The organism is Clostridium sp. LIBA-8553, assembly GCF_057782465.1.
The window spans coordinates 2,537,548-2,595,218 of the sequence record NZ_CM173489.1 but is presented as its reverse complement, the minus strand read 5'-3'; the positions used below and the strand labels follow the sequence as shown (position 1 = coordinate 2,595,218).

Annotated in this window: 65 protein-coding genes, 1 tRNA gene and 1 pseudogene (2 of these 67 only partly in view); 63 read left to right on the top strand and 4 right to left on the bottom strand. The window is 28.8% G+C overall.

Features of this window, described 5'->3' with window-relative positions:
* Positions 1-185: the 3' end of a redox-regulated ATPase YchF gene (ychF, locus tag AC2JAQ_RS11585; protein ID WP_423237681.1), read on the top strand. Its footprint begins 913 nt before the window's first position; only the last 185 of its 1,098 coding nucleotides appear in the window; the start codon falls outside the window, past its left edge; its stop codon occupies positions 183-185.
* A gap of 379 nt (positions 186-564) precedes the next feature.
* Here ychF and AC2JAQ_RS11580 read toward each other — a convergent pair.
* Positions 565-661, bottom strand: a tRNA-Sec gene (locus tag AC2JAQ_RS11580).
* 356 nt (positions 662-1,017) lie between these two features.
* Here AC2JAQ_RS11580 and rsmH point away from each other — a divergent pair.
* From rsmH to AC2JAQ_RS11490, 18 genes are all read left to right on the top strand, one after another.
* A complete protein-coding gene (gene rsmH / locus AC2JAQ_RS11575; protein WP_488456584.1) occupies positions 1,018-1,950 on the top strand; it encodes a 16S rRNA (cytosine(1402)-N(4))-methyltransferase RsmH in 933 nt (310 codons plus the stop codon).
* A gap of 72 nt (positions 1,951-2,022) precedes the next feature.
* Positions 2,023-2,451, top strand: a complete 429-nt coding sequence (locus AC2JAQ_RS11570) for a cell division protein FtsL (protein ID WP_423237679.1) — start codon at positions 2,023-2,025, stop codon at positions 2,449-2,451.
* Positions 2,452-2,619: 168 nt separating this feature from the next.
* On the top strand, positions 2,620-4,842 hold the full coding sequence (locus AC2JAQ_RS11565; protein WP_488456583.1) for a stage V sporulation protein D: 2,223 nt from the start codon (positions 2,620-2,622) through the stop codon (positions 4,840-4,842).
* Positions 4,843-4,936: 94 nt separating this feature from the next.
* Positions 4,937-6,391, top strand: coding sequence for a UDP-N-acetylmuramoyl-L-alanyl-D-glutamate--2,6-diaminopimelate ligase (locus AC2JAQ_RS11560; protein ID WP_488456582.1), 1,455 nt, complete (start codon positions 4,937-4,939; stop codon positions 6,389-6,391).
* Between the two features lie 12 nt (positions 6,392-6,403).
* Positions 6,404-7,765, top strand: a complete 1,362-nt coding sequence (locus tag AC2JAQ_RS11555; RefSeq protein WP_488456581.1) for a UDP-N-acetylmuramoyl-tripeptide--D-alanyl-D-alanine ligase — start codon at positions 6,404-6,406, stop codon at positions 7,763-7,765.
* A 49-nt stretch (positions 7,766-7,814) separates the two neighbouring features.
* A complete protein-coding gene (mraY, locus tag AC2JAQ_RS11550; protein WP_488456580.1) occupies positions 7,815-8,786 on the top strand; it encodes a phospho-N-acetylmuramoyl-pentapeptide-transferase in 972 nt (323 codons plus the stop codon).
* Between the two features lie 26 nt (positions 8,787-8,812).
* Positions 8,813-9,934, top strand: coding sequence for a stage V sporulation protein E (spoVE, locus tag AC2JAQ_RS11545; RefSeq protein WP_488456579.1), 1,122 nt, complete (start codon positions 8,813-8,815; stop codon positions 9,932-9,934).
* Positions 9,935-10,103: 169 nt separating this feature from the next.
* Positions 10,104-10,850 (top strand): cell division protein FtsQ/DivIB, encoded by a 747-nt coding sequence (locus tag AC2JAQ_RS11540; protein ID WP_488456578.1) that lies wholly within the window; start codon positions 10,104-10,106, stop codon positions 10,848-10,850.
* Positions 10,851-10,863: 13 nt separating this feature from the next.
* On the top strand, positions 10,864-11,580 hold the full coding sequence (locus AC2JAQ_RS11535; protein ID WP_488456577.1) for a DUF881 domain-containing protein: 717 nt from the start codon (positions 10,864-10,866) through the stop codon (positions 11,578-11,580).
* A gap of 12 nt (positions 11,581-11,592) precedes the next feature.
* Positions 11,593-11,931, top strand: a complete 339-nt coding sequence (locus tag AC2JAQ_RS11530) for a small basic family protein (RefSeq protein WP_488456576.1) — start codon at positions 11,593-11,595, stop codon at positions 11,929-11,931.
* 12 nt (positions 11,932-11,943) lie between these two features.
* A complete protein-coding gene (locus AC2JAQ_RS11525) occupies positions 11,944-12,675 on the top strand; it encodes a DUF881 domain-containing protein (protein WP_488456575.1) in 732 nt (243 codons plus the stop codon).
* A gap of 97 nt (positions 12,676-12,772) precedes the next feature.
* Positions 12,773-13,432 carry a YggS family pyridoxal phosphate-dependent enzyme gene (locus tag AC2JAQ_RS11520; RefSeq protein ID WP_488456574.1) on the top strand — a complete coding sequence of 220 codons (660 nt, stop codon included), beginning with the start codon at positions 12,773-12,775 and terminating at the stop codon, positions 13,430-13,432.
* An 18-nt stretch (positions 13,433-13,450) separates the two neighbouring features.
* The gene (locus tag AC2JAQ_RS11515; protein ID WP_423237669.1) at positions 13,451-13,900 is read left to right on the top strand and encodes a cell division protein SepF; all 450 of its coding nucleotides are present in this window, start codon (positions 13,451-13,453) and stop codon (positions 13,898-13,900) included.
* Position 13,901: 1 nt separating this feature from the next.
* Positions 13,902-14,663 (top strand): YlmH family RNA-binding protein, encoded by a 762-nt coding sequence (locus AC2JAQ_RS11510; protein WP_488456573.1) that lies wholly within the window; start codon positions 13,902-13,904, stop codon positions 14,661-14,663.
* A gap of 12 nt (positions 14,664-14,675) precedes the next feature.
* The gene (locus tag AC2JAQ_RS11505; RefSeq protein ID WP_423237666.1) at positions 14,676-15,281 is read left to right on the top strand and encodes a DivIVA domain-containing protein; all 606 of its coding nucleotides are present in this window, start codon (positions 14,676-14,678) and stop codon (positions 15,279-15,281) included.
* Between the two features lie 134 nt (positions 15,282-15,415).
* Positions 15,416-16,336, top strand: coding sequence for an RluA family pseudouridine synthase (locus AC2JAQ_RS11500; protein WP_488456572.1), 921 nt, complete (start codon positions 15,416-15,418; stop codon positions 16,334-16,336).
* 3 nt (positions 16,337-16,339) lie between these two features.
* On the top strand, positions 16,340-16,882 hold the full coding sequence (gene pyrR / locus AC2JAQ_RS11495) for a bifunctional pyr operon transcriptional regulator/uracil phosphoribosyltransferase PyrR (protein ID WP_488456571.1): 543 nt from the start codon (positions 16,340-16,342) through the stop codon (positions 16,880-16,882).
* A gap of 11 nt (positions 16,883-16,893) precedes the next feature.
* Positions 16,894-18,021: a THUMP domain-containing class I SAM-dependent RNA methyltransferase gene (locus AC2JAQ_RS11490; RefSeq protein WP_488456570.1), complete on the top strand. Its 1,128-nt coding sequence runs from the start codon at positions 16,894-16,896 to the stop codon at positions 18,019-18,021.
* A 396-nt stretch (positions 18,022-18,417) separates the two neighbouring features.
* Here the strand turns inward: AC2JAQ_RS11490 and AC2JAQ_RS11485 are convergent, their stop codons facing one another.
* Positions 18,418-20,145 (bottom strand): Rqc2 family fibronectin-binding protein, encoded by a 1,728-nt coding sequence (locus AC2JAQ_RS11485; RefSeq protein WP_488456569.1) that lies wholly within the window; start codon positions 20,143-20,145, stop codon positions 18,418-18,420.
* 92 nt (positions 20,146-20,237) lie between these two features.
* On the opposite strand from AC2JAQ_RS11485, the gene dapF reads away from it, so the two are divergent.
* The 44 genes and pseudogenes from dapF to AC2JAQ_RS11265 all read left to right on the top strand — a co-directional run bounded on the left by dapF (position 20,238) and on the right by AC2JAQ_RS11265 (position 56,865).
* Complete coding sequence (dapF, locus tag AC2JAQ_RS11480) at positions 20,238-21,056, top strand: diaminopimelate epimerase (protein ID WP_488456568.1); 819 nt, start codon at positions 20,238-20,240, stop codon at positions 21,054-21,056.
* A 16-nt stretch (positions 21,057-21,072) separates the two neighbouring features.
* The gene (locus tag AC2JAQ_RS11475; protein ID WP_488456567.1) at positions 21,073-22,104 is read left to right on the top strand and encodes an NHL repeat-containing protein; all 1,032 of its coding nucleotides are present in this window, start codon (positions 21,073-21,075) and stop codon (positions 22,102-22,104) included.
* Between the two features lie 99 nt (positions 22,105-22,203).
* Positions 22,204-23,592, top strand: coding sequence for a GspE/PulE family protein (locus tag AC2JAQ_RS11470; protein ID WP_488456566.1), 1,389 nt, complete (start codon positions 22,204-22,206; stop codon positions 23,590-23,592).
* On the top strand, positions 23,579-24,598 hold the full coding sequence (locus tag AC2JAQ_RS11465) for a type II secretion system F family protein (protein WP_488456565.1): 1,020 nt from the start codon (positions 23,579-23,581) through the stop codon (positions 24,596-24,598). Before AC2JAQ_RS11470 ends, AC2JAQ_RS11465 begins: the two co-directional genes overlap by 14 nt.
* Positions 24,591-25,019 carry a prepilin-type N-terminal cleavage/methylation domain-containing protein gene (locus tag AC2JAQ_RS11460; RefSeq protein WP_488456564.1) on the top strand — a complete coding sequence of 143 codons (429 nt, stop codon included), beginning with the start codon at positions 24,591-24,593 and terminating at the stop codon, positions 25,017-25,019. The genes AC2JAQ_RS11465 and AC2JAQ_RS11460 overlap by 8 nt, the downstream gene beginning before the upstream one ends.
* A gap of 234 nt (positions 25,020-25,253) precedes the next feature.
* Positions 25,254-25,709, top strand: a complete 456-nt coding sequence (locus AC2JAQ_RS11455) for a type II secretion system protein (RefSeq protein ID WP_488456563.1) — start codon at positions 25,254-25,256, stop codon at positions 25,707-25,709.
* A 170-nt stretch (positions 25,710-25,879) separates the two neighbouring features.
* Complete coding sequence (locus AC2JAQ_RS11450) at positions 25,880-26,170, top strand: hypothetical protein (RefSeq protein WP_488456562.1); 291 nt, start codon at positions 25,880-25,882, stop codon at positions 26,168-26,170.
* A complete protein-coding gene (locus AC2JAQ_RS11445) occupies positions 26,157-26,555 on the top strand; it encodes a type IV pilin (protein WP_488456561.1) in 399 nt (132 codons plus the stop codon). The genes AC2JAQ_RS11450 and AC2JAQ_RS11445 overlap by 14 nt, the downstream gene beginning before the upstream one ends.
* Positions 26,539-27,156 carry a hypothetical protein gene (locus tag AC2JAQ_RS11440; RefSeq protein WP_488456560.1) on the top strand — a complete coding sequence of 206 codons (618 nt, stop codon included), beginning with the start codon at positions 26,539-26,541 and terminating at the stop codon, positions 27,154-27,156. The genes AC2JAQ_RS11445 and AC2JAQ_RS11440 overlap by 17 nt, the downstream gene beginning before the upstream one ends.
* Positions 27,116-27,556 carry a hypothetical protein gene (locus tag AC2JAQ_RS11435; RefSeq protein WP_488456559.1) on the top strand — a complete coding sequence of 147 codons (441 nt, stop codon included), beginning with the start codon at positions 27,116-27,118 and terminating at the stop codon, positions 27,554-27,556. Before AC2JAQ_RS11440 ends, AC2JAQ_RS11435 begins: the two co-directional genes overlap by 41 nt.
* Positions 27,553-27,903, top strand: a complete 351-nt coding sequence (locus tag AC2JAQ_RS11430) for a hypothetical protein (protein WP_488456558.1) — start codon at positions 27,553-27,555, stop codon at positions 27,901-27,903. The genes AC2JAQ_RS11435 and AC2JAQ_RS11430 overlap by 4 nt, the downstream gene beginning before the upstream one ends.
* A gap of 169 nt (positions 27,904-28,072) precedes the next feature.
* Positions 28,073-28,630: an elongation factor P gene (gene efp / locus AC2JAQ_RS11425; protein ID WP_003451649.1), complete on the top strand. Its 558-nt coding sequence runs from the start codon at positions 28,073-28,075 to the stop codon at positions 28,628-28,630.
* Between the two features lie 138 nt (positions 28,631-28,768).
* Entirely contained in the window at positions 28,769-29,131 is a 363-nt protein-coding gene (locus tag AC2JAQ_RS11420) for a CD1247 N-terminal domain-containing protein (RefSeq protein ID WP_488456557.1), read from the top strand.
* 120 nt (positions 29,132-29,251) lie between these two features.
* On the top strand, positions 29,252-30,136 hold the full coding sequence (spoIIIAA, locus tag AC2JAQ_RS11415; protein WP_488456556.1) for a stage III sporulation protein AA: 885 nt from the start codon (positions 29,252-29,254) through the stop codon (positions 30,134-30,136).
* Positions 30,137-30,529: 393 nt separating this feature from the next.
* On the top strand, positions 30,530-31,045 hold the full coding sequence (spoIIIAB, locus tag AC2JAQ_RS11410; protein WP_488456555.1) for a stage III sporulation protein SpoIIIAB: 516 nt from the start codon (positions 30,530-30,532) through the stop codon (positions 31,043-31,045).
* Between the two features lie 93 nt (positions 31,046-31,138).
* On the top strand, positions 31,139-31,336 hold the full coding sequence (gene spoIIIAC / locus AC2JAQ_RS11405; protein WP_423237646.1) for a stage III sporulation protein AC: 198 nt from the start codon (positions 31,139-31,141) through the stop codon (positions 31,334-31,336).
* Positions 31,337-31,454: 118 nt separating this feature from the next.
* A complete protein-coding gene (spoIIIAD, locus tag AC2JAQ_RS11400; protein ID WP_423237645.1) occupies positions 31,455-31,841 on the top strand; it encodes a stage III sporulation protein AD in 387 nt (128 codons plus the stop codon).
* Between the two features lie 10 nt (positions 31,842-31,851).
* A complete protein-coding gene (gene spoIIIAE, locus AC2JAQ_RS11395) occupies positions 31,852-33,024 on the top strand; it encodes a stage III sporulation protein AE (protein WP_488456554.1) in 1,173 nt (390 codons plus the stop codon).
* A gap of 4 nt (positions 33,025-33,028) precedes the next feature.
* Positions 33,029-33,589: a stage III sporulation protein AF gene (spoIIIAF, locus tag AC2JAQ_RS11390; protein WP_488456553.1), complete on the top strand. Its 561-nt coding sequence runs from the start codon at positions 33,029-33,031 to the stop codon at positions 33,587-33,589.
* A gap of 8 nt (positions 33,590-33,597) precedes the next feature.
* Positions 33,598-34,209: a stage III sporulation protein AG gene (gene spoIIIAG / locus AC2JAQ_RS11385; RefSeq protein WP_488456552.1), complete on the top strand. Its 612-nt coding sequence runs from the start codon at positions 33,598-33,600 to the stop codon at positions 34,207-34,209.
* A gap of 26 nt (positions 34,210-34,235) precedes the next feature.
* Positions 34,236-34,733, top strand: a complete 498-nt coding sequence (locus tag AC2JAQ_RS11380) for a SpoIIIAH-like family protein (RefSeq protein ID WP_488456551.1) — start codon at positions 34,236-34,238, stop codon at positions 34,731-34,733.
* Positions 34,734-34,817: 84 nt separating this feature from the next.
* Entirely contained in the window at positions 34,818-35,207 is a 390-nt protein-coding gene (locus tag AC2JAQ_RS11375) for an Asp23/Gls24 family envelope stress response protein (protein ID WP_488456550.1), read from the top strand.
* Positions 35,208-35,325: 118 nt separating this feature from the next.
* Complete coding sequence (nusB, locus tag AC2JAQ_RS11370; RefSeq protein ID WP_488456549.1) at positions 35,326-35,733, top strand: transcription antitermination factor NusB; 408 nt, start codon at positions 35,326-35,328, stop codon at positions 35,731-35,733.
* A 49-nt stretch (positions 35,734-35,782) separates the two neighbouring features.
* On the top strand, positions 35,783-36,616 hold the full coding sequence (locus AC2JAQ_RS11365) for a bifunctional methylenetetrahydrofolate dehydrogenase/methenyltetrahydrofolate cyclohydrolase (RefSeq protein ID WP_488456548.1): 834 nt from the start codon (positions 35,783-35,785) through the stop codon (positions 36,614-36,616).
* 1 nt (position 36,617) lies between these two features.
* Positions 36,618-37,820 carry an exodeoxyribonuclease VII large subunit gene (gene xseA, locus AC2JAQ_RS11360; RefSeq protein ID WP_488456547.1) on the top strand — a complete coding sequence of 401 codons (1,203 nt, stop codon included), beginning with the start codon at positions 36,618-36,620 and terminating at the stop codon, positions 37,818-37,820.
* Between the two features lie 11 nt (positions 37,821-37,831).
* Complete coding sequence (locus tag AC2JAQ_RS11355) at positions 37,832-38,059, top strand: exodeoxyribonuclease VII small subunit (RefSeq protein ID WP_488456546.1); 228 nt, start codon at positions 37,832-37,834, stop codon at positions 38,057-38,059.
* Positions 38,049-38,921 (top strand): polyprenyl synthetase family protein, encoded by an 873-nt coding sequence (locus AC2JAQ_RS11350; protein ID WP_488456545.1) that lies wholly within the window; start codon positions 38,049-38,051, stop codon positions 38,919-38,921. The genes AC2JAQ_RS11355 and AC2JAQ_RS11350 overlap by 11 nt, the downstream gene beginning before the upstream one ends.
* A 20-nt stretch (positions 38,922-38,941) precedes the next feature.
* On the top strand, positions 38,942-40,801 hold the full coding sequence (dxs, locus tag AC2JAQ_RS11345) for a 1-deoxy-D-xylulose-5-phosphate synthase (protein WP_488456544.1): 1,860 nt from the start codon (positions 38,942-38,944) through the stop codon (positions 40,799-40,801).
* Between the two features lie 11 nt (positions 40,802-40,812).
* Positions 40,813-41,628, top strand: coding sequence for a TlyA family RNA methyltransferase (locus AC2JAQ_RS11340; protein ID WP_488456543.1), 816 nt, complete (start codon positions 40,813-40,815; stop codon positions 41,626-41,628).
* An 85-nt stretch (positions 41,629-41,713) separates the two neighbouring features.
* Positions 41,714-42,544, top strand: coding sequence for an NAD(+)/NADH kinase (locus AC2JAQ_RS11335; protein WP_488456542.1), 831 nt, complete (start codon positions 41,714-41,716; stop codon positions 42,542-42,544).
* A 22-nt stretch (positions 42,545-42,566) separates the two neighbouring features.
* Complete coding sequence (locus tag AC2JAQ_RS11330; protein WP_423237631.1) at positions 42,567-43,019, top strand: arginine repressor; 453 nt, start codon at positions 42,567-42,569, stop codon at positions 43,017-43,019.
* Positions 43,020-43,034: 15 nt separating this feature from the next.
* Positions 43,035-44,732 (top strand): DNA repair protein RecN, encoded by a 1,698-nt coding sequence (recN, locus tag AC2JAQ_RS11325; RefSeq protein WP_488456541.1) that lies wholly within the window; start codon positions 43,035-43,037, stop codon positions 44,730-44,732.
* Positions 44,733-44,951: 219 nt separating this feature from the next.
* On the top strand, positions 44,952-46,118 hold the full coding sequence (gene spoIVB, locus AC2JAQ_RS11320) for a SpoIVB peptidase (protein ID WP_488456540.1): 1,167 nt from the start codon (positions 44,952-44,954) through the stop codon (positions 46,116-46,118).
* A 170-nt stretch (positions 46,119-46,288) separates the two neighbouring features.
* Complete coding sequence (gene spo0A / locus AC2JAQ_RS11315) at positions 46,289-47,119, top strand: sporulation transcription factor Spo0A (RefSeq protein ID WP_488456539.1); 831 nt, start codon at positions 46,289-46,291, stop codon at positions 47,117-47,119.
* A gap of 216 nt (positions 47,120-47,335) precedes the next feature.
* Complete coding sequence (locus AC2JAQ_RS11310) at positions 47,336-47,650, top strand: hypothetical protein (protein WP_488456538.1); 315 nt, start codon at positions 47,336-47,338, stop codon at positions 47,648-47,650.
* 72 nt (positions 47,651-47,722) lie between these two features.
* Positions 47,723-48,253: an NUDIX hydrolase gene (locus AC2JAQ_RS11305; protein WP_488456537.1), complete on the top strand. Its 531-nt coding sequence runs from the start codon at positions 47,723-47,725 to the stop codon at positions 48,251-48,253.
* 576 nt (positions 48,254-48,829) lie between these two features.
* The gene (gene spoIIM / locus AC2JAQ_RS11300) at positions 48,830-49,450 is read left to right on the top strand and encodes a stage II sporulation protein M (RefSeq protein ID WP_488456536.1); all 621 of its coding nucleotides are present in this window, start codon (positions 48,830-48,832) and stop codon (positions 49,448-49,450) included.
* Between the two features lie 49 nt (positions 49,451-49,499).
* Complete coding sequence (locus AC2JAQ_RS11295; RefSeq protein WP_488456535.1) at positions 49,500-50,372, top strand: site-specific tyrosine recombinase; 873 nt, start codon at positions 49,500-49,502, stop codon at positions 50,370-50,372.
* Between the two features lie 202 nt (positions 50,373-50,574).
* Positions 50,575-50,964, top strand: a complete 390-nt coding sequence (locus tag AC2JAQ_RS11290) for a YxeA family protein (RefSeq protein ID WP_488456534.1) — start codon at positions 50,575-50,577, stop codon at positions 50,962-50,964.
* Between the two features lie 247 nt (positions 50,965-51,211).
* Positions 51,212-52,513, top strand: a complete 1,302-nt coding sequence (locus AC2JAQ_RS11285) for a pyrimidine-nucleoside phosphorylase (protein ID WP_488456533.1) — start codon at positions 51,212-51,214, stop codon at positions 52,511-52,513.
* 306 nt (positions 52,514-52,819) lie between these two features.
* Positions 52,820-54,025 (top strand): annotated as a pseudogene (locus AC2JAQ_RS11280) (D-alanyl-D-alanine carboxypeptidase family protein); the annotation flags it as partial.
* Positions 54,026-54,964: 939 nt separating this feature from the next.
* Positions 54,965-55,711 (top strand): segregation/condensation protein A, encoded by a 747-nt coding sequence (locus tag AC2JAQ_RS11275; protein ID WP_488456532.1) that lies wholly within the window; start codon positions 54,965-54,967, stop codon positions 55,709-55,711.
* Positions 55,704-56,300 carry an SMC-Scp complex subunit ScpB gene (scpB, locus tag AC2JAQ_RS11270; RefSeq protein ID WP_488456531.1) on the top strand — a complete coding sequence of 199 codons (597 nt, stop codon included), beginning with the start codon at positions 55,704-55,706 and terminating at the stop codon, positions 56,298-56,300. The genes AC2JAQ_RS11275 and scpB overlap by 8 nt, the downstream gene beginning before the upstream one ends.
* A gap of 244 nt (positions 56,301-56,544) precedes the next feature.
* Positions 56,545-56,865, top strand: coding sequence for a DUF3784 domain-containing protein (locus AC2JAQ_RS11265; protein WP_488456530.1), 321 nt, complete (start codon positions 56,545-56,547; stop codon positions 56,863-56,865).
* A 277-nt stretch (positions 56,866-57,142) separates the two neighbouring features.
* Here AC2JAQ_RS11265 and ytfJ read toward each other — a convergent pair whose 3' ends face one another.
* Together ytfJ and AC2JAQ_RS11255 are read right to left on the bottom strand one after the other, a co-directional pair.
* Entirely contained in the window at positions 57,143-57,559 is a 417-nt protein-coding gene (ytfJ, locus tag AC2JAQ_RS11260) for a GerW family sporulation protein (protein WP_488456529.1), read from the bottom strand.
* 57 nt (positions 57,560-57,616) lie between these two features.
* A protein-coding gene (locus AC2JAQ_RS11255) for a DUF2953 domain-containing protein (RefSeq protein WP_488456528.1) crosses the window boundary here: on the bottom strand, positions 57,617-57,671 show its final stretch. It continues 521 nt past the right edge of the window; the window shows 55 of its 576 coding nt (coding positions 522-576); its start codon lies off the right edge, out of view; it ends in the stop codon at positions 57,617-57,619.

The following is a 57,671-nucleotide window of genomic DNA, read 5'->3' as shown; positions in this document are numbered from 1 at the left end:
AAGCAGCAGGTAAAATACACTCTGACATAGAAAGAGGATTCATAAGAGCAGAAGTAGTTTCTTATGATGATTTAGTAGAATGTGGTTCAGAAGCAGCTGCTAAAGAAAAAGGTGTTTACAGATTAGAAGGTAAAGACTACGTAATGAAAGATGGAGACATAGTTAACTTCAGATTCAACGTATAGGATGTAAAAACTGTATTAAATGTTTTAAGATAAAACTTATAGGTATATTCCGAGAATTACTGAATTTCACTAAGAATTTATAGCCTTTACTCCAAAGGATTTACTAAAGCTACGATAACTAGCTTCGCGTCGAGCAATCTTCGCTTCTTAACGCAAAGCCTTTTACGTAAAAGCTTAAATTCTAAAGTTATTCAGATATTCTCTTCATAATATTTATAAGTTTTATAATATAAAGCATTTTAATACAGTTTTTTTTAGATGTATTAAAAGTGCTTTGTTATAGAATATGAAAAGGAAATTTTTTTATCATCAAATTTAAACAATATTTTTAGACAAAAAAAGCTATTTGAAAGTTAATTTCAAATAGCTTTTTGCTTTGTGGCGGGAGTATGTGGGAATCGAACCCACCCATGATGGTATTAGCACCACAACTAGGTGTTGAAGACCTGTAGAGACACCAGCCCCTATCTACTCCCATAATATTTTAAAATTTTACATCAAAATAAATATAATGTCAAATTTTTTTCTAAGGATATTTTAATAGTATTAATTTATAAATAATTGGTTTTGAAAGGAATTTTTAATTTTTTATAGAATAATGTATAATAAAATATATTATATAATGGGAAAATGGTTGCAATAATACGAGATTTTAGTGTAAATTAGTAAGAGGCATAATAATTTACATATTATTATTTAATAATTAATAAATATGTTTAAAAAATTTTATTAATAAAACTGAATGAAATAAGTTAGACTTATATTATACAGTATATAGTATGATTTAAATAATCAAATGATGATAAGTAATTAAAAATTAAGGAGTATTTATATGGAATTTAAACACGTTTCGGTTTTGCTAGATGAGTGCATAAATGCTTTAAATATAAAAGAAGATGGTATATATGTAGATTGTACCTTAGGTGGTGCAGGACATTCAAGTGAAATAGTAAAAAGACTATCAGATGAAGGTAGATTAATAGGCTTTGATCAGGATAAAGATGCTTTAAAAGCAGCTGGAGAAAGATTAAAAGAATATAATAATGTTACCTATGTACATAGTAATTTCTATGCTATATATGATGTCCTAACTGACTTAGGCATTGATGGTGTAGATGGTATTCTTATGGATTTAGGAGTTTCTTCTTATCAGTTAGATAATGGAGAAAGAGGATTTAGTTACATGCAAGATGCTCCTTTAGATATGAGAATGAATAGAGAGAATGAATTTTCAGCATATGAAATAGTTAATACATATTCAGAAGAAGAGCTTTACAGAATAATAAAGGAATATGGGGAAGAAAAGTTTGCTAAAAGAATAGCAAGTTTTATAGTTAAAAATAGAGAAGAAAAAAATATAGAAACTACTTTAGAATTGGTTGAAATAATAAAGGCTGCTATTCCAGCTAAGGCTAGAAGAGAAGGACCACATCCAGCTAAAAGAACATTTCAAGCTATAAGAATAGAAGTTAATAAAGAGCTTGAAATAATAAGTAAAACTATTTTAGATGGAGTTAAGAAACTTAACAAAGGCGGAAGAATGGCTATAATAACATTCCATTCTTTAGAGGATAGAATTGTTAAAAATACATTTAAGGAATTATCTAATCCTTGTACATGTCCTAGTGAGTTTCCAGTATGCGTTTGCAATAGAAAGCCAGAAGTTAAACTTGTGACAAGAAAACCTATAGAAGCTAGTAAAGAAGAATTAGAATTTAACCCAAGAAGTAGAAGTGCTAAGTTAAGAGTAATAGAGAAATTATAATATTTTGAAACAAATGTTTAAGTAGATTTTTTTAAGTAAGGGGAATAAAAATTAATTGGAGAGGGATTAGAGATGATTGTAAAAGAGTTTGATTATAATGGAAGTTCTGCACTTAAACCACAAAGAAAAGAGCAAACTGTACCAAGTAGAAAAACCTACGATAAGAAAAAGAAAAAAATCGAACAACAAAGAAGAAAAAAGCAAAAAGACAAAAGAGTAAGAAAAAGTGTATTACAAATAGTACTTCTAATATTAGTTGTTGGTGGGGTAACAATAAGTAGAGATATAAAAGTTTATAAGACTCAGCAACAGTTAGATTCAATAAATAAGCAAATAAATTCTGTTATAACAGAAAATGAGGCTTTAAAGGTTCAAATATTAAAAGCAAGTTCTTTAGATAAAATAGAGGATGTTGCTAAAAATAAACTAAAAATGATATTGCCAACTAAGGATGATATGGCTAAGTTAGGTGGTGGCCAAACTACTGAAGGGAAGCAATAGGGTAATAAGTTAGGGTGTACTTTTATTATTGTTTTAAGGGTGCATCCATAATTTTTTATACAATGGCTATAGATTTATTAAATTATAAAGCTGATAAATCTATTAGCCTAAAGGTAAGTTTTTTTGGATTTGAGGCTCATTTATTTGACTTAATATGGAGGGCTAAGGGTGAAAAATAAAAAGAAGAACAAAGGATTTAAAGATTATAAAATAACGAAGTCGCTTAGAAATGAAAGATCTTATTGGGTCATGTTAGTTATATGGGGATTATTAGCAGTCTTAGTATTAAGATTATCATATATAATGATTTTTAAGCATAAAGAATATGGTACCATGGCTGAAGAACAGTGGAAAAATGAAGTGAAAATAGATGCTAAAAGAGGGGATATCTTAGATAGAAATGGAGGTCAATTAGCCGTTAGTGCTAATGTCTACAGAGTAGATTTAGACCTTAAAACTTTAAGAGACTCCACATTTAAAAAAGATGATACAGATGATGAGAAGAAAGCAAAGCTTAACAAAATAGCAGAAGACTTAGGAACTGCTTTAGATATGCCTAAAGAAGAGGTATATGATAAATTAAATACAACTTTACCATCAGGGGTGCCAGCAACATCAGCGACCTTAGTTAGAAAAATAGAAAAGGATAAGGCTGATAAAGTTAAGGCTTTAAAAATAAGAGGAGTAATAGTTTCTCAAGATACAAAAAGATATTATCCAGACAATAATTTTTTAGCTCAAGTTTTAGGAAGAGTTGATCAAGACGGAGTTGGTCAAGGTGGTATTGAGCGTGAATACAATGCAGAATTATCAGGTCTTCCAGGAATGAGAATATCAGAAGTTGCAAGAAATAGTAGTGGAATCCCTTATTCAAATTCTGAATTTGCAGATCCTGTAGATGGAAAAGATGTTACATTAACTATTGATGAAACCATACAATATTTTGCTGAAAAAGTTGCAGAAAAGGGTATGAAAGAATATCAAGCACAAGGTGTTAGTATAATAGTTATGAATCCTCAAAATGGAGAAGTCTTAGCTATGGCTAATAAACCAGATTATAATCCTAATAGTCCTTATGAAGGATATGAAAATTTCCCGGGTGATAATAAAACACAAAAGACGGAGAATATGTGGAAAAACTCTGCTGTGTCAAATACATTTGAGCCAGGGTCTATATTTAAGATGGTAACTTCATCAGCAGCAGTACAAGAAGGAATAGCTGGTGGAGATGAAACTTATTATTGTCCAGGAGGAAAAAATGTTTCAGGGACTTATATAGGTTGTTGGAAACATGATGGACATGGAGTTGAAACATTTGACCAAATATTAGAGAATTCTTGTAACGTTGGATTTATGGATATAGGACAAAAGCTTGGAAAAGAAAAATTAAATGAGTATATACAAAAATTTGGTTTTGGAAAAGCAACAGGAATAGACTTGCCAGGTGAAACATCAGGAATAGTACTCCCTAACGATAAAATAGGACCAGTAGAACTTGCTACAATATCTTTTGGACAAACAGATAGTGCAAGTGGTATTCAAATGATGGCTGCTATGAACACTATAGCTAATGGGGGAACATGGATCCAACCTCATGTTATGAAGGAAATAAGTCATGAAGATAAAGATGGAACAAGGGTTTTAGATGAAACTTTTGAGCCTAAAAAGGTTGAAAATGTAATAGATCAAAAAACATCTAAAAGAGTAGCTGAGGCTCTAGAAAGAACAGTACATTATGGTTCGCCTAAAAGAGCATATATAGAAGGCTATGGAATAGCTGGTAAAACTGGTACAGCTGAAAAAGTTAAAGAAGGCGGTGGGTATGGTGCAGGATATGTAGCATCATTTGCGGGATTTGCTCCATATGATAATCCTCAAATTTCAGTTTTGATATCAGTTGATAATCCAAAGGGAGAATATTTTGGAGGGTTAGTAGCGGCGCCATTAGCACATGATTTATTTAGTGAAATATTTAATTATATGCAATTAGATACTTCAAATATAGATAAAAATAAAGCTAAAGAAGTAGTTATACCAGAAGTAAGAGGTATGAGTTTAGATAAAGCTAAGGCTGTTTTAGACCAAAATAATATAAAATACTCCATAGAAGATGGCGGAAATTCTATAGTGGATATGAATCCTAAACCAGGATACACAATAAAAGAAGGAAGTGAAATTAAACTTTACACTAAAACTACTTCAAACTATAATAAAGATGTTGTAGTGCCAGATTTTAATGGCCTTTCAATGGAACAAACTAAAGAAATTCTTGATAAAATTGGTTTGAAAGGTACATTTGAAGGAGAAGGAAATGTAAAAGAGCAAAGTATAGCTCAAGGTGATGTAGTAAAAAGTGGTTCAACAATACAGTTTAAATTAGCTAAGAAGTAATGATAGTTAAAAAACTAGCATGTGAGTAATTCACATGCTAGTATTTTGTGAATTTAACGCTTGTTTAGTGCATAGTATTTAAGGAGTGAAAAAAATGATTCTTAAAAGTTTATTAAATGGCTTAGATTATGAAGTTATAAAAGGTAATGAAGAGTCAAAAATACAAAACATAAGATATGATAACAGAAAGATAGAGCAGGGAGATATCTTTGTTTGTGTAAAAGGGTTTAAAGTAGATGGACATTCATTTATAGGTGATGCTGTTAAGAAGGGAGCTAAGGCAATAATAGTTCAGGAAGACGTAAGTGTTCCAGAAGATATAACAATAATAAAAGTTAAAGATACTAGAAAAGCTCTTGCATTAATGTCTTCAAATTATTTTGGAAATCCAAAAGACAAATTAAAGATAATAGGAATAACAGGAACTAACGGAAAAACAACTTCTGCTTTTATGATTAAATCAATTTTAGAAAAAGCAGGCTATAAAACAGGTTTAATTGGAACTATAGCAAATTATATAGGAAATAAGAAAGTTGATGCTGTTAGAACAACACCAGAATCTTATGAGCTTCATGAATTATTTAAAAATATGGTTGAAGCTGGAGTAGAATATTGCGTTATGGAGGTTTCATCTCATTCTCTAGATTTAGATAGGGTATATGGGGTTCAATTTGTAGAAGGAATCTTTACAAATCTAACTAGAGATCATTTAGATTTTCATAAAACCTTTGAAAACTATTATAATGCTAAATTTAAACTTTTTGAAAGAAGTAATCATAGTATCATAAACTTAGATGATCCATATGGTACTAACATAGTGGAAGATATAGAAAAAAGAGGAGTAAAGACAAAGGTTTCTACTTTCTCAGTTGAAAAAGATTCAGATTTTAAAGCTTTTGAGATTAAAAGCCACTCAAATGGTTCAGAATTTAAGGTGAAATTAGATAAAATAGAAGAATTTTCTATAAATATTCCTGGAGAATATAATATATACAATTCATTAGGTTGTATAATATGTGCATATAACTTAAATATTCCGGTAGAAAAAATCAAGGAAGGATTAAGTGATATTGTAATACCAGGAAGATGTGAGTTAGTTGCAAAAGAGAAAAATTTACCTTATAGCATAATAATAGATTATGCACACACACCAGATGGATTAGAAAATATTTTAAGTACAGTAAAAGCCTTTACTAAGAATAGAATGATTTCTGTATTTGGTTGTGGTGGGGATAGAGATAAAGTTAAGCGTCCTCAAATGGGTGAGATAGGTTGTAAACTATCAGATGTTGTAATAATTACTTCTGATAACCCAAGAAGTGAAGAACCTATGGATATAATAAATGACATAGTAAAGCCACTTAAGTATGATAACTTTGAAATTGAAGTTAACAGAAAAGAAGCTATAAGAAAAGCTATGAATATGGCTTTAGAGGGTGATGTTATAGTTATAGCTGGTAAAGGTCATGAGACTTATCAAATACTAAAAGATGAAACAATACACTTTGATGAAAGAGAAGTTGTATATGATATTTTAGAAGGCAAGTAGAGGTGTTAAAGAATGCTAGAATTAAATTTACAAGAGATTGTAAAAGCCACTAAAGGAACTTTATTAAAAGAAGCTGATGTAAAAGAAATAAAGGCAGTATCAACAGATACAAGAAAAATAGAAGAAGGAACTTTATTTATTGCATTAAAGGGTGAAAATTTCAATGGGAACAACTATGTCTTAGATGCTTTCAATAAAGGGGCCAAGATTGCTATAGTTGATGAAGTTAAATGTGATATAAATGAGCTAAAAGATGGAGTTTCTTTAATTAAGGTTGAAAATACAAGAAGAGCCTTAATGGATTTAGCTAAATTTTATAGAGAAAAATTAGGATTAAAAGTTGTTGGAATAACTGGATCAGCAGGAAAAACATCTACTAAAGATTTAGTTGCTGCTGTTTTAAGTGATAAATACAAAGTATTTAAAACAAAGGGAAATTTCAATAATGAAATAGGATTACCTCTTATGATTTTAGAGCTAGATAGTACATATGATGTAGCTATTCTAGAAATGGGAATGAGAGGTCTTGGTCAAATTAGAGAACTTGCAGAAATTGCATCCCCTGATTTAGGTATTATAACTAATATAGGAATTTCTCACATAGAAATATTAAAGACTAGAGAAAACATATTAAAAGCTAAAATGGAAATAACAACTTTCTTTGATAAGAATAATACTCTTGTTGTTTGTGGTAATGATGATTTTCTAGGGGCTTTACCTAAGGCAGAGTATAAAATAGTTAAAACTGGAGTTGGAGAAGATTTTGAAATAGGAGCTAAAAATATAGCTCTAGAAGAACTTTCATCTACTTTTACAGTATATGATGGAGAAAAAGAAGAAGAGTTTTCTTTAGACATGCCAGGGAAACATAATATAAGTAACCTTATGCTAGGAATTGCTATAGCAAAAGAGTTAGGTCTTTCATTTGAAGAAATGAAGAGAGGATTAAACAATATTGAGGCAACATCAATGAGATTAGAACTTATTAAAAAAGATGAGTTTTCAATATTAAATGATTGCTATAACTCTAGTCCAGTGGCTGTTAAATCTTCTATAGATGTTATGAAGAATATAGAAGGAAAAAGAAGAATAGCAGTTTTAGGAACTATGAAGGAACTAGGACATAAATCAGAAGAAGCTCATGAAGAGATAGGTAAGTATGCAAAGGAAAATGGAATAGATAAAATACTTTGCTGTGGAGAGTTCTCAGAAAACATTAAAAATGGATATGGAGAAGAATGTACTGTATATCCAAATAAAGAAGCATTAATAAGTACTTTACTTAATATAATATGCGAAGGGGATATTATATTAGTTAAGGCATCAAGAAGTTTAAAATTTGAAGAAATAACTAAAGCATTATTAGAGAAGTAAATTGAACTAAGGAGGTGAAGCTGCTTACTAGCTTAAGTAGCAGAATTTTATGGAAATTTTAAAGTCAGTGATAGATCCCAAGATAGTAATGGCGATAGTGATAAGTTTTATAGTAGCATCAATATTAGGACCTATTATAATTCCACTACTACATAAACTAAAATTTGGACAAAACATTAGAGCAGAGGGACCAAAGAGTCATTTAAAAAAAGCTGGAACACCAACTATAGGTGGACTAATATTTATATTTGCAACTATTATAACAATGTTTATTATGGTTGGGAATCCAACAGATGAAGCAATGGTAGCTTTATATGCATTTGTAGGATTTGGTTTTGTAGGATTCTTAGATGACTTATTAAAGATAATTAAGAAGAAAAATGAAGGATTAACATCAGGACAAAAAATGATTTTACTATTAATCGTATCAGGATTTTTAACTTGGTATGCTTATAAATATATAGGAACTAGCATTAATATACCATTCTTAGATGGTCAATTTAACTTAGGATTATTCTATATACCTTTTGTAATGTTCTACTTTGCAGGGGTAACAAATGCAGTAAACTTAACAGATGGATTAGATGGATTAGCTACATCAGTTACTGTTTTAGTAACAACATTTTTAGGAATAGTTAGTTATAATTTAGGACACATAAGTTTAGCAATATTCTGCGTTGCTTTAGCTGGTGCATTACTTGCATTCTTAAGATTTAATGCATTTCCAGCTAGAGTATTTATGGGAGATACAGGTTCTCTTGCTTTAGGAGGAGCTGTAGCAATGGTAGCTTTAATATTAAAAATGCCTTTAATACTAGTGTTCATAGGAATTATCTATGTAATAGAAACACTTTCTGTTATATTACAGGTTACTTCATTCAAACTTACGGGTAAAAGAATATTCAAAATGGCTCCAATACATCACCATTTTGAACAATTAGGTTGGAGTGAAACAAAGATAGTTTCTGTATTCTCTATAATAACAGTAGTATTTTGCTTCATTGCTTTTGCTTCACTTTAGAAAATTCCTAAATAGGAGGTTTTTAAATGAAGAAAAAAAAGACTACTAAATCTAGATATGGTCAAATTGACTTAGGTCTTTTATACACAATAGTAATATTACTTGCTATTGGGGTAATTATGGTTTATAGTGCAAGTTCATATTTTGCTATGGTTAATGAAGGGGATAGTATGGCTTATTTAAAGAAGCAAGGACTTTTTGCTATTCTTGGGTTAATAGCTATGTTTATAATAGCAAACTTTGATTACCATAAGCTTAAAAAACTTACAGTTCCATTAATCATAGTAACACCTATATTATTAGTGGCTGTTTATGCTTTTGCACCGGTAAAGGGAGCTCAAAGATGGATAAGATTAGGGCCACTATCTTTCCAGCCATCGGAGCTTGCTAAGTATGCAGTAGTTATAATACTTGCTTATATGATTACCAATAAGGGGGAGCAGATTAAGGAGTTTTGGAAGGGAATAGTTCCATGTTTCTTAGTCGGAGGATTCTTTGCTGCTCTTATACTTGCACAAAAGAACCTTAGTATAGCTGCTGTAACAGGTTTTGTTACTTTCATAATGGTTTTTGTGGCTGGAGCAAGAAAAAGATTTATGTTTGGTGTAATAGCACCAGGAATGGTTGTAGCAGGACTATTCTTTGCATTAATAGAGCCATATAGAGTAGCCAGAATGATGAACTTTATAAATCCTTGGAAAGATCCAGCTGGTGATGGATATCAGCTTATTCAATCTTTCTATGCTCTAGGAGCAGGTGGAGTTACTGGTCTTGGAATAGGTCAATCTAGACAGAAGACTCTATACATGCCAGAGCCACATAATGACTTTATATTCTCAATAATAGGAGAAGAATTAGGGTTAATAGGCTGTACAGTAGTAATTATACTATTTGTTATATTTGTTTATAGAGGAATAAAAATAGCTATGAGTGCTAAAGATGAATACGGAACTTTATTAGCTGTAGGTATTACTTCAATTATAGGAGTTCAGGCTATAATTAATATTGCCGTTGTAACAGGATCAATGCCAGTTACTGGTGTTCCCCTTCCATTTATAAGTTATGGAGGAACCGCCTTAGTATTTAACCTGATGGCTATGGGAATTCTACTTAATATATCAAGACAAGGAAATAAAAATATTGATTAAAGGCGTTTTGTACGCCTTTATTTTTTTATAAAAACAAAGGGAAAATATGTGGAATTTCTTGCAGTAATGTTTTTATTATTATTAAGATTTTCTTAAAAAATTAATGAAAAAAATCTAGTAAAATGATATTATTGATATTGAAATGCAAAATAAAGTATTAAGGAGAATTATGGATACGAATATAAATGATTATATATTAAAAAAGAAAAGAAAAAAGGTTAGAAAAAAGGTTATATTAATTAGTATAATACTCATTGTTGTATTAGGTTTAATTCTAATAAAAACACCTTATTTTAATATAAAAAAGGTTAATATAAACAACAATAATGTTATAACTAAAGAAAAGGTAATACAAGAAAATGATATTTTAAATCAAAATATATTTTTACTTAATACATCAGCTTTAAAAGAGAAAATATTAAGTAATCCATATATAAAAGATGTTAAGCTATCAAGAAAACTTCCAGATCAATTAACAATAAACGTAGAAGAAAGAAATGCAACTTTTATCGTAAATGATGGTGCAGATTTCTATGTTTTAAATGAAAATCTAGTCATAATGGAAAAGAAGAACTCTACAGAGGGATTACAATTGCCTATGCTAACTGGGTTAAATGTGGAAAATAGATTCTTAGGAGAGCCTATGAGCACTGATAAAGAAAAGGTGGAAGTTTTAAAGCAAATAGGAGAAGCTTTAAATAAAGGCAAAGTAAAAGTTAACTCTATAGATGTATCCAACCTTAATAATATTGTTATAAATAAAGGAGAGGTGCAAATACTACTAGGAGGAACTGATGGCTTAGAGGAAAAATTAAATAAGATGATTAATATACTAAACGATCCAGTAGGAAATTTTGAAAAAGGTTATATAAACATAAGCTTTAATGGGAATCCTGTAATATACAAAGAAAATTAAGGAGGAGTGCTTTTTGAAAAAGTTGTCTTCACAAATTATCATTGGAATAGTTTGTGCTTTGTTAGGTTTTTTATTAACTTATCAATTTAAAATGATAAATAATAAAGAAAAAAATATAATAGAAAATTATAATCAAAATGACATAATGGCTGAAATAGATGGACTTAAAAAAGAAAAAGAAGAACTTCAAAAAAACAATGACTCTTTAAATAAAAGATTAAAAGAGATGGAGGAAGCAGCTACATCTAAAGGAGATGTAAATAATAAAATAAAAGAACAATTAGATGAAAGTAGAATGATATTAGGAACTGAAGAGGTTACGGGGCCTGGAATAATTTTATCAATAACACCGAAGTCACCATTACTTACTTCAAAGGATCCTCAATATATAAGTGAAAATGAGATTGTTCATATATTAAACTTATTAGATTTTTCAGGAGCAGAAGCTATTTCAGTTAATGATATTAGAATAACTCCTCAAACAGGAATAAAAAATGCAAGTAATTTTATTTGGATAGGAAATAATGAAAGAATTTCTCCAAGAGAGAGTTTAACAATAAAGGTTATTGGAAACCAAGATAACATAATAAAAGGAATTGATTTTCCAGGAGAAATGGACTATGGGGTATTAGGCGGTAATTATGATTATAAATATGAGAAGAAGGATTCAATTACAATACCTAAAACTACTCAAAACCTATCTTCTGAGTATTTAAAAAAGGTTGATTAGGAAGGTGATTGAATGATAGTATTTATTGGGCTTTTAGTAGGTATAATAATAGGAGTTATATTTCCAGGAAGCATACCTGATAAATTTTCACCATATTTATCTATAGCAATAGTTGCCTGTTTAGATTCTGTGTTTGGGGCTGTAAAAGCTAGTTTGAAAAAAGAGTTTCAAGCAGATGTTTTTATATCAGGTTTTTTTGGAAATGCGGCTTTAGCGGCTTTATTAGCATACCTAGGAGATAAATTAGGAATACCATTATATTTTGCAGCCGTTATTGTTTTTGGTAGTAGAATATTTAATAACTTTGCAGCTATAAGAAGGATATTATTAGAGAAAAGTAAAGAACGATAAAGAGGTGGGGCTTTGAAAAATAGAGAATTTACTATTTTTATATTTATAGCTTCCGTTATAGTAGGACTTTTAATATCTATGAATATAAGTTTTGGTGATACAGAGACTACAAAGGTATTAAATGCTAAAGAATATCAGGATGCTTATAATAAACGAAACAATCTTTATAATGAAATATCAAAGTTAAAAGAGAGTAATAGAGAATTACAAAAGAAAATAAATAATTATTCTAAACATGATGAAGATAGCAATAAGATTTCTGATGATATGATAGAGGAATTAAATAATAATTTAATGCTTGCAGGTTTAACAGATGTTAAAGGATCAGGCTTGAAAATCGTTTTGGAAGATGGTGGAGAAGCATTTAATGGAGAAGTAGTTGATGACTTTATGAGGCTTTTAAGAACCATACATGACGATGATATGATAAAGGTAATAAATGAACTAAAAGCTGCAGGAGCAGAAGCAATATCTATAAACAATCAAAGAATCATATATAATACAGAAATATACTGTGGAGGACAGTTTTTAAGAATGAATGGTGTTAAAATACCAGCTCCATTTTATGTTAATGTTATAGGTGATCCAGAAAAATTAGAAAATCAAATTATGAGAGATGGAAGTTACATTAAGACTCTTATGAATAGAGGGATAAAGGTTCAAATAACAAAAAGTGATGATATTACCATGCCAGCATATATAAGTGATATGAATCCTAAATATATGAAATCTAAGGGGAAATAATAATTACATTTTGTAAAAAAATTGTACAAAAAAGAAGGATTTTCTATTCCTATAGAGAAGAATATAATGTAATATATAATTAAAGGAGACAGTAAAAGTGGATATTAAAGAAAAATTAATAAAAATTACAGAAAAAATTCCAGACAACGTTCAACTTATTGCTGTATCTAAAACAAGAACTATTGAAGAGATGGAAGAAGCCTATGAATTTGGTATTCGAAAATTTGGTGAAAATAAAGTTCAAGAAATATTGAAGAAATTTGATGATTTTCATCAAGATGTAGAATGGCATTTAATAGGACATCTTCAAACTAATAAGGTGAAATATATAGTTGATAAAGTCCATCTTATACAATCATTAGATAGTGTGAAATTATTAAAAGAAATAGAAAAAGTATATGGTAAACATAATAAAACTGCCAATACTTTAATTCAAGTTAACATAGGAAGAGAAGAACAGAAATATGGTATCTTGGAAGAAGAGTTAGATGAACTTATAGAGGCTATTGAAGCCTGCAATAATGTTAATGTTTTAGGTATTATGACTATAATTCCAAAGGGAACAAAAGAAGAGTGTAGAAATTATTTCAATAAGACACATAAGCTTTTTTGTGACTTAAAAGAAAGAAATTTCAAAAATATAAAAATGAATATACTTTCAATGGGAATGTCAGGTGACTTTGAGATTGCTATTGAAGAAGGAAGTAATATGGTTAGAATTGGCCAAGGAATTTTTGGCGAAAGAATATATAAATAAGATTAGGAGGATATGAGTATGTCTAAAATGGTTAATAAAATGAAGAGTTTTTTAGGGTTTGATGAATTTGAAGATGAAGATGAAGTAATGGAAGAAGAAGAGGTAATGGAAGAAGAAGAAACTTTTGCTCCAGTATTATCTTCTAAGAAAAATGGTAAGGTTGTAAATATTCACACAGCTAATACAGCTAAATTAATGATAACTAAACCATTAGTTTATGATGATGCAACTGAAATATGTACTGCATTAAAAAATAGAAAAATAGTTGTTATAAACACAACTTCATTAGAGCTTAGAACAGCTCAAAGATTAATAGACTTCGTTGGTGGAGCTTGCTATGCATTATGTGGAGAACTTCAAGAGGTTGAAAAAGGAGTATTTATAGTATCACCTTCAAACGTTGAAGTAAGTAACGAATTAAAGAGTGAGTTAAGCAATAAAGGAATGTTCAACTGGGCTTCAAAATAATATGAATAAAAAAGATTTTATAAATTTATTAAATTTAGAAGAGTTTGAAGCATTAAAACTTTTCGAAAGATTTAATTTAGCTAGGACAAAAAATATTTCAGTATTTACTGATGAGTTTTATACTCCAGATGTATGGAGCACTCTTCAAGAAATGAATTTCTTTGATGTAAATGTTGAGAGTTTTGGATTTTTTGAGGATGGGGAAAGAAGGGTTATTGCCTTCAATAAAGAAGAATATGACGAGTTTCCAATAAGTCTTTTAAAGATTCAATGTAATACTAAGTTTTCAAAATTAGAGCACAAAGACTATTTAGGATCTATTATGGCTTTAGGCATAAATAGAAATAAAATAGGTGATTTAATTTTAAGAGAAGATGGCTGCTATGTTGCTGTTCATCACAGTATAATTGACTTTTTAATTAATAATTTAAATAAGATAAGAAATCTTAATTGTAAATGTGAAATAATTTATGATTTGGATGAGATACCTAAACCTAGCTATGAAGAAAAAAATGTAATAGTAACTTCTAAGAGGTTAGATTGTATAGTTGCAGCCTTGGGGAACATATCAAGAAGTAAAGCCTTAGATGCTATAAACTCTGGAAGTGTTCTTCTAGACTATAGGACAACAAAAGATAAGAGCAAAGAAGTTTCAGAAGATTCAAGACTTACCATAAGAGGAATTGGAAAGTTTAAGATAAGTAACATTTTTGGGACAACGAAGAGTGGTAGATTAAAATTGACAGTATTTAAGTATACATAGGAGTGTGATTATATGAAATTGACCCCAATGGATATTAACAACAAGGAGTTCAAAAGGGTTTTAAGAGGTTATTGTCCAGAGGAAGTAGATGAATTCTTAGACCAAATAGTCGAAGAATATGAGGCTCTTTTTAAAGAAAACACTTCATTAAAAGAGAAGCTTGAAAATTCTAACGATAAAATAGAGCATTATAGTAAAATTGAGAATACAATTCAAAACACTTTATTATTAGCTCAAAACACAGCTGAGCAAGCAAAAGCTAATGCTCAAAAAGAAGCTGATGTAATAATCAAGAGTGCTAATGATACAGCTCAAAGAATATTAGATAAGGCTCATAACGATGTTATACAAATCAATGATGAGTATGATAGAGTTAAGCAAGAGTTTACAAAGTTCAGAGCTAAGTTTAGAAGTTTTATGAACTTCCAGATAGATACTTTTGATGATTTAGAGAAAGATTTCGTAAAGAACTTTAATATAACTAAGCCAGAAGATGAAGAAGAGCAAGGAATAAAAGTTGACTTTGAAGAAGAGAAGACTGAACTTAAAGACATCTATGAAGAAGAAACACATTTTGATGATGTAAATGAAATTAAGAGTTTCTTTGCTGAAGACTAGTTATTAGAAAATCTCACTTTAATTAAGGTGAGATTTTTCTTTTTGCTTAATTACTTGTTGAAATTTAATATGTTATTATATAATATTTAAGATATAGCTTTAAATATTTACTTTAGAATGGAGCAAATAAAACTATGAGTTTAAATAAAGAAGTGATAAAAATAACGGAAGAAGAAAAAGGCATAAGAGCTGATAAATTTTTAGCTTCAAAAATAGATGGAGTTTCAAGAAACTTTATACAAGGCCTTTTTGATGATGGAAAAGTTTTAATTAACGGAAAAGTTGAAAAAGGAAAATATAAGCTTTCAGCTAATGATGTTATAGAATTAGAAATACCGGAACCAGAGGAATTAAAAGTTGAAGCAGAGGATATACCTTTAAATATAGTTTATGAAGACAAAGATATAATAGTGGTAAATAAACCAAAGGGAATGGTAGTTCATCCAGCACCAGGTAATTATACTGGGACTTTAGTTAATGCATTACTACATCATTGTGATGATTTATCTGGCATAAATGGAGTTATAAGACCTGGAATAGTACACAGAATAGATAAAGACACTTCTGGAATATTAGTTATTGCTAAGAATGATAATGCTCACCAAAAGTTAGCTGAGCAATTTAAAGATCACAGTATAAAAAGAGAATATTATGCTATTGTTGAGGGAAGATTTAAAAAAGAAGGTGGCACAATAGATGCGCCTTTAGGAAGACATCATAGGGATAGATTAAAATATGCTGTGGTTAAAGAGGGAAAAAGGGCAGTAACTCATTATGAAGTTCTTAAAGTATTTAATTCATGTTCACTTGTTAAATGTACATTAGAAACAGGAAGAACTCATCAAATAAGAGTTCATATGGCATTTATAGGTCATCCATTACTTGGAGATACTGTTTATGGATTAAAGAAACAAAAGAAGTTAAGTCAAGAAGGGCAAGTTCTTCATGCTAAAACATTAGGATTTATTCATCCAACTACTGGTGAATATGTAGAGTTTGATTCACAATTACCAGAGTACTTTGAAAAAATTATAGAAAAATTAGGGGGTTGCTAAAATATGCATCTTAAGGCAAGTTTATTAGATGAAAATGCTATAAGAAGAGCACTTACAAGAGTTTCACATGAAATAATAGAAAAAAATAAGGGTGTAGATAATATTGTTCTTGTTGGAATTAAAAGAAGAGGATACCCATTAGCTGAAAGAATATCAAAGTTTATAGAAAAATTTGAAGGCATAAAGGTTCCGGTTGCAAGTGTTGACATAACATTATATAGAGATGATTTAACTAATATTAGTGATAAACCAAATTTAAATGATCCTAGAATAGATATAGATATAAGAGGAAAAAAAGTTATCATAGTTGATGACGTTTTATATACTTGTAGAACAGTTAGAGCCGCTATTGATGCTATAATGGATCAAGGAAGACCAGAATTTATTCAATTAGCTGTTTTAGTAGATAGAGGACATAAGGAATTACCAATAAGAGCAGACTATGTTGGTAAAAACATACCTACATCAAAGGATGAAATAATAAAAGTTCAAATCAATGAAATTGATGGTATTGATTCAGTTGAAATATATGAAAATGAAAACTAAGGAGTAAAGCTATGGATTATAATTTAATAGCTACTGCGACTTTTGGATTAGAAGCTGTGGTTGCAAAGGAATTAAAAGAATTAGGTTATGAAGACCTAAAAACAGAAAACGGAAGAGTTCACTTTGAAGGGGACGAAATGGATATTGCCATAACAAACCTTTGGCTTAGAACTGCAGATAGAGTTTTAATAAAAGTAGCTGAATTTAAGGCTGAAAGCTTTGAAGAGTTATTTAATAAAACTGTAGAGATTGATTGGAGTCAATATATACCTGTAGATGGTAAAATGCATGTTGTTGGTAAGTCTGTTAAGTCAAAACTTTTTAGTGTTCCAGACTGTCAATCAATAGTTAAAAAAGCTGTAGTTAAGAGCATGAGTAGAAGCTACGGTCAAGAGTGGTTCTCAGAAGATGGTCCAGTTTATAAAATAGAAGTTGGACTTTTAAAGGATGTTGTTACATTAACAATAGATACATCAGGAGAAGGCTTACATAAGAGAGGATATAGAGAACACTCAGGGCAAGCACCACTTAAAGAAACTCTAGCAGCAGCTATGGTTTTATTATCAAAATGGAGAGGAGAGCAAACTCTTATAGACCCATGTTGTGGTTCTGGAACAATATTAATAGAGGCTGCTATGATAGCTAGAAATATAGCACCAGGATTACATAGAAAATTCGTTTCTGAAACTTGGCCTTCAATGGATAAGGAAATATGGGATCAAGTTAGAGAGGGAGCAGAAAAATCTATAAAGAAAATTCCTCTAGATATAACTGGTTATGATATAGATAGCTGGGTATTAAGCACAGCTAAAAATAACGTAAGGAAAGCAGGATTAACTGACTGCATAACCTTAGAAAAAAGAAACTTCTTTGATTTTTCAACTAAGAAGAAGTATGGATATATGATTACAAACCCACCATATGGTGAGAGAATAGGTGAAAAAGAAGTTGTTTCAAAACTTAATAAGCATTTCGGAGAAGTTAAAGAAAAATTAGATACTTGGGATTTTAATATCCTAACAGCATCTCCAGACTTCCAAAAAGAATTTTGTAGAAAAGCTACTAAAAACAGAAAACTTTATAATGGTAGAATTTTATGCTATTACTATCAATATCTAGATAATAATCTTAAAAAGTAATATAGAGGGTTATAATGTATTTTAAATAAAGTATATTTTAGCCTATAAATGAATTTATTATTAAAAATCAATTCATTTATAGGCTTTTTATATTATCATAGTAATTATATAGTTTTTTTAGAGATTTATTATAACTTAACAGCAAAAAAGGTCTATAGCAAGATAATTTAACAAAACTTATAAATAGTATGAAGAGAATATCTGGATGAACTTTAGAATTTAAGCTATTATGGAGAAGATTTTACGTTAATAAGCGAAGTTGTTTGACCAACGGGAGTTCTGAGCTTTAGTAAAATATTCGGAATAATAGCTATAAATTCTTAGTGAAATCCAGTAATTCTCAGAATATATTTATAAGTTTTGTTGTTAAATTTTGCTATAGACCTTAATAAGTTATTACTTTAGTTTGTCTAGAGTTATTTCTCTTGGTGAATCCATATAGACTGTTTTGTTAGTTGAGTAGATTACCATTCCAGGTTTTGAACCAGAAGGTTTCTTTACATTTTTAACTAATGTATAGTCTACAGGAATTTTAGTGCCACCTTTTCCTTTACTGTAGAAAACAGCTAGGTTGGCAGCTTCTTCTAAAGTTTTATCTGGAACATCTGAACTTTTAACAATTACATGAGAACCAGGTATATCTTTAGTATGAAGCCAAGTATCATTTTTATCAGCAAACTTTAAAGTTAAATAGTCATTTTGAATATTATTTTTACCAACATAAATATCTATTCCATCAGAAGAAACGTAGTGGTAAGGCTTAGATTGTTTTTCTTTCTTTTTGCTATTGTTATTTCTTCTAAATCTTACATAGCCAGTTTCTATAAGTTCATTTTTTATTGCATCTATATCATCATAGTTATCTGCAACTTGTATGCTTGATGAAACTGAGTTTAAGTATTTAAGTTCATCTTCATTTATAGCTAGTTGCTCTAAAGCAGATTCCTCAGCTTTTTTTAGTTTATTATATTTTTTAAAGTAAAATTGAATGTTTTCAGATGGTGTCTTATTTTCATCAAGTGGAATAGTTAGATATTCTTCATTTTCACTATAATAATTTAAAACATCAACAGATTTATCACCTTTTTTTACACTATAAATATAAGATGTTAGGAGTTCACCTTTAATCTTAAAATCTTCTTTTTTATCACATTCTTCTAAAGTCTTTTCAAGAACCTTGATCTTTTTTAAACATCTATCTATATTTGTGTTTACTAATCTTTGTATGTCTGCACTTTTAGCATGAAGTCTATCTTGTTTATCCTTATTAGCAAAGAAAGCATCTAGAAGCTCACTACTATTTTCATAAAGTTCTTTAGTGCAGTCATCTAAAATAGATAAATCTTTAAAATAGAAATCTATAATTTTTTCATTTCTATAGAATATAATATTTTGTATATCATTAAATATGTTTTTGAAGTATTCAGAGATAAAATTAAATATGTCATCAAAAACATAAGAATCACCAAACTGCTTTGTAAATAATGAATACATTTCAAAGGAGAGATTTTTGCCAACACCAGTTAATAGTTTGGAAAAAATCTTCTCATCTAGTTCATTGTTATTTTTGCTTAATGCATTTTTTAAATCCTCTTTAGAAAAGTCAAAAGGATTTAATTTTTCAGAAGCAGGAGGAAACACATAGCTTACACCAGGATAAAGAACTCTAAAGCTGTTTTTATTTGCTGTTATATGCTTTATTGATTCCATAATCTTATTATCTCTTTTTCTTACAAGAGATATATTACTATGTCTAGCCATTATTTCGATGACTAAAGTGTATACACTATCAAAGCCCAGTTCATCTTTATTTGCTATGTCTATTGAAACAATTCTATCAGTAGATTGTTGATGTATATCTATTATTCTTCCACCAGTTAAATATTTTCTTAATACCATGCAAAAAACAGGCGGTTGTAATGGATTATTCTTATTTATTGTAGTAAAATGTAATCTAGGGTATTTGGAACTAGAGGAAATTAAAAGTTTTTTATTTTCCTTTCCACGTACATTTATTATTATTTCATCCTTTTCAGGTTGATTTATTTTATCGATTCTAGAATTTATTAATGAACCTTTTAGTTCATTTATTAAGTTATATAAATAAATACCGTCTAAAGCCATTATTTTCTTTCCTTTCTAAATTGATTGAACTTACAGTTAGTATACATCTTATAATAAAAAGTATCAATAAATAGGTAATTAGAGGTGATAATATGAAGTTTTCAAAAATGCATGGGAATGGAAATGATTTTATAGTTATAGAAGATTTAAACAATGAATATGTAGGTAAAGAGGGAATAATTGCTCAAAAAATGTGCCATAGAAGATTTGGAGTTGGTGCAGATGGAATCTTAATAGTTAGAAAGAATGAAAATTGTGATATAGAGATGGTAATAATAAATTCAGATGGATCTTATGCTGCCATGTGCGGAAATGGAATAAGATGTTTTGCTAAGTATGTCTATGAAAAAGGCATAGTTAAGAAGGATGTCTTAGACGTTTTAACTGGTGATGGAGTTAAAAGAATTTTCTTAGAAGTTGAGGATGATAAGGTAAAGACTATTAATGTAAATATGGGATTTGGAGATTTTAATCCTAAGAGCATACCTGCATTATGTGATGAGGAAATAATAAAAAAAGAAGTAAGTGTAGGGAATGGAAAATATGAAATAACATCTTTACTTATGGGTGTTCCGCATACTATTATCTTTGAAGAGGAAAAATATCCTATAGAATGTGGTAAAGGTATAGAAAAGTATGAACTATTTCCTCAAGGAACAAATGTTAACTTCTGTAAGGTAATTGATAGAAACACTATGGAAGTTAGAACTTGGGAAAGAGGTGCTGGTCCAACATTAGCGTGTGGAACAGGAAACTGCGCTTCAGTTATAGCAGCTAATAAGTTAGGATTAGTAGATAATGAAGTAAAGGTAATAGTTCCAGGTGGAGAATTAAAAGTTAATATTGAAGATGATGGAATAAAAATGATAGGAGATGCATCATTTATTTGTGATGGCACATATTTATTTTAGAGAGGGAAGTAAGTAAATGAGGAAAGCTGCTGCTTTAAGTTTTTTAGTATTAGTTATTTTATCAATAACCCTTGTAGGATGTAATTTCAACAAAGGAACTAATGGAGAAAATGGTAAGGGAAAAAAGTTAGAACTTCCTGAGAATATTGTGTCTACAATTTCAGGAGAGAATGTTGAATATTACAAAATAGAAGGGGAAGCGCTAAAGAAACTTGACTTAGATGTAAAAGGTCATATGGAAGTTTATAGCAAGGAATTAGGTTTAGTTATTTATAGGGAATTTACTAGTAAGGGAACTGACTTAATAATTACAAATGGAATTAAGGAACATAAAATATCAGTAGATGGAAATATAGAAGACTTGATTATGAGTCCTGGGGGGACTAAGCTTTTATATAAATATAGTTCTGGGGATAAAATAGAATACAAGATTTTAGACTTACAAAACTTTAAGGAATTTGATTTTAATGAGAATTTAGCTATTTCTGGGGAGAATTTTAAATTCGCAAATGAAGATCAACTAGTTCTATATGGAGTAGATTTAAATGAGAAGAAAAGTGGAATATTCCTATACAATATAAAGGATGGAAGTTATACTTTAGAGAAGCAAATTGTTAAGGCTTTTATAGACTATATTGATTTAATAGAAAATCAAATTGTTTTATATACTCAAAGCAGTATTGATGGAAAGAAAGAATGTTATATATATAATTTGGATAGTAAAAAAGAGACTCTTATCTCTAATGAAGTAGGCGAGATAGAATCATCACATAAAATAGATGATATGGTATATTTTATTGGTACAAAAGGTAACGAAACAAGAAGCTTATATTCAATAAATACTATTAATAATGAGCTTCATAGATTAGTATTTGATTTCCCTAAAAATATATCTGAAAAATCAACTTTAATAGTTATTGATGGTAATATATATTTTACTGGATTTAATGACAATAAAGAAAAAAATGGATTATACATGTATAATCCAAAGGATAGAAGCATTAAGCTTATAGACAATAACAAAGGGCAGTATATTATATTAAAATAGTTAAAAGTTCTAGATTGTTAAATTTTTTTAATAATCTAGAACTTTTTTCGTTTAAAAAATAAGTAGCTTGTCAATTATTATTTATGAGGAGGTGAAAGTATGAAATATAGTATTAAAGATATCGATATGAGACTTATGAAAAAGATACCTAAGAAGATTGCATTGGAAATGAACTTAATTGCTTTAAAAGAGAATGATGGAAAGATATTGTTTTATACAAGTCGTGAAGGTAAAGATAAAAAAGATTATTTATCTTTGTTATTTAGAGATAAAGAAATAAGTTTCATTTTAGGAAATAATGATGAAATAAGAAAGTTAATTGAAGACTGTTATGGTGGTAAAAATTTTTCAAAGGATGAATTCACAGAAGAAGAGTTAAAAAGTTTAATAGCATTAGGCATAGAAAAGAATGCCAGCGATATGCATATTGAACCCTTAGGAGAGTGGGCTAATATTCGCTTTAGAATAGATGGAACACTAATACTTATGAAAAAGATTAAAAAGAATCTTTATGAAAACTTAGTCAATAAGATTAAATTAAAGGCTGACATGAATATAAGTGATAAATTAAGAGCACAAGATGGAAAGTTGTCATTTAAAGATGAAGAATATGATTTTGATTTAAGAGTTTCTAGCATTCCTACTGTTTTTGGTGAAAAATTGGTAATTAGAATATTATATAAAAAGAATGAACTTATAAACATTGATAGTTTAAGCTTAATGGAACTTCAAAAAGAAAAAGTTAATAAGCTTCTTAAGAAGAAGCATGGTATGGTTGTTGTAAATGGACCTACAGGCAGTGGGAAATCAACAACTCTTTATGCACTTTTAAATTCTATAGATAAAGATGGAATAAACATAAGTACTATAGAAGATCCTATTGAATTTACAATTAAGGGAATAACTCAAACAAATGTTAATGAGAAAGTTGGATTAACTTTTGCTAATGGTTTAAAACATATTTTAAGACAGGATCCTGATGTAATATTGATTGGAGAAATACGAGATGAAGAGACAGCTAAAATAGCTATAAGAGCTTCTATAACAGGTCATAAAGTGTACTCAACAATTCATGCTAATAGTGGAAAGGAAATATATGATAGACTTTTGGATATGGGAGCAGAAAGCTATTTAGTAAAAGAAGGAGTTAGTGCAATAATAACTCAAAGGTTAGTAAGAAAAAATTGTGAAGCATGTAGAGAAAAAATATATTTAGAAAATGACTTAGTTGAAAAGTTAAAGAAAGAAGAACTCAGATTAAAGGCTTATTATAAGGGAAATGGATGCCACATGTGTAATTGGACAGGCACAAAAGGAAGAAAAGCAATTTGTGAAATAATATTTCCTAAGGAATATAAAAATATAGATGATATTTCTTGGGGAGAGGAACTTTTAAAATCCTGTTTTAATTTAGTTTCCAATGGAGAAGTAGCTTTAGAAGAATACTATCTTTTAAAAGAATGTGAGGGGTTAGATGTTTGGTTTTAAAGATGATGCTTCTTATATATGTTTAAATTTAAGTACCTATGTAAAATCAGGAATGCCCATAGGACGCTCATTAGAATTAATAAAAGGCACTGTAAGAGATAAGAAATACAAGGAATCCGTAGAAAGGGTTGAGAAAAAAGTTCTTAAGGGAGAAAGTTTGTCTAAAGCTTTTAAAGAAGAAAGAAATTTATATCCAGATACTATGGTAGACATGATTAAGATTGGAGAAGAAAGCGGGAATTTAGAAGATGTTTTAGAAAAATGTGCAAAAAACATATTGGCTGAAAAAGATGTTAAAAATAAGATTATTAAATCTTTAAGATATCCAGTTTCTCTTCTTATAGGATTAATACTTATGATATTTTGCTATGCAACATATATACTTCCACAATTTTTTGATATGTATGATTTAGGATATAAGGAAACATCTAAATTAATTTCTGCTTTAAACTCTTATATTAAATTTGTTGAAGATAATCCCAATGTAGAGATAATAGCTTTTTGTTACTTTCTTTGTATCCTAATAGTACTTTATTTAATCTTTAAAATAATAAATTTTGAAAATATTTTAGAGAAGATAGAAGTTTATAGAATGCATTATGAAATCAGAATATTATTTTTAATAAATATGATAATAACAAGTGGTATATCCCTTACAAATGCTTTAAGTATATTTGGAGAAAATTTAAGTAATAAAAAACTCAGAGAATATGTTAAAAAGATAAATGAACAGCTACTTAAAGGAGAGACTTTAAGTAATAGTATCGGAAGTATAAATGTGATCTCTCATATATCAAAAGGTTTTTTAATTACAGGAGAAGAAAGTGGGTTATTTAATAAAAATATAGAAGAACTATTAAAAATAAGAGAAAAAGATTTTGATAGAACATTAAATAAAGTAGTAGGTAAAATAGAACCTGTAATGTTTATAGTTTTAGGATTTGTAATTTCAGCTATGATGCTCTTAGTGTTAATACCTACTTTTGAGGGAATGAAGTATGTATAAAAGGAAAAAAGGATTTACTCTTGGTGAGGTAATAATATATTTAGGGATAACGAGTTTAATTTTAGCTTTACCAACTTCATTTATATTGATAACAGAAAGAGCTTATGAGTTAAAAGTTGAAAGTGAAGTAAATGCAATTCATGATTTCCTTATGGAAGCAAAACAATTATCTATTAAAGATAATTCTTATGGGGAAATAATCTTTGATAATTTAGAAAATATATTAATATATAAAAATAAAATTAGATATTCATTTTTAAAACTTGAAGCTGTGAAGGTAAGCAACAATATGAATAATCTTATTAACATAAGTGATATGGGAATGATGAAGAATGCAGGAACAATAACAATAACTGATAAAAATAATAACCAAAGAAAAATAACCATAGTTCCTGGGATATGGAAAATCAATGTTAAGTGATATTTTAAATAAGACCTGTTTTAGGTGAGAGTTTATTTTTAGCTAGTATTTCAGATTTTCGATTATGCTCAAACATAAAAAGCTTCTTAATGCTATTATTACGTAGATGATACAATATTAGTTGCTCATTAAGATGGCTTTACAGTTCTATCTAAAAATCAACACTGGTTTAAAACAGAGCTTAATTAAAAAGCTAAGGAATTTTAATTAAATATTAAGGGAGAAGGGTAAATAATGAGAAATAAATACTTGGCTAAGAAGGGATATTTATTAGTTGATATGGTTTTAGCCTTAGCTTTAATATCTATTCTTTTTCTTGGGATTGGAAGGAGTTATAGTATTTATGTTAAAAATAAACATTATACAAGAGAAAAAGTAGAAGTAAGAGAAGTGATGAATAGCCTAGTAATGGAAATAAAGCATAACATATCTTTTAATGATATAAGAGAATTTCCAAATGGAAAATACGGATTAGGTGATTTAGATATAAATAGATTAATAGACATGAAAATTAATAATCTTCTAAGAGAAGAGCTTATATTAAATGATAAAGATTTAAATGAATTGGGATGGAGTATAACCATAAATCACATTGATGATTATGAAAGTAAAGTTGATATTTTTTACAAAAATGATTTTCCTTTCATAAGTGAAAATGAGGAGGTTAAAATATACGAATTTTTAGAATAAATCATGAGAAAGCAAAGAAAAAAGGATATTTATTAATTGAATTATGTATTTATTTAGGAGCTTTAGGATTTATAACTCTTAGCCTAACAAAGAATTTAATTTTTTATGTTAAAGAATATAAGAGCTTTTTATCAAGTGAAAAGGAATTCAATTATTTATTAAATGCAGAAATGTATTTGGATTATAGATTTTTAAATAGGAGAGTTGAGGAAATAACGGTAAATCCTAATAAGGATTATATATGTATAAAATTTTGGGAAGAAGAAAAACTTTTAGAGGATAAAATTGAAAAAAGAAAAAATACATTAAGTCTTAGTTTTGTAAGGTATGGTGAATATTATTCTCATGCTTTATTAGATGATGTTGAAAAATTTGATGTTATTGAAAAAGAAAATTTGTTTTATATAAGATTAAAAGTTAAGAATCAAGATGAGAGGGTTTATTGTTATGAGAAAGGGTAAAGGGTTTGTTTCAATAGAAGTTATGTTAATTTCTTTAGCATGTAGTATGATAGTTACAATTCTTATGGACATTTCTTTTCAAAGAAGGAAAGAAGTTGATAGAAGTTACGGTCTTATAAAAAATAATATGGAGGATATTAAAGACGAAGAGGAGTTTTTAAAATACATTATAAAAGAAAAGATTTTAACTAAGAACACAATAGAAGAATTGAATTTTAGCTTAGATAATATGAGTGCAATTTATGATTCTACTAAAGATGTTTTACATATTAAAAATAAGAATAGCATAAGTGGAGTTTTAAAAAATACTTATTATGATATAACTTTCGGCCATGATGAAAGTATTACTTTATCAAAAAGGAGATACTATGAGTTTTCTAACTAAAAGTTTAGTACTTAATGATACAAACGAATTTTTAAAATTGAAAGAATCAAAGGATAAAAGAATAAAAATAATTCTTCTAAATGAAAGTTTATTTATAAAAGTACTTAAGGTTAATAATTATTATAATATTGAAGAAAAAATAGAAGAGCTTATAAAAGATATGTTTTCCGATTATACTCCTTTAGCGCACTATGAAAGGTTACGAGTTGGAAGAGAACTTTTTCTAATAATATATTTTATTGGATGTGATGAAAAGTTTAAAAAATTACTATGTGAAAGAAAAAGTTTCTCTTTAATACCTTATGACCTTCAAAAGAGAAATCTTTATATTTTTAGCAGAGTAGTAGTTGTTGTTAGAAATTCTAGGATAAAAGTTTATTTTAAAAGAAGGTTAATTTTCTTAAGAAACACTGAAAAGCAGAGTGTTATACAGGATATAAAGAATGAAATTAAAAATTTAGAAGAAACTTTTAGTATATCAATAAAAAGTTTTAATCTTAATATTTCTAAAGAATATATAACAGATGAATTAAAAGAATGTTTCAAAGAGGCTAGATTAAGTGAGATTAGAGGTGAGGATAATTTATATCAGAAAGTATAAAAGATTTTTACCAGTGGAGTATGTTGAACCATACAACAAAAGTGTAAAAAAAAGAATAAATATCTACATATTATTTTTACTGTTATTTAATTTAGTATTTTATGCAGAAATCGTAAAGGAGAATAATAGAATTCAAAAATACTTAAATGAAACTAAATCGATTAAGGGTGAAAGTTCTTTAGGAGAGGAGTTTATAAATAGAATAAATAGCTTGAGAAAGTTATTGGGAAGTGAAGAAATTTTAAAGTTTAATCTTGAAAGAAATAAATTTGCAGTAGAAATTCATAATGATTATAAGGATATTGTACTTAGGGAAATTAAAGAGGTAAATGGAATTGTGGAAGAAATAAGTTTAAATGAAGCTAATAATATTAATACCATAAAAGGAGTGCTTAAATGAAAAAGTTTAGGATAGGTATAGTTTTAATTAGTGTTTTTTTATTTTTATTGATATTTCAAGGATCAGAGCTTATTTATTTGAAAAATTATGAGATTCCTGTTGAAACTGCTACAGAAATTCATAGTAAGAATTTAGACGAAATTCTTAAAAAGGTAGAAGGTGAAAATTGCACTGTTCTTCAGATGAAATATGAGAATGGATGGAAAGGAAACATTTTGTTTACAGGAGATTTAGAAAGTTTAGTTAATTATGTAGGTTTATTAAAAGACAATAATATTTATGTAAAAAATTATAAAATTGAAAAATTAGGAGAATTAAAGTGCTTTATGGAGATTAAGGCTGTATAGTCTTGTAAATTTAATGAAAATAATTGCATTTATTATTAGCATTTGATAAAATATGATTGTTGTTTTACACTTTAATAGTAAATAAGTAACAAGGTAGCTCTAGAGGGTATTAATTTATCTTAAAGGGTTATAATATAAAATGAATTAATAGATTTTGGAGGGATACTTAATGATATCAGGAAGTGATTTAAGAAAAGGAACTACTTTTGAACTGGATGGACAAGTATACACAGTTATAGACTTCTTACACGTTAAACCAGGAAAAGGTGCTGCTTTCGTTAGAACTAAATTAAGAAACGTTATAATGGGTGGAGTTACAGACAGAACTTTCAACCCAACTGATAAATTACAAGAAGCAATAATCGAAAGAAAAGAAATGCAATACCTTTACTCAGATGGAGAATTATACTACTTCATGGATCAAGAAACTTTTGAGCAAATTCCTTTAAACCATGAAAAAGTTGAAGATGCTATAAAGTTCTTAAAAGAAAATATGAACGCTGTAATCAAATTCTACAAAGGAGAAGCTTTCTCAGTTGAAGCTCCAAACTTTGTTGAGTTATTAATCACTGAGTGTGAGCCAAGTGTTAAAGGAAACACTGCTACTACAGCTATGAAAACAGCTGTTGTTGAAACTGGTGCAACAGTTATGGTTCCTATGTTCGTTGAAGAAGGAAATACTATAAGAATAGATACTAGAACTGGCGAGTACATGGAAAGAGTTTAATAAAAACTTAGACTTAATTCAAAAAGGATTTTATTATTACTTTGATTTAAGCCAAACTTATCTAGTAAATATTAGATAAAAATAAATTTATGCTAAGCTTTTAAAGCTTAGCATATTTAATATAAGGAAGTGATTTCAGTGAAGGATATTAAAGACAACATTAGTAGCTTACTTAAGGCTATGGATAAAAACACTGAGTTAGATAAAGAATTTAAGGATTCCTTACTTAATGTAATTTCATCTTTAGTTGATAAAGTTGAAGAATTACAAGTTAATATTGAAACTTTAGATGAAAATGTTACTTTACTAAATGATGATTTAAGTGGAGTACAGGATGAACTTTTTGAAGAGCTAACTTTAGAAGAGCTTGAAGAATACGATGATGAATACTGTGAAGTAGTTTGTGATAAGTGTCATAAACCTATATACATAGAAAAAGATATATTAGACAGATCTGAAAGTATACCTTGTCCTTATTGTGGAAATGAATTTGAAGTTTAATAAACTGTGCCTATAAGGGTACGGTTTATTTTTTTTTGCCCAAAATTAATAAATTTTAAAATAATTAGAATAATTTCTTATGTAAACTAATAGATTTAAATAGAAAGGAGAGGAGGTACTTTGAAAGAAATATTTGCTGTCTTGCCAGAAAAAATAAATTCTTATTTAAAAGATAAAAGTAATTTAAATAAACTCCAAGAAGTAAGAGTTAAGGTTGGAAAACCTCTTAGTATTGTTCTGGATAACAACGAAACAATTTTTAATTATGTAATAACAAGGGATGATGTTAAAGCAATGATTCAAAAAATAAGTAACTACTCCTTGTATGCCTTTGAGGAAGATATAAGACAAGGGTATATAACTATTCAAGGAGGGCATAGGGTTGGATTAGCTGGTCAATGTGTTATAGAGGGTAATTCAATTAAAACTATTAGGAATATAACTTCTTTAAATATAAGGGTATGTAGAGAGGTTATAGGCTGTTCTAATAGTCTTATGAATCATTTAGTTGAAAATAATAGGGTGAACAATACATTGATAATATCTCCTCCTAAATGTGGAAAGACAACACTTTTAAGAGATATAACAAGAAATATATCCAATGGAGTATCTCAAATTGGATTAAGAGGGAAAAGAACTGTTGTAATTGATGAAAGAAGCGAAATTGCAGCTTGTTATAATGGAATACCTCAAATGAATGTAGGTATAAGAACAGATGTATATGATAACTGTATTAAAAGTGATGGAATGATGATGGCAGTTAGAGGACTTTCACCTGAGGTTATTATATGTGATGAGATTGGAACATATAAAGATATGGAAGGGCTTATTATGGCATACAATTCTGGAGTTAGTATTATTGCTACATTACATGGGAGAAATATAGAAGAATTATATAGAAGACCAGTTTTCAGAGAGATAGTAGAAAATAATATCATAGATAAAGTTGTAATTCTTAGTGCTAAAAAAGGGGTTGGAACAATAGAAGGAATTTATGATGTTTAATTTTAGCTCTGTTTTAGTTGAATGTTGATTTTTAGCTAGACTTTCAGACCTAGCTTAATTTCGCAAAGTATTGCTATCATCTACTCCAGAATAATAGCTAAAGGTTAAGTGAAAGTCCAAATTTTCAATTTGGTATCTTGAACTTATGCAATCGAACATAGTGAGATTGTATTCCTTACAAAAATAAGAAAAAGCTTCTTAACACTATTATTCTTACGTATATAATGCAATACTAACTGCTCATTAAGATGGTCTTATCGTTCTATCTAAAAATCAACACTAGTTCAAAACATAGCTTAGAAAATAAATATTTTAAATATAAAGAGTCAATAAAAGAATAATTTGTAAAAAGCACTTAACATAAATGATTAACTTGTAAATAGGAGGAGAAAAATGAAGATTTTTTTTCTGGTTATTATAGTTCTACTTAGTTCTTTAATTGGATATTTATATGGAGAAGGATTTAGAAACAGACTTAATCAGCTTAAAGAACTTAAAAGAGCTTTAATAGATTTTGAAAATGATATTGTATATACTTATACGCCTCTACCAGAGAGTATAGAAAGCATAGCATTAAAAGCTAAAAGTCCAATTAGTGAATTTTTAAATAAAATTTCTTTGAAACTGAAAAATAATGAGGTTAAAAATGTATATATGGCTTTTAGTGAAAGTATAAATGAACATAAGAAAGAAATGAATTTAAAAGATAAAGACTTTGAAATTTTATTAGATCTTTCAAAATCTTTAGGAGAAACAAATATAGAGGGACAAATCAAAATTTTTAATTTAGCTAAAGAAAAATTAGATTCTGAGTTATTAATAGCGGAAGATGAATGTAATAAAAATACTAAGGTTTATAGATATTTAGGAGTTTCTGTAGGAGCAATGATAGCCATTTTTCTTATTTGATTCATAGGTTTAATAATAGTTAATCATGAAGAAGGTTTTAGATTATAAGGAAGGGGATTTAATGAGATTAGAATTTTTAAGGGGAGGCCATATATGTCGGATTTATCTTTAATCTTTCAAATTGCAGGAGTAGGAATAGTACTTGTTATACTTGATAAAGTTCTTGACCAAAGTGGCAAGAAAGAGTATGCAGCTTTAGCAAATATTGTTGGTATAGTAATAATACTTACTATGATGATTCAGCTTATAAGTAGATTGTTTTCTTCTGTTAGAACAATGTTTTTATTTTAGATGTGATTCTAGGGTAACATATTAAATTAAAACAGAAGGAGGTGAACTAGGGCAGTAATCTATAGAACTCAGTAAGAAATAAATTATTGAATTTTGAAGATTTCTGACAAAAGCAAGAATGGATGTATTGATACAAGTAATAAGTTTTTCTTTAATAACATTATTTTTATATTTGTTTTTAAAGGAAACAAAAGGTACTTTTGCAGTCATGCTTCTTTTAGCGGCTGGCATAGTAATTTTTCTTTTTGTAATGCCTTATGTCAATGAAATAATAACTTTTATGCAGAATATAGCAAGAGAATCAGGAATGGATTCATCCTATATTGCCATAGTTATGAAAATTATTGCCATAGCATACCTTTCAACTTTCTGTAGCTATATATGTAATGATGCTGGGGTTACTGTGTTGGGTAAAAAGGTAGAATTTACAGGAAAGATTATGATACTTTTATTAGCTATACCAATAATGGTTAATATTTTGAATTCCATTTTAAGTATAATGTAGGGGCTAAAATATGAAAAAGTTAGTAAACATAATATTATTATCACTTACTTTTGTATTTTGCTTTAACTTAAATGTTTTGGCAAATGAGAATTTAGAGAGTTCAAAGGAAAAAATAGAGAATGACTCAAGAGTAGAAAGATTTTATGATTATATAAATAATTTAGAAACAGAAGAGGACATACTAGGCAATATGTCAGCTAAGGAATATATAAAGACTTATTTGGAAAGTGGAGAAGATCCAATAACTTTTAAAAAAATAGGGGCTTCAATACTTAGTTACATGTTTAGGGAACTTAACATAGTTTTAAAGTTTATTGCTTCAATATTAGTGATTGCTCTTTTAAGTGCTTTACTTAAAAACTTGCAGGATGCTTTTAATATAGAAGAAGGAGTAACCCAAGTAGCATTTTTTGCTTGTTATGCTCTTTTAATAATGCTTTTGACTAAGAGCTTTTTCATATCACTTGATTTAGGAAAAGAAGTCTTAGCTTCAATTATAGATTTTATGAATGTTATTGTACCAGTAATAGTTATGCTTATAGCAACTTCAGGGGGAGTGACCTCAGCTGTAACCATAGATCCTATTGTCTTAGGAGCTGTTTCAATAACACCTAGAATTTACACATATTTTTTATTTCCTTTAATATTAGCTTATTTTACATTACAGTTTGTTAATAACCTTTCTAGTGAATTTAAAATAGATAGAATGTGTAAGTTCATAAAACAGGTGGTTATGATATCTCAAGGGTTTATATTAACTATATTTGTTGGAATATTAACTTTAAGAGGAATGACAGCAGACACATTAGATGCAGTGACAGTTAAGACAGTTAAGTTTGCAGTTGATAACTTCGTACCTATTGTAGGTAAGGCATTTTCAGATGCAATAACTACTGTTGCGGGATATTCCTTAGCGTTGAAAAGTGTAATAACTTCCTTAGGTGTGATAGTTCTTGTAATGATTGTTATTTTTCCAATAATAAAAATAGGACTTATGGCTATTTGTTTTAAACTTACATCGGCGGTTATTGAGCCTGTTGTTGACTCTAAGATATCTAGTAGTGTTGAAACTGTGGGAGAAGCATTGTTTATGATTTTATCATGCATAATAAGTGTAAGTATTATGTTCTTTATTATGGCTTCCATGATGGCCACTGCAGGTAATTTTATTGTAGGAGGATAGAAATATGATGGAACTTTTAAAAAATTGGATTTCAACCCTTTGTGTTGTTATAGTCATCATATCTATTGCCCATATAATTTTACCTAATTCATCAGTAAAAAAGCATGTTAAGTTTGTATTTTCATTAATAATACTTTCAGTAATGTTATCTCCAATAATAGGACTATTAAATTTTAATCAGGAAATAGATGAAAATGCTTTTGAAAACAAAATAAATGGACCTGTGGAAAATCAGGAGGAAAAGGTATCGTTATATGATGAAGAAGCTATTTTAGAAAATATAGAGAGAAATTTAGAACAGGCTTTAAAGGATGAATTTTATGAAAATGAATTTGAGGTTAATTTAATAGGAAAAATAGATTTTGATGATGTTAGGGTAAATATTGAAAAGGCAGAAATTAAGGTTTTAGATAAAAAAAAGGTAAAAAAGGTAGAGAAGGTTGTCGTTGGAGAAGAAAAGCTTAATAAGGAGGAAAAAAAAGATTCTTTTTTAGAAAAGGTTGAAAAGTTTGTTGAAAAAGAACTTGAAATTTCTCATGAAAATATAATTGTTTCATATGATTAGGAGGTAGTATGGGGGTCCAGGATTTAAAAGATAAAATGTCTAAAGCTCTAAAACAAAAGAATATTGCCAACTTAATAATAATACTTTTGCTAGTCATAATGTTTTATTTAGTTGTGTCATATTTTACAGGAGTAAACAATATATCTAAAAGTGAGAAGACTAATTCAGAGAAAATATCTGAAGAAAGTATGAATAATAAGAGTCAAAATGACTCAGAAGTTTTAAGTTATCAAGAAAAACAAGAGAAAAATCTAGAGAGGATATTAGGAAAAATCAGTGGAGTTGGAACAGTAGATGTAGTAATAAATTTTGAAAGTAGTGAGGTTAAGGTACCAGCAGTGGATAATTCTTCTCAAAAAAGTACTACAGAAGAGACAGATAGTGAAGGAGGAACAAGGGTTAATTCACAAGAAACTGATGGAGATAAGATTGTTATGTCAAACAGTTCTGATGGAAGTGAACCAGTTATATTAAAGACAGAAAAACCAAATGTTATAGGAGTCATGGTTGTGGCTGAAGGTGCAGAGGATAGTAAGATCAAATATGAAATAACAAAAGCAGTATCAAGCTTATATAACATAAGTGTAGATAAGGTAAATGTATTGGCTATGGAAAAATAAATAATTAAATTTATGGGGGGTTCATTATGAACAAAAAGCAAGCAGGGATAATTTTAACACTTTTAGCATTAATAGTTTGTACTGGCGTTTTGGCAACTAGAGTCAACAACCAAATAAAAGAGAGTATGGGAGAAGTTCCAACTGCCTTTGGTGAGAATGAAGAAAATGCGACTGAAACATCTTCAGATTACTTCTATGAGTCAAGAAACTTAAGAGAACAAAAAGATTCTAAGACTATCGATAACTTAAAAGCTATAGTAGAAGATAAGAACACATCAGCAGAGCAAAAAGAAGAAGCTGAGAAAGAATTAACTTCAAAAACTATGGCAAGAGACTATGAAACAAGAATAGAGCTTAGCATAAAGAGCAAAGGTTATGAAGATGTAATATGTTTTATAGATGGTGATAACGCTAAGGTTGTAGTTAAAACTGATGCAGAATTAACTCAAGAGAAAATGGTTGAAATTCAAGATATAGTTATGAATGTATCAAAAGTTTATGACGTTGATATAGAAAAAAAATAATTAATTGTATTGTAATTAGTTATTTGCTATAATGAACCTATAACTAATTAAGTTTCGTGGAAATTAGTAGGAGGGTTCAGCTTTATGAATGAATTGAATAGAGATGAAGCTAACTTAGGTATAGTTAATATATCTGATGAAGTTATCGGTGTCGTAGCTGGTATAGCTGCATCTGAGATAGATGGAATACTTGAGATAAATCATAATAATAGCACTGGAATAGGACATAAATTTTCAAAGAAAAGTTTAGGTAAGGGAATTAAAGTTAATGTAGAGAATGGTGAGGCTGTCATTGAGATGGGTGTTACAATTCAATACGGCATTAAAATCCCTGAGGTAGTTTCTCAAGTGCAGGAAAACGTAAGAAGGACTGTTGAAGCTATAACTGGACTTAAGGTGGCACTAGTGAACATATATGTGCAAAACATAGTTATCTTAAAAGAAGAAGATAAAAATGAAATAGGAAAAAAATAGTAGTCACCCTCTGATTTCAGAGGGTGTTTCATTGTGTTAAATCATTAATTATATGATTAATAATATAAATTAAGACAATAATACTAAATAGAGTATTTTCAAAACATAGGAGGATATAATGAATAGAGTAAAATCAAGAGAATATTTATTACAATTAGCTTACCAAATGGAAATAACTTCAGAAACTGCAATAGAAACTTTTAATTCTTTTATGGAGAACGAGGACATTTCTAAAGATGATTTAGATTTAGCATACATAAAGTCAGGTTTAGTAGGAATAGAAGAAAATAAAGAGAAATTAAACTCTTTAATAGAAGCTCAACTTGTAAAGTGGAAGTTAAACAGAATTTCAAAGGTTAACTTATCAATCTTAAGAATTGCTACATATGAAATGTTATTTGCAGAGGATGTACCAGGAAAGGTATCAATAAACGAAGCTATTGAATTATGTAAAAAATATTCTGATAACAAATCAGTTTCATTTATAAATGGTGTTTTAGATAAAGTATATAAGAGCATGAACTAGTAGTTAAAATTTATATTTACTAGAGTAAGAAGATTTGGAGGGGCAGGTAATGGATAAGGTTTTAAGTGGAAAAACAGTAGCTATAGACATAAAGGGGCAAATAAAGAATTATACAGAGGAATTAAAGGCTTCTGGAAAGACTTTAAAAATATCGTCTATACTAGTTGGGGATGATGGAGGATCAGTATATTACCAAAACTTCCAAGAAAAATTAGCTAATAACTTAGGCATAGAATTTGATAAAATAAAGTTAAGTGAAGATATCTCAGAAGATGAGCTTAAACTTAAAATCGAAGAGCTAAATAAGGATGAAAGTGTAAATGGAATAATGCTTTTATTACCATTACCAAAACATATTGATGAAAGAACTGTTACGAATTTAATAGATGCAAATAAAGATCTAGATTGTCTTTCAGAAATAAGTGTTGGTAGGTTCTATAAAGGAGAAAAGTGCTTTATGCCATGTACACCAAATAGTGTTATAACTCTTTTAAAGGCTTATAATATTGAAATAGAGGGAAAGGAAGTTGTTATTGTTGGAAGAAGCAACATCGTTGGAAAACCTCTTTTTCAAATGTTCTTAAATGAAAATGCTACAGTTACTGTATGTCATTCAAGAACTAAGAATTTAAAAGAAGTTTGTATGAGGGCTGATATATTGGTTGTAGCTATTGGAAAGGCTAATTTCATAGATTCTTCTTATGTTAGAGAAGGAGCGGTTGTTATTGATGTAGGAACTAGTGAGGTTGACGGTAAGATAACAGGAGATGTTAACTTTGATGATGTTTATGAAAAGGCATCATTTATTACACCAGTTCCAGGAGGGGTAGGTTCTTTAACTACAACTCTTCTTTTAAAAAATGTTTGTAAGGAGTTAGATTAGAATGAAACTAAAGACATTATCTGTTGGTGAAGTTAATAACTATGTGAAAAAAATAGTTGAAAATGACTTTATATTAAAGAATCTTAATGTCAAAGGTGAAATATCTAATTTAAAATTCCATTCAAGTGGTCATATTTATTTTTCATTGAAAGATGAAAATAGCAAGATTAACTGCATTATGTTTAAAAATAATGCAGTTAATTTAGATTTTAGACTAGAAGAAGGAATGAAGGTTGAAATAAAGGCTAGATTAGGTGTTTATCATAAAGAAGGAACTTATCAGCTTTATTGTGAAAATATAAAAAAAGCTGGAATTGGAGAACTTTTTGAGGAGTTTCATAAATTAAAAAAAGAGCTTAGTGAAGAGGGTCTTTTTGATGAAAAATATAAAAGAGCCTTACCTAAGTATCCTAAAAGAATTGGAATGATCACAGCTAGGACTGGAGCTGCAGTAAGAGACATAATAAATGTCATACAAAGAAGAAATAAAGCTTTAGATATTGTATTATATCCAGCTAAAGTTCAAGGATTAAATGCAGCAGAGTCAATAATTGAGGGTATTAGATATTTTAATAATGAAAAATCAGTTGACGTTATAATATTAGGCAGAGGCGGAGGATCTATTGAAGAGCTTTGGGCTTTTAATAATAAAGAGTTAGCATATGAGATCTTTAATAGTAGAATACCTACTGTATCAGCTGTTGGTCATGAAGTAGATTTTACTATTAGTGATTTTGTAAGTGACATGAGAGCACCTACACCATCAGCAGCAGGAGAATTGGTTTCTCCATCATTACAGGAAATGATAAATGACTTATTAAATAAAAAAGAGTTCTTACAAAGAGCTGTAGATAGAAAATTTCTAAATTCAAAAAATAATGCGGATTTACTTTATAAAGGACTTAAAAGTAATAATCCTAAAAGCATAATTGAAAAGAGAATTAAAGAAGTCAATAGATTAGAAGAAAAACTTAATTTTTTAGGTAAAAGAAAAATTGATAAAGCTAAGGATGAGCTTGTTGCTTTAAATAGCATATTACAGACCTTAAATCCTTTAAATACCTTAGGAAGAGGATATTCAGTTATAATGGATAAAAATAGTAAGGTAATCAATGAAGTAAGTGAATTAAAAAAGAATAATATGGTAAAAGTGATAATGAAGGATGGTTCCGTTAATATAGATATAAAAATTATTAATGAGTAAGGAGCAGAGAGATGGCTAGAAAAGAAACTAATTATGAGAGTATGGTTAGTGAATTAAATGAAATCGTGAAGCAACTTGAAAATGGAGAATTGACTTTAGAAGAGTCCATAAAAAGTTATGAAAATGGCGTTAAAATAATAAATAAATTATATAAAAAACTTAACACTTTAGAAGGAAAAATAAAAGTTGTTGAGGATGAAAAAGAGGAAAACTTTGGAGGATACAGTAATGAATATTAGTAGCTTAAAAGAGGAAGTTGACCAGTCTTTAAAAGCTTATTTTGATAGAGAAAGAGAATACAACAAGGTTTTATATGATTCAATGGCATATAGTATTAATGTAGGAGGAAAAAGAGTTAGACCTATATTAATGATTTTAGCTTATTACATATATAAGAGTGATTATAAGAAGGTGTTATCACCTGCAATGGCAATTGAGATGATACATACTTATTCTTTAATACATGATGATTTACCATGCATGGATAATGATGACTTAAGAAGAGGAAAGCCAACAAATCACAAAGTCTTTGGAGAGGCTATTGCTGTTTTAGCAGGAGATGCTCTTTTAAATGAAGCTATGAAAGTTTTAGTGGATTATTCTTTAGAGGAAGGAAGAGATGCTTTAAGAGCAACTAAGATAATTTCCGATGCTGCTGGATCAGATGGGATGATTGGTGGTCAAATTGTTGATATAATAAATGAGGAAAAGGAAGAAATTTCTTTAGATGAATTAAATTACATGCACTTAAAGAAAACAGGAGAGCTTATAAAGGCTTCAATAATGGCTGGAGCAGTTTTAGCAGGGGCTTCAGATAAAGATATTAAAAAATTAGAGGAATTTGGATATAAACTAGGGTTAGCATTTCAGATAAAAGATGATATATTAGATGTAGTAGGGAATACAGAAGATTTAGGGAAGAATGTTCACAAAGACCAAGATTGTAATAAAAACAACTATATAACCATCTTTGGATTAGAAGAGTGCAAAGATAAGTGTGTGAACTTAACAGAGGAATGTATAGAGATATTAAGTTCAATAGAAGGACGTACAGAGCCTTTAAAGGCATTAACTATGATGCTTTTAGAGAGAAAATTTTAATAATGAAGGATTTGGTTTAGATGAGTGAAATTCTGCAGAGAATAACTGATCCTAAGGAAATAAAGGATTTAAATGAAAATGAATTAAATGTATTATCTCAGGAGTTAAGAGAGTTTTTAATAGAAAGTGTTTCAAATACTGGAGGACATTTAGCTTCAAATTTAGGGGTGGTTGATTTAACAGTAGCGCTTTTTAAAAACTTTGATTTTAGTGAAGATAGAATAATATGGGACGTTGGTCATCAATCTTATGCATATAAGATTTTAACTGGAAGAAAAGATGAATTTAATACTTTAAGACAGTATGGAGGATTATGTGGATTTCCAAAAAGAGTGGAGAGTTCATATGATTTCTTTGCTACAGGACATAGTAGTACATCATTATCTTCAGCAGCAGGTATGGCTAGAGCGCAGAGGATACTTGGAAAAGATAATCAGGTTATCGCTGTAATTGGTGATGGTGCATTAACTGGAGGTATGGCCTTAGAAGCATTAAATGATATTGGATATAGAAAAGATAATCTTATAATCATATTAAATGACAATCAAATGTCCATATGTAAAAACGTTGGTGGTCTTGCAACATACTTAAATAAGCTTAGAATGGGAGACAGTTATAACAAATTAAAATCAGATATAGGTTCTACTTTGGATACTACTTCCTTTGGAAAGCGTGTAAAACAAACTCTTTCTAGATTAAAGAATGGAGTTAAAAAGTTTGTTGTACCAAGCATGTACTTTGAAGATATTGGCTTAAAATATTTTGGGCCTGTAGATGGACATAATATTACTGAATTAAATGAAGTTTTAAGGATAGCTAAGAAGAGAAAGGGACCAGTTATAATACATACTGTAACTAAAAAGGGAAAAGGCTATGAGTTAGCAGAAAAAAATCCAAATAAGTATCATGGAGTATCTCCTTTTGATTTAGAAGAAGGTGTGATTTCTAAATTCGCAAGCAGAAATTATTCATCTACATTTGGAGAGGAAATGATTAAGCTAGCTAAAAATGATGAAAAAGTTGTAGCAATTACTGCAGCAATGCCAGATGGAACAGGACTTAAGGAATTTAGAGAAGAATTTCCTGAAAGATTTTTTGATGTTGGAATAGCAGAGCAACATGCTGTTACTTTAGCAGCAGGAATGGCAGCAGAGGGATTAAAGCCTTTCTTTGCAGTTTACTCAACATTTTTACAAAGAGCTTATGACCAAGTTTTACACGATGTGTGCATACAAAAGTTACCTGTTACTCTTTGTTTAGATAGAGCAGGGCTTGTTGGAGAAGATGGAGAAACGCATCAAGGTATCTTTGATATTTCATTCTTATCTCCAATACCGAATATGACTATTGTGGCACCTAAGTGTCTAGATGAGATGGAAGTTATGTTAAAGTGGGCAAGCGAATTTAATGCCCCTCTAGCTATACGATATCCTAGAGGTGGAGATATGGATATTTCTTTAACACCTTTAAGCAAAATAGAGTATGGTAAGTGGGAAAAGATACAAGATGGAGAAAAAATAGCTGTAGTAGCTACTGGAAAAATGGTTCAACATGCTATGTTAGCTGCGCAAAAGTTAAAAGAAGAAAAGAACGTAGATATTTCAATAATAAATGCAACATTTATAAAGCCTATGGATAAAGAACTTTTAAAATCTTTATCAGAGAATGGATTTAAAATTGTAACCATTGAAGATAATATTAAAAAAGGTGGTTTCGGAGAAAGTGTTCTAGAATATTTAAATGAAATTGGACATGAAGGAAAAGTTATAACTTTAGCATTCAATGATAAATTTATAGAACATGGTAAGCCTGATATTTTATATAAAATTAATGGATTAGATGCAGAAGGAATAAAAAACACGTTGATTGAATTACTTTAAAGGAGAACATTATGGCAGATAAAAAAGAGAAAAAAGAAAGACTTGACGTACTTCTTGTTGAGCAAGGTATTGCTGAGTCAAGGGAAAAAGCTAAAAGATATATAATGGCAGGAATGGTATTTATAGGTGAGAAGAGAGTTGATAAGGCTGGAGAAAAAGTTCCTGTAAGCTCAAACATCATATTTAGAGGAGAAAAGTTACCTTTCGTTAGTAGAGGAGGATTTAAACTTGATAAGGCAGTTAAATCCTTTGGAATAGATCTTAAAGGAAAAAGATGCTTAGATATTGGAGCATCAACTGGAGGATTTACTGACTGTATGCTTCAAAATGATGCTGTTAAAGTATTTTCAATTGATGTTGGATATGGACAGTTCGCTTGGAAACTTAGAGTGGATCCAAGAGTTGTGTGTATGGAAAGAACTAATGTAAGATATGTAACTCCAGAGCAAATAGGAGAACCATGTGATTTTGCATCAATAGATGTATCATTCATATCATTAACAACTGTTTTACCAGCTGTAATTAATCTTTTAAAAGAAGATGGAGAAGTTATGGCACTTATTAAACCTCAGTTTGAAGCAGGAAGAGAAAAGGTAGGTAAAAAAGGTGTTGTAAGAGAAGCTTCTACACATAAGGAAGTAATTAAGAAAATTGTTGACTTTGCTTTATCTCATAATATGAACATATTAGGACTTGATTTCTCTCCTATAAAAGGACCAGAGGGAAACATAGAGTATTTAATATACTTAAAGAAAACTAACAGTGTAGAAGAATTTGATTATAATATTATAGATGAAGTAGTTGATAAATCTCACAGTGATTTATAAAAATAAGTTATTATATATTAAATTTTGGTTTTATAATTGCTTTAAATAAATTACATAGTGAATGTAAAGGTGTGGTTTTTGGGGCATGAAAAATATAGGAATTATAATTAATAAGCAAAAAGATAAAGAAAATAGAATTTTAGATTTAGTTACGTTTAAAGTTGAGGAATACCTAAAACCGGATAAGGTTTGGGTTATAGATCAGTTTTATAGTGGCAACTATGAAGAATTAAGAATTTTAGATCTTTTAATAGTTCTGGGTGGAGATGGAACGCTTTTAGGAGTGGCTAGAAAGTTTTCAACAGTTATAGATACTCCAATTTTAGGAATTAACATTGGAAATTTAGGATTTTTAGTTACAGCTGAAATAAGTGAATTAGAAGAGGCTTTATATAGAATAAAAATTGGCGATTACAAAGTAGAAGAAAGAATGTTGCTTTCTTGTACAATAGAAGGTGCAACTTTCTCAGAAGATAGAGCTTTAAATGATATTGTTGTTGCTAGGGGTACTTTGTCTAGAATGGCACAATATGAGGTGTTTATAAATGATGAATTTTATGCTACCTTTAAAGGAGATGGAGTTATAATTTCTACTCCAGTAGGGTCAACAGCATATTCTTTTTCAGCTGGAGGACCTCTTATAATGCCAGATTTACAAATAGTATCAATAGTTCCTATATGTCCACATACACCAAATTCAAGACCTATGATAATAGACGGAAATAATACAGTAAGAGTTAAACCTCTCATTAATGAATCAGATGTCTTTGTTACAATAGATGGACAAAAAGCTTTAAAGTTAGAAAAACATAATGAAGTTTTAATAAAAAAAGCAAAAGAATTTTTTAGAATAATTTCTTTTGATAACAAGAGCTATTTTAAGGTTCTAAGGAAAAAATTGTTTAAGATAGAATAAATAAGATGAAGGTGAGTTGGAAATGAAATCTAAGAGACATTCTAAGATAATTGAAATTATAAAGTCAACAGCGATAGAAACTCAAGAAGAGTTGGCGGAAGAATTAAAAAAAGCTGGTTTTGATGTTACTCAAGCCACAGTATCTAGAGATATAAAAAACTTAAAGCTTGTTAAAAAACAAGATAATAAAGGACATTATAGATACACTATAATAGAAGAAGAAAAAAATGAAATCAATGATAGATTAAGTAATATATTAGCCAACACTGTAACTTCAGCAGAAAATGTTGATAAGATGGTTATTGTTAAAACACTTTCAGGATCAGCGCCAGCTGCTGCAGAGGCTATAGATACACTTCATTTAGGAGAGATTGCAGGAACTATAGCTGGTGATAATACAATATTTATATTAGTTAGAAGCCTAGAAAAAGCAGAAACTCTAGTTGCTAGAATACTAGAAATGATAGAAGGGTAATTAAGGAGGAAAAGAATGCTTTTACAATTAACTATAAATAACTTTGCTTTAATAGAAAAAGCATCTTTAGACTTTAAAGAAGGATTTACTATTTTATCAGGAGAAACTGGAGCAGGTAAGTCTATACTTATAGATGCTATAAATTATGTTCAAGGAAGTAAGTTTAACAAGGACTTAATTAGAACTGGAGAAGAAAAGACTTTTGTAGAGGCTATATTTTCTATAGATGATAATGAGAGGTTAAAAGAAGTTCTAGATGAACTAGAAATAGAATATGATGATACACTAATAATTTCCAGAGAAACTTTCACTAATGGTAGAAGCAATATAAAAGTAAATGGAAGGAGCATAATAGTAACTACTTTAAAAAGAATTAGTAGTACGCTCCTAGATATTCATGGTCAACATAATAATCAAAATTTATTAAATAAAGAAAATCATATAATATATTTAGATGATTTCGGAGATGATAAATTAATTGAAGATTTAAAGGAATATAGCGAAAAATTTTCAGAGCTTAAAGAAATTGAGAGACAAATAAGTGAATTAAGTAATGAAGGTAAAGATGAAAAACTTTTAAATTATTTAGAATATCAATTAAATGAAATTGAAGAGGCTAAACTAAAAAAAGGGGAAGAGGAAGAATTAACTGAAAGATTTAATGTTTTATCTAATGCAGAAAAAATAAAAAATTCATTAGGGATCTCCTATAACCTTTTAAATGGAGCTGAGAATAGTGTCTTAGATTCTTTATCAGTAGTAAATAGAGAGCTTTCAAATGTTGAAGAACATTTAGAAAAAATAAAAAACATAAATTCTAAGATGACGGAAATGTATTATGAAATACAAGAGATGGCAAGGGAGCTTAGAGATATATGTGATGAAAGTGTCTATGATGGTAATGAGTTAGAAGAGATAAATAGCCGTTTGTTTAAAATAGCTGCTTTAAAGAAGAAATATGGAAATAGTATAGATGAGATATTAGAGTATAAAAAGAATATTTCATCTCAAATAAATAATATTAAAAATTCAGAAAAAATAATAGAAGAACTTTTACATAATAAAAGAAAAGTTGAAAGTGTCTTAGATGAAATAGCAAGTAGAATCCATGCAAAAAGAGAAGAACTTGCTAAAGTATTAGAAGAGAATATTCACAAGGAATTGGCCTATGTTGGATTAGGCAAATGTAGGTTTGAAGTTCTTATTGAAGAGGATGAAAATTTTAATTTCAAAGGAAAGGACAAGGTTCAGTTTCTTATATCAACAAACCCAGGTGAACCTTTAAAACCTATGGAAAGAATAGTTTCTGGTGGTGAGCTTTCAAGAATAATGTTAGCTTTAAAGGCTGTATTCATTGATAAGGATAAAATTCCTACTGTTATATTTGATGAAATTGATACAGGTATAAGTGGAAGAGTAGCTCAGTCTGTTGGAGAAAAGATGTATGAAATATCAACAAAGCATCAAGTTTTTTGTATAACACATCTTCCTCAAATAGCAAGTATGTCTGATAATCATTATATGGTTAGAAAGAATGTTATAGATAATAAAACTTTTTCAAAGGTTGAACCTATAAGTTATGAACAAAAAATTGAAGAAGTTGGTAAAATGCTAGGTGGTGTTGAGATGACAAGCAATACATTACTTAGTGCCAAAGAAATGATAGAATTAGCAAATACAAAAAAAGAAACAATTAAGACTTTTCATACATAATAATGTGGTTTTTAATACAAAATAGAACTGTTAAACAGTTCTATTTTTTTTTAATTTTAAAACTATTATGAGAATTTTAGTATATAATATGAGAATTTTAACATATAATATGAGATTTTTAGTATATTTTAATTTGATTTGGCTACAATAACAAAGTTAATACAGGATATTATGATTTTGAAAGGGGCAAATTAAGAATAGAAAAGGAGGAGATAGTTAATGAAAAATATCAATAAAAGAATAAAAAGTATATTAATAATGATGATTTCTTTAATAGTGCTTTTATCCTCTGTGTTATTTGCAAGGGATTATTGTGGAAATAATAATGTTTTTGCAAGTAGTAATTTCTATTCTTTAAATTCTAAAACTAATAGTAAAGATGAAAAGTTTAAGAACAGATATGGCGTAGCTCTAGTAAATAATGAAAAAGAAAAAAAAGATATAGAGCTATGTGCTGGAGGAAACTCAGTTGGTGTAAGGGTGTCTACAGATGGTGTATTAGCAGTAGGTTATTCAGATTTAACAACATCTAATGGAGAGGTATCAAGTCCAGCTCAAAATGGTGGTATACAAATTGGCGATAGACTTTTATGTGTAAATGGAAAGAAAATAAAGAATTCAAAAGATTTATCTAAAAAAATCAATGAAAGTAAGTCAGAAAATGTTCAAATATTATTAGAAAGAAATGGTGAAGAAATAACTAAGAATATAAATTTAACAAAAAATCAAGATGGAGATTATAAAATAGGTCTTTGGGTTAGAGATTCTACTGCTGGTGTAGGTACACTTACTTTCTATGATAGGGAAAGTGGAAAATATGGTGCAATAGGTCATCCAATAACAGATAGTGAAACAGATAAAATTCTATCAATTAAAAACGGAGATCTTTTAAATTCATCAATAATAAGCGTAAAAAAAGGCGTAAAAGGTAATCCAGGTGAATTGAGAGGAATTTTTTCTAATGAGAAAACACCTATAGGAGATGTTACAGGAAATACTCAGTGTGGAATATTTGGTAGTATAAATAAAGAAACTTCTAAAAATATTAACAATAAGACTTATAGAGTTGGATGGAGAGATGAAATTCAACCAGGACCAGCTCAAATAATTACAACTATAGATGAAGAAGGACCAAAATTATATGATATTGAAATAGTTAAACTTAATAAACAAGATACTATTAGTACTAAAAGTATGGTTATAAAAGTTACTGATGAAAGACTTTTAGAGAAAACTGGTGGAATTGTTCAAGGTATGAGTGGAAGTCCAATTATACAAAATGATAAAATAATTGGTGCTGTAACACATGTTTTAGTTAACAAACCAGAGATTGGTTATGGAATATATATAGAATGGATGTTAAGAGATGCTCAAATTATAAAATAGAAAATAAGTGAGATTAATGTAAATATGTGTTATAATAAATACTAGGAAATTAATTGAATTTTTTAGTATTTATTTTTTTTTAAAAGGAAATAAATAAGTTTTGTCGAATATAATTAAGGGGTAATAATGTAAAAAAATGGATAAAGCAAATTATTTAAGGAGAGGGAAGCATGAAAGAATCAAAAATATCTGTATTAATTGCTGATGATAACAAAGAATTCTGTAACATTTTAAATGACTATTTATTAAGTCAAAGAGATATTGTTGTTACAGGAATAGCAAAAGATGGATTAGAAGCTTTAAAACTTATAGAAGAAAAACAACCAGATTTGGTTGTATTAGATATAATTATGCCACATTTAGATGGATTAGGAGTACTTGAGAGAATAAATTCTTTAGGTTTAGAAAAAGAACCAAGAGTAATAGTATTATCTGCTGTTGGACAAGATAAGATAACTCAGAGAGCTATAACTTTAGGAGCTGATTATTACGTTGTTAAACCATTTGATATGGATGTATTTACAGAAAGAATAAGACAAATGTTTAATAGCACAATCTCAGAAGAAGTTTCTACAAATAAGCCAACAATGAGTGTTGTTGAAGGAATAAAAAATGAAGATCTAGCTTCAGAAGATAATAAGGAGCCTATGGATTTAGAAGTTGAGATAACTAGCATAATCCATGAAATAGGAGTTCCAGCTCATATAAAAGGATATATGTATTTAAGAGAAGCTATAACTATGGTTGTTAATGATATGGAATTATTATCAGCTATAACTAAGGAATTATATCCTTCAATAGCAAAGAAATACAATACTACTGCAAGTAGGGTTGAAAGAGCAATAAGACATGCTATAGAGGTTGCTTGGGGAAGAGGCCAAATAGATGCTATAAATAAAATATTTGGACATACTATTCACAATGATAAGGGCAAACCAACAAACTCAGAATTTATAGCTATGGTTGCAGATAAATTAAGACTTAAAAATAAAGTATCATAATATAAAAAATTTATTAGAATTAACTTTAATATAAATATAGTTTCTATGTTTATATTCAGAGAAAAAGCACTTTTTATCAGCTAAGTTCTTGCGTGGTAAAAAGTGCTTTTTTGTAGAAATAACAAGTATTCATATTAAATAATCCTAAATTACTTTTTGATTAAGATATATTCTTGATTAAAAATAAATTTTATGCATAGATAGGAGGGGATTAATATGAGAAAAGCTTTATATATAGAAGGTGTTGAAAAGACAATTATATTAGCTAATTGTATAACTAAATCACAATATGAAAAAATATATAAGGGTAATTTATTTTGTCCCATAGATGGATGTAATGCAAAGCTTGGCTTTAGAGAAGTTAAGAAACAGAGAGATGGAAAATATTTTTATACATTGCCAAGAAATAAACATATTGAAGGATGTCCTAATAGGATTATGAGAAAAAGGAAAAGGCTAAGAAGAATAAGTATTAGAAATGATAATACTACGAAGAGTGATTTTTCTCAATTGTCATTTAAGGATTTATAATTTTAAAAAATAAAATTTATAGCATTTTAAAATATAGCAATAATTTAAAATATTTATAATAAGGTGAGAATTATGGATTTATACGAAAAAACTTTAAGTGAAGAAAGTGTATTTAAATGTTCCTTTATGGAGCTTGTTAAACAGCAAGTAAAATTACCTGATGGTAATGAAGTTGAAAGAGATATCGTTAAACACTCACATGGTGTTTGTGTTATTGCATTTAATGAGAATGAAAATATTCTTATGGTAGAACAGTTTAGAAAGCCCTTTGATAGAGTATTTTTAGAATTACCAGCAGGAAAGGTTGATGAAGGAGAAAACTTAGAAGAGGCAGCCTTAAGAGAGCTTAAAGAAGAAACAGGATATTCAACTAATAAGGTAACATACTTAGGAAAAATAGCTCCATCACCAGGATTTTGTGATGAAGTAGTTCACTTATATAAAGCCCATGAGCTTAAAAAAGGACAAACAAACTTTGATGATGATGAATTTTTAAACTTAAAGGAATATTCCTTAGAAGAAGTAAAAAGAATGATTATAGATGGAAAAATAACTGATGCTAAAACAATAGCATGCTTATTTTTCTATGAAAATATAAAATAATAAGAAATAAGAACTAAAGTATTTAAATTTACTTTAGTTCTTATTTTTTTTAGAATTTATTCTTTGATAAAGTAATTAAAATCTAAAAAAAGACCAATTAAAACTAGTGCTAAGCCAATTAGCATAAAGGAAAAAGTTTTTATTAGTTCAAAAGTTTCACTATAGCCACTATAGAAAAAATCATAAATATTATTGCTAAAAAGTATAGTTAGGATGCCAATAGTTATGAAACATAATCTTTTTTTCAATATAAATAACCCCTATTAAATCTTATATTAAAATATACAGGCTAAATTAAAAATATATTCTACTAAAATAATTAGTTAGAATATTTTAAGTTACAGAATATCAAGATTTCAGAGTGGTATAAAACTTTATAAACATTAAAAATTTAATAAGTTAAAAGCTAGAGAAAATATGAAGAGAACATTTAATTCATGAAATATTTTCATTAGCTTTTTTACAAAAGGTTTTAATAAATATAGAGCTAAAAATAAATTTTAAAAAGTACGTATCTTTTTATTATGTTAATCATATTCTTTAATAAATAGCTTAATGGAAGGGGAGAGCAGATTTATGAGAATGTTTTTAAATGGACTTATGGAGTCCTTAAAGGAAAATAAAATCACTTTTTTATGGGTACTTTTATTCTTTTTAGTTGGTATAGTTTTAGGCTCTTATACAGTTTACTATATGAGTGATTTTAATAGGGTTGAGATTACTAATTATTTTAATAACTTCTTAGGGTTCTTAAATGGAAATTCTGTGGCTTATACAAGTATTCTTGTTGATAGTATTAAGAATGTTTTACCAATGGTAGTAATAATAATTTTATTAGGTTATACAGCTGTAGGAATTCCTGTAATTCTTATGATGGATTTAGCAAAAGGTTATGTTATTGGGTTTACATTTTCTTTAATAGTTAGCATCTTAGGAGGCAAAGGACTTATGTTAGTATTGTCAGGTTTAATGCTTCAAAATTTAATTTTTATTCCGATAATAATGTTAATTAGTATTTTAGCAATAAAACATTCTATGACTAAACTTAAAATGGGAGCATCTAGGGAAAGGATGAAACTTGATATTAGCAAGGCATATTTAAACTTTCAAGGGCTTTTGAGTCTATTTATCATATCAGGAATATTAATTGAAACATATATCTCACCTAATTTAATAAGATTAGTAATTAGTAGGTGATTTCTGTAATATAAATAATTATGTAATAACATTTTGGTTAGGAGTTAATATGAAAGATTTAGTAAGCAAATACGAAGTATATCTAGAATCAATAGGAAAGAGAAAGAATACCGTAAGTGCATACATTACAGATGTCTCTATGTATTTAGATTTTGTAGAGGAAAAAGGGCTTAAGGTAGATGAGGATGGATATCCTTTGATATCTTATGTACAACATCTAAAAGAGAGCCACAAGTCTCCATCATCAATCCAAAGAACTATCATATCTTTAAGAAATTTTTATAATTTCTTAGTAGCAGAAGAATTTTTAAAAAAGGTTCCAAATTTAACTATGAAAAAGGAAAGAATTGAAAAGAAAAAGCCTTTAGTTCTTACTGTTGAAGAGATAAACAAAATTATGAATTCCACTAATGTTTTAACAGAAAAAGGAATAAGAGATAAAGCTTTATTAGAACTTATGTACGCAACTGGCATGAAAGTTTCAGAGCTTATATCTTTAAGAGTTGAAGATGTTAATTTGGATGCATCTTTTGTAAATTGTAGAGATAGTAGAGGATATGAGAGACTTATACCAATAGGAAAGGCAGCCAAGGAATCTCTTAAAAGATATATAGTTGTTAGAGAGGATAATTCAAAAGGATCAGACAAGCTTTTCTTAAATATGAGTGGAGAGCCTATAACTAGGCAAGGAGTCTGGAGAATTGTTAAGGAATATGCCATAATTGCAAATATTGGTAAGGATGTTAATTTAAATACATTTAGACATTCTTTTGCGGTGCACTTATTACAAAATGGAGCTAATGCTAAAGTAGTACAAGAATTACTTGGAAATCAAGTAATGACTTATATAGATATGTACTATGATATTATAAATAATGAAAAAATTAATAATATATATAGAAAGGCTCATCCTAGAGCATAAAAAATTAAAGTAGTTATCTATTATAGATAACTGCTTTAATTTTTGGATAAGTATTTTATTATATATACATTATTCTTAATTACAAAAATGTAAGAGTAATGTAATGGAAATAAATATTAAAATCTTCACTTTGAGTTTATAATGAATTTAATGATTAAGATAAATGCTTTAAAAAAGAATTGTTAAAGGAGTGCGAAGAGTTTTGAAGTACATAAAAAGATTAATTATAGGTATTTTTACAGTATCAATGTTATCAGGAATGGTTGGATGCACAAAGCTTAATGAAATAAATACTGATAAATTTTATGTTAAAATAACACAGGATGGTAAGGAGCATAAAGAACCCTATATCAAAGATGGAGAAAGAAAAGAATTCATTTATTATCAATATGAAGATGTAAAGGCTTATGATAAAGATGGAAAAGGAATAAAGGTTAGATTTTCATCAGATAAAAAGCAATTAAGAAAAGATGCATATTTAGAAATAAGGGTTAAAGATGTAAAAGATAATTCTGTAAATGAGATTATTAGCTATAAAGAAGTTAATCCTGATGATGTGCCAAGCAAGGCTAAAACTGAACTAGATAAGTAAGAATAAAAAGAGGAAAGGCTTTCATAAAAGTCTTTTCTTTTTGCAATTTTTAGAGGATTTAAACTGGCATTTAATAAATAAATTTGTGAAATTTTTACGATTTTATAATTTAAAAAAGAATAATTAATTAATTCTTTAAAAACATATCATAAACAAATGTAGGTAAGTACTTGTAAATAGGGATTCTCTTTGATAAAATGAAGTTGTGAAAAGGTTACCATAAATTGATGATATGGAGGAAAAACTTATGAGAATGTATGATTTAATATTAAAAAAGAGAAATGGTGGAGAACTAAGTACAGAGGAAATAAATTTCTTTGTTGATAAATATACAAATGGTGAAATACCAGACTATCAAGTAGCAGCTTTATTAATGGCTATATATTTCCAAAAAATGAATAAGAGAGAAACTTCAGATTTAACTATGGCTATGGTTAATTCAGGAGATATATTAGATTTAAGTGAAATTCATGGGATTAAAGTTGACAAGCATTCAACAGGAGGAGTTGGAGATACAACTACTTTAGTTTTAGGACCTATGGTTGCTGCTTTAGGAATTCCTGTGGCTAAGATGTCAGGAAGAGGTCTTGGACATACTGGTGGAACAATAGATAAATTAGAAAGTTTTGATGGATTCTCAGTAGAAATGACTAAGGATCAATTTATAAATAATGTTAATAATATAAAGTTAGCAGTTGGTGGACAAACAGGGGATTTAGCTCCTGCTGATAAAAAACTTTATGCTTTAAGAGATGTTACTGGAACTGTTGATAATGTATCATTAATAGCTTCAAGTATTATGAGTAAAAAGATAGCAGCTGGTGCTGATGCCATAGTATTAGATGTTAAGGTTGGAGATGGAGCATTTATGAAAACTCCAGAGGCAGCTAGAGAGCTTGCAACTGAGATGGTTGAAATAGGTAAACATGTTGGAAGAAACACTGTTGCCATAATCTCAGATATGGATCAACCTTTAGGATTTGCTGTAGGTAATGCTTTAGAAGTTAAAGAAGCTATAGAAACATTAAGAGGAAATGGTCCTAAGGATCTTTTAGAACTTTGTTTAACACTTGGAAGCAACATGGTTGTTTTAGCAGGTGTTGCTAAAGATACTGATAAAGCTAGAAAGATGTTAATGGAAACAATAACTTCAGGAAAAGCAATTGAAAAATTAAAAGAGTTTGTAACAGCTCAAGGTGGAGATGCATCTGTTATCGATGATACTTCAAACTTCCACAATGCTAAATATGTTATTCCAGTTAAAGCTACTAAGTCAGGTGTTGTAAGCAAAATACATGCTGAAAATATAGGATTAGTTGCTATGGAACTTGGAGCAGGAAGAGCTACTAAGGAAAGCATAATAGATTTAGCAGTTGGTATTGTTCTTGAAAAGAAAAGAGGAGACAAAGTTAATGATGGAGATATCATAGCATATATTCATGCTGATGATGAAGAAAAAGGTAAGAAAGCAGTAGATGGACTATTAGCTAACTATGAAATTTCAGATTCAGTAAAAGATATCCCATTAATATACGATATAGTTAAATAGTTTTAATTCAATAAAATAGCTTTAAAGTGAGTTGGATTATTGTTAGGTATAGCTTAGATTATAGTTACGCATCACAATCTTTGAAACTATATCTGCCAAGGAATCCAACCACTTTATATAAATAAATTTCAAAAATCTTATTATTACATTAATGGTTTTAAGATGAGTAGAAATTTAAATTTTAGATACTCATTATATATTTCTCATAAAAGTTATCTTGTGCAAATTAAGTACAGGATAACTTTTTCTTTTTTGCTTATAATTTATTTCTTTTAGGAGAAAATAAGCAGGAAAGGAGGAGATATTATGAAAAAATACATAAGAAAAATAGCAGCCTTTGCAATATTTTTATCTTTATTTAGCATGTTTTCTTCTGTTCCAGTAAAAGCTGAAGAAGCAATAGATGTAGAAGCAAAATCAGCACTTCTCATGGAGGCTAGTACAGGGAAAATAATTTATGAGAAAAATGCTAATGAAAAATTTGCACCTGCTTCAGTAACAAAAATCATGACAATGCTACTTGCTATGGAAAAAGTAGATAGAGGAGAAATGAAACTTTCAGATCAAATCACAGTTAGTGAAACAGCTAAGAAGATGGGTGGAAGTACCATGCTTTTAGATACTGGGGAAATCAGAACTGTTGAGGAGATTATAAAGGGAATTGGTATTGCTTCTGGTAATGATGCAGCTGTGGCTATGGCTGAATATTTAGGTGGAAGTGAAAGTGGCTTTGTTGAAATGATGAATAAAAGAGCTCAAGAGCTTGGAATGAAAAATACTACATTTAAAAACTGCACAGGACTTCCTATTGATGGGCATCTTTCAACTGCATATGATATTTCTATAATGTCTAGAGAACTCTTAAAACATCCTACTATATTAAAATATACAGGAACTTATATGGAAACTATATCAGAGGGAAGAAAGAGTCCTATTGAACTTGTTAACCATAATAAATTAGTTAGATTCTTTAAGGGATGCGATGGTCTTAAAACAGGATTCACTAATGAAGCTAAATATTGTATTTCAGCTACTGCAACTAGAGATGGTGTTAGAATGCTTTCTGTAATTATGGGAGCTCCAACATTTAAAATAAGAAATAGAGATGCTAGTATGCTTATGAACTATGGTTTTTCTAAGTTTGAAAGTAAGCAGGTAGCTAAAAAAGACTGTGATGTTGAACAAATTCCTATGAGTAAAACTGGTGATAAGTTTATTATAGGAAAGGCTAAAGATGATTTAACTCTAGTTTGTCCAAAGGGTATGAGTGATAAAATAGAGAAAAAGGTTATTTTAGATGAAAGTAAGAAAAAAGTTAAAGAGTTTGAGACTGTCGGATACTGTGAATATTATTTAAATGGAGAACTTTTAGGTAAAGTGGATCTATATTCAGATAGAGATATGAAGATAGGTGGAATTATTGACAGTGTTAAATTTAAGTTTAAAAACTTCTTTAATGGTGAAGAAGAGAAGGTAGAAGAAAAGAAAACCGAAGAAAAGACTAGCGGAAAAGTAGAAGATGACAAGTCTAAAAATGATATAAAAGAAGAAAAAACAAATGCTCCGAGCATAGAAAAAGAAGACAAAAAAATTAAAGAAGAAAAAGCATCAAAAGTAAGAGATGCAAAGAAAGATGATAAAAAACAAGATGAAAAGAAAACTAATTCAAAAGTAGACGAAAAATCAGATAAAGAAAAAAATGATTCAAAAGTAAAAGATAAGGTTAAAGAAGAAGAGTAAGACTATATTTAATTTATATTAAGATAGGGAATTATTATGAAAGATAAAAATGTAACCAAAAAAGAACTTGAAAATTTAGTTGAAGTATTGAATAAGAGAGCAAAAGATAAAAGTAAAACAAATAAAAATAATTAAGTTTTAAATTATTAGACATTTTGAGTGGTTTGATTAGAAGTTAAAATATAAATGTTCATAAGCTGAAAAGAGTAACAACTGGCATATAGTCGACCTATGCCAGTTGTTTTTTTAGGGCCTGTTTTAGGTCAATGTTAATTTAAAGCTAGCACCTCAGAACTAGCTTAATTTTAAGTGAAAATCAAAATTTTCAATTTTGTATTTTGAACTTACACATTTGAGTGAAGCGAAAATGTGCTTCCTAAGAATAATATTATCTATTCCAGAATAATAGCTAAGGCTTCTAAACTAGCTTCGCGTCGAACAAAAGAAGCCTCTTAACGCTATTAATCTTCCATATATAATGAAACTCTAATTGCTTATTAAGATGGTCTTACGGTTCTATCTAAAAATCAACATTAGTTTAAAAACATAGCCCTTTATAAATATTCTAAGTGTTTTAGGTGAAGATTTATTTAAAAAAGGATAAGTTTATTAATGGTAACTTTAGCTTTATCAGTGATGTCAATTGCTTTTTTAGGGGATAGTTGTTATGATATTATGTGAAGTTTTGAATAGTAGGAGAAAAAATAAGCTATGGAAATGCCAATTATCAAACTTAAAAACTTTGATGGACCTTTTGATTTGCTTTTGCATTTAATCAAAAAGAATGAAATGAGTATTACTGAGATAAAGATTCATGAAATTACAAAACAGTATTTAGAATATATAGCCCTAATGAAGGAACTTGATTTAGAAATAACTTCAGAGTTTATAGTTATGGCAGCCACTTTAATAGAGATAAAATCTAAGTCCTTACTTCCTAAGATGAAAGTTGAGGATGAGGTTGATGAGGAAGACCTTCAAAAGATATTAATGGAAAAACTTCAAGAGTATAAAAAGTTTAAGAAAATAAGTGCTTATTTAAGAGAAAGAGAACTTTCTACGGGAGAAGTGTTTACGAAGAAAGCTGAAATTATTGAGGTTGAAGTGGACAACAAACTTGATGAAGATTATTTTAAAAATATAACTATGCTTGATCTTTATCAGCTTTATAATAATTTAATGAGAATTTACGGTGAAAAACAAAACGTAAATGTCATGGAAAAAAAGATAAGTGTAGATAAGTATAAGATTACTGATAAAATTAATTTCTTAAGGGACAAACTAAATGAAAAGAGTGTTATTAGGTTTTCTGAGTTTATACCACAATGTGAGTGTAAGCTAGAAGTAGTTGTTACTTTTATGGCTATGCTTGAACTGATTAAGAGAAGTGAGGTTAAAGTTGTTCAGTATGAAAACTTTGGAGAGATTATGATGGAGAAGGTGATAGTTAATGAGTGATATAAACCAAATAGAATTTAGTGAGATTTCTAGAAAAGATGAACTTATGTCTATTATAGAATCGCTTTTATTTGTTAGTGGTGAACCCCTAGCTTTAAAAGATATATGTAGAATCGTAGAAGAAGATTTTAAATACGTAGAAGATTTAATGAGAGCGCTTATGAATATATATAATGGTGATGGAGCAAGAGGGATAAAGCTTATTAGTTTAAATGGAACTTATCAGCTAGTCACTAAAACAAAAAATAGTGAATATGTTCAAAAGCTTTTAAAAAAGAATGTTAGACAATCATTATCTCAAGCTTCTTTAGAAAGTTTAGCTATTATATGTTATAAGCAACCTATCACTAGAGTAGAGATAGATGAGATAAGAGGAGTTAAGAGTGAAAGTGCCATACAAAGGCTTGTTGAAAAGAATTTAGTTGAAGAAACAGGAAGATTAGAAGTACCAGGAAGGCCTATACTTTATGGTACTACAGATGAGTTCTTAAGACATTTTGCTTTAAATGATTTGGGAGATCTTCCATCTATAGAACTTTTTAGTGACGATGAAGATGAAGTGGCAGCAACTGAGAATGAAGAAATTTAATAATTTTGAGTTGTAAGGTTTTAAAAACTTTAATTTGAACTTAGATTTATTAGTAAATAAGTATGGCTAGAATTCATAGACTAAAATATCTATGAATTTTAGTCTTTTTTTGTGAGGGATTTCTTTAATATAGGTATGGATTTTTAGAGGGAGAATGAGTATTTTTAGAATTAATCATTGAAAGTAACCAATTAGAACATTATAATTGGTAAAAATACCTAAAAAGTAAAAAGGAAGTGGTTATATGGAATGGGGAATAATAATTAGTGTTTTAATAATTGCTCTTTTTGTTGTCTTAGGCATTAGCTTTTATATGGGAAAGGGGCTTTGGCTAATAGCTGGTTATAATATAATGTCTAAAGAGGAAAGAGAAAAATATGATATGAGAGCTGTAGGAAAATTTATGGGTAAAATAGCTTTCGTAATTGCTTTTTCCATATCATTTTGGTTAATTGGTGAAATTTTAAGTTTGAAGATTTTATTTCATTTAGGGACCATAGTATTTTGGGCAACTATTATATTTACCTTGATATACTTAAATACTAATAAGAGGTTTGTTAAATAGATTTGAAAATATATAAATTAAAAAGGTAGAGAAGTATTAAACTTTTCTACCTTTTCAATATTTTAATAGCAAAAATAACTCACTAAATTATTAAGTTTCTGATTTCTTACTCCCTGCGAAGTAAGAATTTTAGGTTTTAGGTTGTTTTATTATGGAGTTTGGTTAATTGATTTTATTATATTAGAGGGTATTTATCTATAATAGAGAACTCTCCAATAAAATCAGGAATATTTATTAGAAACTATTTAGTGAGTTATTTAAGGCTATAGCAGGCACTTTAATCGCAATCACAAGACTCTTTTTTTAGATCGCTTTTTTTATAATTTATGTCCTTAAATATTTCTATTATTTGTGGTATACTATCTACTATTCTGTCGTAAGTATTAGTTTGATTTACAGGAAGAAGTCTTACAGAATCTCCTTTTAAAACTAAGAATGCAACTGGCTTTACACTAACGCCAGCTCCAGAACCTCCCCCAAAAGCAAATCTATTTTCTTGCTTTTCTGGCTCTTTATTTGGAATTTCTGAGCCACCAGAAGCGAAACCAAAAGATACTTTTGAGATTGGAACTATGTAGCTTCCATCTTTGGTTTCAACTGCATCTCCAACCACAGTATTAACATCTATCATGTCACGAAGATTTTCCATTGTTGTACCCATTAAATTCTCTATTGGGTGATTTGAGTTTGTCATTTTAAAAACCTCCTAAAATATATTTTGAGTTTATGCCATTTAAAAATAAAATATTTCTTACTTTGTTAAGCTTATTAAATATATAAAGCATATATATATAATTTGAGCGAAA

Coding starts and splice junctions, on each gene's coding strand:
- mraY (WP_488456580.1), top strand. CDS start 7,815: ATGGAAATTTTAAAGTCAGTGATAGATCCCAAGATAGTAATGGCGATA.
- AC2JAQ_RS11460 (WP_488456564.1), top strand. CDS start 24,591: ATGTATAAAAGGAAAAAAGGATTTACTCTTGGTGAGGTAATAATATAT.
- AC2JAQ_RS11475 (WP_488456567.1), top strand. CDS start 21,073: ATGAGGAAAGCTGCTGCTTTAAGTTTTTTAGTATTAGTTATTTTATCA.
- AC2JAQ_RS11375 (WP_488456550.1), top strand. CDS start 34,818: ATGAATGAATTGAATAGAGATGAAGCTAACTTAGGTATAGTTAATATA.
- spoIIIAC (WP_423237646.1), top strand. CDS start 31,139: ATGTCGGATTTATCTTTAATCTTTCAAATTGCAGGAGTAGGAATAGTA.
- spoIIIAD (WP_423237645.1), top strand. CDS start 31,455: ATGGATGTATTGATACAAGTAATAAGTTTTTCTTTAATAACATTATTT.
- spoIIIAF (WP_488456553.1), top strand. CDS start 33,029: ATGATGGAACTTTTAAAAAATTGGATTTCAACCCTTTGTGTTGTTATA.
- AC2JAQ_RS11555 (WP_488456581.1), top strand. CDS start 6,404: ATGCTAGAATTAAATTTACAAGAGATTGTAAAAGCCACTAAAGGAACT.
- AC2JAQ_RS11500 (WP_488456572.1), top strand. CDS start 15,416: ATGAGTTTAAATAAAGAAGTGATAAAAATAACGGAAGAAGAAAAAGGC.
- scpB (WP_488456531.1), top strand. CDS start 55,704: ATGAGTGATATAAACCAAATAGAATTTAGTGAGATTTCTAGAAAAGAT.
- xseA (WP_488456547.1), top strand. CDS start 36,618: ATGAAACTAAAGACATTATCTGTTGGTGAAGTTAATAACTATGTGAAA.
- AC2JAQ_RS11350 (WP_488456545.1), top strand. CDS start 38,049: ATGAATATTAGTAGCTTAAAAGAGGAAGTTGACCAGTCTTTAAAAGCT.
- AC2JAQ_RS11570 (WP_423237679.1), top strand. CDS start 2,023: ATGATTGTAAAAGAGTTTGATTATAATGGAAGTTCTGCACTTAAACCA.
- AC2JAQ_RS11465 (WP_488456565.1), top strand. CDS start 23,579: ATGTTTGGTTTTAAAGATGATGCTTCTTATATATGTTTAAATTTAAGT.
- AC2JAQ_RS11335 (WP_488456542.1), top strand. CDS start 41,714: ATGAAAAATATAGGAATTATAATTAATAAGCAAAAAGATAAAGAAAAT.
- AC2JAQ_RS11510 (WP_488456573.1), top strand. CDS start 13,902: ATGAATAAAAAAGATTTTATAAATTTATTAAATTTAGAAGAGTTTGAA.
- dapF (WP_488456568.1), top strand. CDS start 20,238: ATGAAGTTTTCAAAAATGCATGGGAATGGAAATGATTTTATAGTTATA.
- rsmH (WP_488456584.1), top strand. CDS start 1,018: ATGGAATTTAAACACGTTTCGGTTTTGCTAGATGAGTGCATAAATGCT.
- spoIIM (WP_488456536.1), top strand. CDS start 48,830: ATGAGAATGTTTTTAAATGGACTTATGGAGTCCTTAAAGGAAAATAAA.
- AC2JAQ_RS11450 (WP_488456562.1), top strand. CDS start 25,880: ATGTATTTGGATTATAGATTTTTAAATAGGAGAGTTGAGGAAATAACG.
- AC2JAQ_RS11430 (WP_488456558.1), top strand. CDS start 27,553: ATGAAAAAGTTTAGGATAGGTATAGTTTTAATTAGTGTTTTTTTATTT.
- spo0A (WP_488456539.1), top strand. CDS start 46,289: ATGAAAGAATCAAAAATATCTGTATTAATTGCTGATGATAACAAAGAA.
- AC2JAQ_RS11275 (WP_488456532.1), top strand. CDS start 54,965: ATGGAAATGCCAATTATCAAACTTAAAAACTTTGATGGACCTTTTGAT.
- AC2JAQ_RS11515 (WP_423237669.1), top strand. CDS start 13,451: ATGTCTAAAATGGTTAATAAAATGAAGAGTTTTTTAGGGTTTGATGAA.
- AC2JAQ_RS11340 (WP_488456543.1), top strand. CDS start 40,813: ATGGCAGATAAAAAAGAGAAAAAAGAAAGACTTGACGTACTTCTTGTT.
- AC2JAQ_RS11440 (WP_488456560.1), top strand. CDS start 26,539: ATGAGTTTTCTAACTAAAAGTTTAGTACTTAATGATACAAACGAATTT.
- spoIVB (WP_488456540.1), top strand. CDS start 44,952: ATGAAAAATATCAATAAAAGAATAAAAAGTATATTAATAATGATGATT.
- spoIIIAB (WP_488456555.1), top strand. CDS start 30,530: ATGAAGATTTTTTTTCTGGTTATTATAGTTCTACTTAGTTCTTTAATT.
- AC2JAQ_RS11265 (WP_488456530.1), top strand. CDS start 56,545: ATGGAATGGGGAATAATAATTAGTGTTTTAATAATTGCTCTTTTTGTT.
- AC2JAQ_RS11355 (WP_488456546.1), top strand. CDS start 37,832: ATGGCTAGAAAAGAAACTAATTATGAGAGTATGGTTAGTGAATTAAAT.
- AC2JAQ_RS11445 (WP_488456561.1), top strand. CDS start 26,157: ATGAGAAAGGGTAAAGGGTTTGTTTCAATAGAAGTTATGTTAATTTCT.
- recN (WP_488456541.1), top strand. CDS start 43,035: ATGCTTTTACAATTAACTATAAATAACTTTGCTTTAATAGAAAAAGCA.
- AC2JAQ_RS11490 (WP_488456570.1), top strand. CDS start 16,894: ATGGATTATAATTTAATAGCTACTGCGACTTTTGGATTAGAAGCTGTG.
- AC2JAQ_RS11530 (WP_488456576.1), top strand. CDS start 11,593: ATGATAGTATTTATTGGGCTTTTAGTAGGTATAATAATAGGAGTTATA.
- AC2JAQ_RS11310 (WP_488456538.1), top strand. CDS start 47,336: ATGAGAAAAGCTTTATATATAGAAGGTGTTGAAAAGACAATTATATTA.
- AC2JAQ_RS11305 (WP_488456537.1), top strand. CDS start 47,723: ATGGATTTATACGAAAAAACTTTAAGTGAAGAAAGTGTATTTAAATGT.
- spoIIIAE (WP_488456554.1), top strand. CDS start 31,852: ATGAAAAAGTTAGTAAACATAATATTATTATCACTTACTTTTGTATTT.
- dxs (WP_488456544.1), top strand. CDS start 38,942: ATGAGTGAAATTCTGCAGAGAATAACTGATCCTAAGGAAATAAAGGAT.
- spoIIIAG (WP_488456552.1), top strand. CDS start 33,598: ATGGGGGTCCAGGATTTAAAAGATAAAATGTCTAAAGCTCTAAAACAA.
- AC2JAQ_RS11295 (WP_488456535.1), top strand. CDS start 49,500: ATGAAAGATTTAGTAAGCAAATACGAAGTATATCTAGAATCAATAGGA.
- spoVE (WP_488456579.1), top strand. CDS start 8,813: ATGAAGAAAAAAAAGACTACTAAATCTAGATATGGTCAAATTGACTTA.
- AC2JAQ_RS11285 (WP_488456533.1), top strand. CDS start 51,212: ATGAGAATGTATGATTTAATATTAAAAAAGAGAAATGGTGGAGAACTA.
- ytfJ (WP_488456529.1), bottom strand. CDS start 57,559: ATGACAAACTCAAATCACCCAATAGAGAATTTAATGGGTACAACAATG.
- AC2JAQ_RS11380 (WP_488456551.1), top strand. CDS start 34,236: ATGAACAAAAAGCAAGCAGGGATAATTTTAACACTTTTAGCATTAATA.
- AC2JAQ_RS11505 (WP_423237666.1), top strand. CDS start 14,676: ATGAAATTGACCCCAATGGATATTAACAACAAGGAGTTCAAAAGGGTT.
- AC2JAQ_RS11485 (WP_488456569.1), bottom strand. CDS start 20,145: ATGGCTTTAGACGGTATTTATTTATATAACTTAATAAATGAACTAAAA.
- AC2JAQ_RS11455 (WP_488456563.1), top strand. CDS start 25,254: ATGAGAAATAAATACTTGGCTAAGAAGGGATATTTATTAGTTGATATG.
- nusB (WP_488456549.1), top strand. CDS start 35,326: ATGAATAGAGTAAAATCAAGAGAATATTTATTACAATTAGCTTACCAA.
- AC2JAQ_RS11330 (WP_423237631.1), top strand. CDS start 42,567: ATGAAATCTAAGAGACATTCTAAGATAATTGAAATTATAAAGTCAACA.
- AC2JAQ_RS11560 (WP_488456582.1), top strand. CDS start 4,937: ATGATTCTTAAAAGTTTATTAAATGGCTTAGATTATGAAGTTATAAAA.
- AC2JAQ_RS11365 (WP_488456548.1), top strand. CDS start 35,783: ATGGATAAGGTTTTAAGTGGAAAAACAGTAGCTATAGACATAAAGGGG.
- pyrR (WP_488456571.1), top strand. CDS start 16,340: ATGCATCTTAAGGCAAGTTTATTAGATGAAAATGCTATAAGAAGAGCA.
- efp (WP_003451649.1), top strand. CDS start 28,073: ATGATATCAGGAAGTGATTTAAGAAAAGGAACTACTTTTGAACTGGAT.
- AC2JAQ_RS11470 (WP_488456566.1), top strand. CDS start 22,204: ATGAAATATAGTATTAAAGATATCGATATGAGACTTATGAAAAAGATA.
- AC2JAQ_RS11540 (WP_488456578.1), top strand. CDS start 10,104: ATGGATACGAATATAAATGATTATATATTAAAAAAGAAAAGAAAAAAG.